The organism is Pseudomonas sp. PB106 (assembly GCF_009764645.1).
Taxonomy (GTDB): domain Bacteria; phylum Pseudomonadota; class Gammaproteobacteria; order Pseudomonadales; family Pseudomonadaceae; genus Aquipseudomonas.
Map to the genome: position 1 here is coordinate 1 of NZ_RWIM01000124.1, position 57,671 is coordinate 57,671.

Consider the following 57,671-nt stretch of genomic DNA (forward strand, 5'->3'; position numbering starts at 1 on the left):
GCTGACGAGTGAAACGAGGCTGCGATCTTTTGATCTTTAACATCAAGATCAAAAGATCGCAGCGTGCCGCAGCTCCTACAGGGGATATGTGTGTGTGCCTCAGACGCGGAAAGCGCTGATCAGTTGTTTGAGTTCCACGACCTGAGCGGACAACGCCCGACTGGCATCTTCAGTCTGATGCGCGCCGTGGGCCGTGCGCTCGCCGGCGCGGTTGATCTCGACGATGTTCTGATCGATGTCATGGGCCACCGCTGTTTGCTGCTCAACGGCAGCGGCGATCTGCTGGTTCTGATCGACGATCATGCCCACAGCCCCAAGGATGTTTTCCAGCGCCTGCTGGACTTTTTCCGACTGCCCGACCGTGCCATTGGCCATCTGATGGCTGACACCCATGGCTTTCACCGCCGCGCCGACACCGCCGTGCAGCTTGGCGATCATCTGCTCGATCTCTTCGGTCGATTGCTGAGTGCGTTTGGCCAGGGTGCGCACCTCATCGGCAACCACGGCGAAACCGCGTCCCTGCTCGCCGGCACGGGCGGCTTCGATCGCGGCGTTTAGCGCCAGCAAGTTGGTCTGCTCGGCGATGCTCTTGATCACTTCGAGGACACGGCTGATCGACTGGCTGTCGCTGGCGAGTTGATTGATCACCAACACCGACTGATCGATCTCGCTGGCCAGCGCAGCAATACTGCCCTGCTGCGACTCCACCAGACCGCGACCGCTGATGGTCTCGTCGTTGACGCTGTGGGCGCTGCTCACCGCGGCGGCGGCACTGCGCGCGACTTCCAGTGACGTCGCCGACATCTGGTTCATCGCCGTCGCCACTTGCTCGATCTGCGTACGTTGCCCGGCGACCGCCTGATTGCTTTGCGCGGAGACGTTTTCAACCTGACCGGCCTGACGTTCAACTTCGCCGACGGTCTGGCCGACCCGTTCAATCAAGTCATGAATCTTCTTCACCGTGCCGTTGAACACCTCACCCAACTCACCGAGTTCATCGCGGCTATGGGCGACGAAATTGACGGTCATATCGCCCGCCGCGACCTTGTCCATCATCGCGCCGAGACGTTTAAGCGTGGTGCGGGTCGAGGCGTAGAAACCGCCATACAGATAGAAAATCAGCACAAACACCACCGACAAAGCCGAGGCTTGCAAGATCATGTGCGTGCGGTTCTGCGCCAGTCGCTGCTGCAATTGGCTGTCGAGGAATTTCAGCGAGGCTTCATTGAGCGCGTAGGTTTTGTCCATCAGCGCGGTGACCTGGTCGTAGAACGCCTGCCACGGTGCATCGAGGGTATCGGCCATCACCACTTGATCTTCGAACAGCTCGCTCGCCTGCTTCAGCGAGGCCTTGCTGTCGTCGGCCTGGGCGCTGAGTGTTTCGCGGGCGGCTTTGCTGGAGCCGAGGGCGTCCTGCAGTTTCAAGCCGTATTCCGCCTGGAGTTTTTCGATTTTCACCAGCAACTCATCGAAACGGGTACTGGAAGCACTGTTGAGAAAACCCTGGGCCAGCGAGTACGAACCTATCGCCCGGCCTTCGCCGACGGTCTGAGTAATGCTCGGCGTAATCAGCGTCACGAGCTCGCTGAGCTGACGGATATCGCCCTGATTGTCCCGACTCAAACCGGCCTGACTGGTGATGACCTGGCTGAAGATCTGCGCGCTGGTCACGAGTTTGCCGATCAAGGCGCTTTTGCTTTGCAGTGAGCTTTCGACCTGTTGGGCCTTGAACGCCGCAATCATTTCATCGCGTTTGCCATCGAACAGTTTGATCTGCTCGGGATCGTCGGTCATCGCCGTCAGACCTTGCAGGCGCAACAACACCGCTTGTTCAAGCGTGGTGATTTTCGCTTCGAGGTTGCCGGCCTTGCCCGACTGGCCAAGGGTGACGTTGATCTGCACCAGATTGTTCAGGGTTTCCAGATCCCGGCGCAGGGTCAGGCTGTTGCCCAGCAGGTCGAGGCTTTGCAGCTCGACCCGAGTGCCCTGGAATTCGCGATAGGAATCGCGCACCAGATAGAAATTGGTCACCAGCATCGGTACCAGGAACAGCACGCTGATCAAGCTGAACTTCATGCCGAAGCTCAGACGGTTCATCAGCGAGACGGCGGGATAGAGCAAGCTCTTCACTGGAAGTCTCCCTTGGTTTTTCTTGTTTTTATTGGCAGGCGCAGGACGAGAGCAGATAGCCACTATCGGGCGCTGTCTCTGTATAGCTCAAATCGAAGGGAGGTTTTGTAACTTAAGGTTAACAACGAAAAAGATCGCAGCCTGCGGCAGCGCCCACAGGAAACACACAATCCCAGTGTAGGAGCTGCCGCAGGCTGCGATCTTGTGATTTTTCTTGAAATCAGTGAACCAGAACCGTCCACAAGGCAAACCCGGCATACCACAGCACTGCCGCACGCAGCAGCAGTTCCCACAGACAATCGAGGGTGTTGATGCCGTCCGGCCCGACCGCTGGCGGCGGGATTTCCCCCGCTGCCAGACCGACCTTGTTGATCAGTTGCGCAGCGCTGATGTTCCAGTTGAGCAGTTCATGCAGCATCACCCGGCTGACCGCAACAAAGTTGCCGACCAGCGCCAGACTGGCCGCCAGCAAGCGCACCGGCACCCAATCAAAGGCATGGCGCAATTGCCCGGCGCGCTCGACCAGTGCGGGATTCTTGCCGTGCTCTTCGGCCAGTGCCAACAAGCGATAAGCCAACGCCGCCACCGGCCCGAGGAGGAAGTACCAGAAGATCACCGCGAAGAAACTCTGGTAAGCCTCCCAGAGCAAATGTCCCTGCACGCGATCGAGCAATTGCTCGCCGCTGTCGGCGCAGATATCCAGATCACGCTTGGCAACGTGGGCCGCCGCTTGCAGATCCTCGCGGCGCCACGCATCGCGAAACGGCCCCAGGCCGCCGAGCAGGTCGCCACGTCCCAGACTGTAAATCACCACCAGCAAATGCACTGGCAAGGCCAGCAGGCCGTAAGCCACCGGCTCCAGCACCAGCAATAACAAGCCGAGCAGCGCCACCGGCAGCAACACCAGAATCGTCAGTACCAGCCACGGCTTATCGGCCAGTCGCTGGCTGCTTTCGAGTTTGTGCAGTTCGCGGATCCATCCGCCATCGCGTTGAAGCCGATGGCGCAGGGCCGAAAACTTCTCGATCCAGACCGCCAGCAGTAACACCAGAAAACTCATTGTCCTTCCTCTTGTGCCAGGGCGGCGCGGTAGCGCGCCCAGTCGAATCCCGGGCCAGGATCGGTCTTGCGCCCGGGAGCAATGTCGCTGTGCCCGCAAATACGGGCGCCGGTGATAGCCGGAAATGCTGTTTGCAACTGGCGGGTCAGCGCCGTCAACGCTTGATACTGCGCATCGGTGAACGGCAGATCATCGGTGCCTTCGAGTTCGATGCCCAAGGAAAAATCGTTACAGGTTTCGCGACCCTCGAACACCGACACGCCAGCATGCCATGCCCGTTCAAGACAGGAGACAAACTGAGTAACCTTGCCGTCACGTTCGATCAGAAAGTGCGCCGAGACGCGCAGGTCGGCGATCCCTGCAAAATAGGGATGCTCGGTGACATCCAGACGATTCTGGAAAAACTCCTGCACCTTGCCTGTGGCGAATTGCGCCGGCGGCAGGCTGATGTTGTGGATGACCAACAGGGAGATTTCGCCCGCAGGGCGTTCATTGAAGTTGGGCGATGGGCAAACCTGCACCCCGTGACACCACCCGCTAGCGGGATCCAACTGCATACCGATTCCTTCAACGCCGACTGTGTTGGCGACCAGTATGCCGTGATCGACCCCTGGCGCGCGATCACTTGCCGCTATTGAGTCGGCGCAGATTGCCCAGCACTGACTCCAGCGCCCGATCAAACAGCAACGTATCGTCCAGCGCACGGACGGCGCCACGGCGCAATTCCAGAGCGAGGCTGGTACGACTGCGTTCGCGCACCTTCATCCCGGTACGATCGACAAAGATGTACTTGCCCGTCGCTTCGATGATGGCGGCCAGTTTGCAGCGCAAGCTGTGTTCGTCGTCTTCAGCAAACGCCACCCAACTGCCGAGCCGCAATTGCTCAACCTGGCGCAGACCTGCGTCGTCGTGAGGCAAACGCACGGAGGTCAGTTCCACCGAGCCCTCGTCAGCGGTCGGCAGAACGATCTGCTGCGACACTTCGATCATCGCCGTCGCTTGATCGGACTCCACCGATCGCTCCAATACCTTGACGTGCAGCGCTTCGAGCTCGCTGAAAAACTCACTGGTGGCGAACGGATCGAACGCGATACTGGTCAGGCCATCACGCAGCGACTTGAGCAAACCCGGCACTAGGGCCAATAAACGCAGACTGGACTCGGGATCATCATGGCGCTGCACGCTCCAGATCAATTGCTCCATGGTCTGCACATCGGCCTGCCACTCGGCGGACTGATCGCCATGTTTGAGGCGCGTCAGCAGCAGCACTTTGCTCCAGGCGTTCTGGATGAAGGTGACCACGGACGGCGGCAGGACTTTGCCCAGCAATGCCTGATTCAACGCCCGTTCGACCCGGCGCCGAGCCAGTTCGGTTTTGGCGCGGCCTTCTTCGGCATCGCGCAAACGCTGCTCCAGCAGTTCGCTGCGGCGGCGCTCGTCGCTGGTAAAGGCGAGGAAGTCGGCGAGCAGCTCGGAGAAAATCGCCGGGTCATCAACAAAGTCGCTGAGCAGGCGTTGCACCACTTGTTCGATGCGCACGTACAAACTGTCGCGCTCGGCACTGTCGCAGTCGCCCCAGCCCATGGCTGCATCGGCGATCTCATTGAGCAGGCGCCGCGCCGGATGGCTGCTGCGGCTGAAAAAGCTTTTGTCGAGCACGGCGACTTTAAGCATCGGGATCTGCAAGCGGGCGATCAGCGCTTTGAGCGAATCGGGCACGTTGCGGTCCTCGAGGATACATTCGAAGACCATCGCGATCAGGTTGATCACGTCTTCGTCTGCACCGCCGACGATCCGCGACTTGCCGCTTTTGACGCTGACCCGCGTCAGCAGCTGTTCGAGCTGATTGCGCAGATCGAAGTCGTCCTGCGCGGCGAGCGCTGGCACGTATTGTTGCAAATGCGAAAGCAGGCGCAGCAGGTCGCGCGTGGTGATCGGCTGGCTCGCGCTGCTGGCTTCCAGGGTCGGCGTCACGCTACCGCGCACATGCAACAGCAGCTCCTGCAGCGCGGCGAACACTTCCTGCACGCCTTCGTCGGCGGGCGTCGGCTCATGACTTTCTTCGCTGTAGACGCTGGCGGCCGCTCGATCCATGGCGCGCCGCGCCGGTGCCGGTTTCAACGCTGGCAACACGCCGGTGGCAAGCAGCAACTGGTTGGCTTCAGCGTAAAGTTGTTCGGTGTCGGCCAGCACATAGCGCTCGAACAGTTTGAGCAGGATCAGCTTGACCTTGATCTCCACGCCCAGATTGCGCCCGGCTTGCAAGAAGAACTCGCACAGCATCGCCGGACCGAGCGGGTTGTGCTGATCGTCGAGGGTATTGCCGAGCAAGGCATTGAGCCGCAAGGTCAATTGATCGAGGGCGAAACCATCGCGCTTGAGCACCCGACCGACCATGGTTTCGACCGCTACGCTGCGCTCCATGTCATCGGTGCGCGGCGCCGTGTCCTCGAACAGCAGCGTGCGCGGCAGCGTGTTGTGTGTGGGGTCGAATTGGGTGAGACCAACGAAGGCTTCGAAAAACTGCTCGAGAAATCCGCGCTCGATATTCTTGCGCTTGAGGCGCAGGTCGCGCATGGCTTCGAAAAAGATGTTCTGCTCGACGTCGTTGCGCGCCCGATCGGCCATTTCAAACAGCGTGTCGTCGGCGTTATCGAACAGTTCCTGCAAGCCGTGACGCAGTTGCTGCGCGGCCTTGTCGCGAACCTGAAGCAGAATCACAGGCAGGCGGGCGAGCGGCGAGTGATTCGCCTGATCGATAGCGCCTTTGTGCAAAGGCACCACTTTCCCGTCGTTGTGCATCCAAGCCTCCTGGAACGGTGATTCTTCGGACGTCAAAGCTATGACGTCAAATGCAAGGCGGATTATCTTGCAAAAGATGTCCCCGGCGCTATAGCCGTCAGGGTTTCCCCTATGTCGGCGCCCTTCCAGTGACCACGGCTCAACGCGGTTTGCTCAAACAAATTCGACCGGATGCAGTCAGGCACGCACGTTCTCGCCTTGGGTTGGCCGATCCCATGCCCCTATAATCGAAGCACTTTGTTTGTGGAGCCCGTTATGCCGAATCTACGTCTCGCCGATTTGACCGCCGAAATCGAAGCCAACGTGCGCCGTGCGTTGCTCGAAGACATCGGCAGCGGCGACATCACCGCACAACTGATCCCGGCTGAACGCCTGGCCAAAGCCACCATCATCACCCGCGACGAAGCCGTCATCTGTGGCACGGCGTGGGTCGATGCAGTATTTCGTCAGCTCGATCCCCGCGTTGCAGTGCACTGGCAAGTGGTCGATGGTGAGCGGGTCAAAGCCAATCAGCCGCTGTTTCATCTGGAAGGTCCGGCGCGGTCGCTGCTGACCGGTGAACGCAGTGCGCTGAACTTCCTGCAATTGCTTTCCGGGGTGGCCACGCGCGCGCAGTATCTGGCTGATTTCGTCGGGCAGACGCAGGTCAAACTGCTGGATACCCGCAAGACCCTGCCGGGCCTGCGCCTGGCGCAGAAGTACGCCGTCACCTGCGGTGGCTGCCATAACCATCGCATTGGCCTGTACGACGCGTTCCTGATCAAGGAAAACCACATCGCCGCCAGCGGTGGCATCCCGCAGGCGATCGCCGCCGCGCACAAGATCGCGCCGGGCAAACCAGTGGAAATCGAAGTTGAAAGCCTTGAAGAGCTGAAGGAGGCGTTGGAAGCAGGTGCCGACATCATCATGCTCGATGAGTTGAGCCTGGATGACATGCGCGAAGCCGTGCGCCTGAACGGCGGCAAGGCAAAACTGGAAGCCAGCGGTGGCATCAACGAAAGCACGCTGCTACCGATTGCCGAAACCGGGGTGGACTACATCTCGATCGGCGCAATGACCAAGGATGTCAAAGCGGTCGACCTGTCGATGCGTCTCAGCCTTTAAACAGCAGCGACAAGATGCGAGCTACAAGCTACAAGCCAAAGCGCCGTTGCTTTGACTTGTAGCTTGAAACTTGTAGCTCCTAGCTGCTCTTAGACGACAAGATTATTCATCTCGCAGTACTCTTCCCACTCGACGCCCAGCACTTCAGCCGCTTCTTTGTGCAGCACAAGGCGCTGCGCCTCGAACTCCTCCGGCGTGCTCGTGTACTTGAGCGTCAACTCCCACGGCTGCAGGCCCTGAGCCTCGGCTTCGTCTTCGAACGCCCACTGAATCTGATCTTTCTGATCATCAGGACTGAGATCCTTGATCTCTTCCAACAGCTGCGGCGCGTCTAGCTTGTACTTTTCCAGCGCTTGTTCGTGACGTTGCTCTTGAGTTAATTCGGTCATGGCGTTCTCGCTGATCGTAAGAATGGAGGATGGATCTGGATCATCAAGGATCTCTCTGACGCGGATTTGTCCGGCCTTCGGAACCATTCGGGATCATCTGAAAACTGCTAAGCGATGCTCATGCAGGCACCGAATATAGGACGTTTGCATGACGAATTACACGGCTCTTTACATCTCTCGCACAAAAAGTTGACCTGCGGAACATAAATACGTATTTCGAGTCATAGCGATGTGCCACTTCGGCACTCAACTTCGCTGTTCACAAGGAAAACCAGTGATGCGCAGCTTTTCGAAAATGTCCGCTGTTGTCTCCACCACCGCTCTGATCGCTGCTATGGCGCTTCCCGCGAGCGCAATGGCACTGGAGCTGAGCTCCAGCAGCCCGTCCTACGGGGACAAGTTTTCGTTGATTCACAACGACTACGGCAAAGAAGTGGTGATCCGCAGCGATTTCAGCGTCGATGAATTGAAAAAAATGCGCGACACCGTCAGCGATCAATCACGCCAGATCGAAGAACTCAAACGCAGCAGCGGTTCGAACTCCAGCTCCAGCGGCAAGGAAATCGAGGAACTGAAAAACAAGGTCAAGGAACAGGATCGCAAGCTTGAAACCCTCGGCCGTCAGGTGGAAGACCTCAAGCGCAACAGCGGTTCCAGCTCTAATTCGAACAGCAGCGAGATTTCCAGTCTGAAACAGAGAATCAACGATCAGGATCGGGCGATGGATCAGCTCAAACGTACCGTCGAGGATCTGAGCCGCAAGGTGAAATAAGGAGGATGGTGCCCGAGACAGGAATCGAACCTGCGACCTTCGCGTTACGAGTGCGCTGCTCTACCGGCTGAGCTACACGGGCGGTGGGCTAAACCTAGCACCGGTCTCAGGGTCCGGCAACTTGCTCCCATGATTTTGCCCAGACAAAAAAATGCCCCACCGTTTACACGGCGGGGCATTTTTATTGCGCTAACGCTTTGGGGTGATTAAACGCCCGAAGCCTTGGCCGCTGCCACGTCTTTGATGGACAGCTTGATACGACCGCGGTTGTCCACGTCCAGTACCAGCACTTCCACTTCCTGGCCTTCTTTCAGGATGTCGGTCACTTTCTCAACGCGAGCGTCGCTCAACATCGAGATGTGAACCAGACCGTCCTTGCCCGGCAGGATGTTGACGAATGCGCCGAAGTCGACGATGCGCTCAACCTTACCGACGTAGATCTTGCCGATTTCAGCTTCTGCGGTGATGCTCAGAACGCGCTGACGCGCCGCTTCTGCTGCATCCTTGGTTTCGCCGAAGATCTTGATCGAACCGTCGTCTTCGATGTCGATCGAAGCTTTGGTTTCTTCGCAGATCGCACGGATGGTCGCGCCACCTTTACCGATAACGTCACGGATCTTGTCGGTGTCGATTTTCATCGCGATCATGGTCGGAGCGTTGGCCGACAGTTCGGTACGCGACTGGCCAATGATCTGGTTCATCTGACCGAGGATGTTCAGGCGCGCTTCCAGGGCTTGGCCCAGTGCGATTTCCATGATTTCTTCGGTGATGCCCTTGATCTTGATGTCCATCTGCAGCGCGGTAACACCTTTGGCGGTACCGGCTACTTTGAAGTCCATGTCGCCCAGGTGATCTTCGTCACCGAGGATGTCGGTCAGGACTGCGAATTTCTCGCCTTCTTTAACCAGACCCATGGCGATACCGGCAACTGGCGCCTTCATAGGCACACCCGCGTCCATCAGGGCCAGGGAAGCGCCGCAAACGGAAGCCATCGAGCTCGAACCGTTGGATTCGGTGATTTCCGAAACCACACGGATGGTGTACGGGAACACGTCAGCGGCAGGCAGCATGGCCGAAACCGAACGACGGGCCAGACGGCCGTGACCGATTTCACGACGACCAGCACCACCCATGCGACCACACTCGCCCACCGAGAACGGAGGGAAGTTGTAGTGCAGCATGAACGGGTCTTTTTTCTCGCCTTCCAGGGTGTCCAGCAGCTGTGCGTCACGGGCGGTGCCCAGAGTCGCGACTACCAGAGCCTGGGTTTCACCACGGGTGAACAGCGCCGAACCGTGAGTCTTCGGCAGAACACCGACTTCGATGTTCAGCGGACGTACGGTTTTGGTGTCGCGACCGTCGATACGTGGCTTGCCGTTTACGATGTTTTCGCGAACGGTGCGGTATTCGATTTCGCCGAAAGCAGCTTTGACTTCGCTGGACGAAGGCTGGCCTTCTTCACCGGACAGCTTGGCAACAACCTGATCCTTCAACTCACCCAGGCGAGCGTAACGGTCGGCCTTGATGGTGATGGTGTAAGCCTGGGAGATCGCATCGCCGAACTCGGCACGGATAGCGCCCAGTAGTTCGGTGGCTTCTGGAGCCGGAGCCCAGTTCCAGGTTGGCTTGGCAGCTTCAGCGGCCAGTTCTTTAACGGCGTTGATCACCACCTGGAATTCGTCGTGAGCAAACAGTACCGCGCCCAGCATCTGGTCTTCGGTCAGCTCTTTGGCTTCCGATTCAACCATCAGTACGGCGTCGGAAGTACCGGCAACGACCATGTCCAGGCTCGAAGCAGCCTGCTGCTCGTAAGTCGGGTTCAGCAGGTAGCCGGTGCTTTCGTGGAAAGCAACGCGAGCGGCGCCGATCGGGCCGTCGAACGGGATACCCGAGATGGCCAGGGCAGCCGAAGTACCGATCATCGCAGCGATGTCCGGATCGGTCTTCTTGCTGGTGGAAACGACGGTGCAGACAACCTGCACTTCGTTCATGAAACCTTCTGGGAACAGCGGACGGATCGGACGGTCGATCAGTCGGGAAGTCAGGGTTTCTTTCTCGGAAGGACGGCCTTCACGCTTGAAGAAACCGCCAGGGATCTTACCGGCAGCGTAAGTCTTTTCCTGGTAGTGAACGGACAGAGGGAAGAAGCCCTTGCCCGGATCGGCTTGTTTTGCACCGACTACAGTCACCAATACGCTGACGTCGTCGTCAACGGTGACCAATACTGCGCCGGAGGCCTGACGGGCGATACGGCCAGTCTCGAGGGTAACGGTCGATTGACCGAACTGGAATTTTTTGATTACCGGGTTCACGGTGTCCTACCTTCTTTGTGGCTCTTGGGGAAAACGGTTTCTTGCGAATTCTTGGGCAATGTCGGGAATCGGCCCAACGCCTGTCCAGGGTAAAACGTGTATCCAGATAAAACTTGAGGCTGGGAGCCTGCAAGGCGCCAGTGGTAAACCACCGACGTCTGACAGACAACCAACCTCATAGCGCAATCGCTGATTAGCGACGCAGACCCAGGCGAGCGATCAGAGCGCTGTAACGGCTCACGTCCTTGCCTTTCAGGTAGTCCAGCAGCTTGCGACGCTGGTTTACCATGCGGATCAGACCACGACGGGAGTGGTGATCTTTACCGTTGGCCTTGAAGTGACCTTGCAGTTTGTTGATGTTGTGGGTCAGGAGTGCAACTTGCACTTCTGGCGAACCAGTGTCACCAACAGCTTGCTGGTAGTCAGCAACGATTTGAGCTTTTTCTTGAACGTCGAGAGCCATGAGGCAATCCTTTTATCAGGAAACTGTTTCAGAAAAACAGTTTCAACAGGCCAGGGACAAATCCCTGTATCTATAAATGAGTCGTGACCGTGCCTGTTAACAGCCACACTCGCCGACCTGCTGTTACACAGGCCGGTTCCGGTCATTCTGACCGAATCAGTCGACGTGGCGCGATGCGCCCGTCTTCGCTCACTTCACCGATACCGATGAAGCGACCATTGTGATCCTGGACCCGCACCATGCCGAACTTCGGAGCATCCGGGGCACGTACCGGCTGGCCGTTGAGCCAGTAGAACGCGCTCGCTTCCGAGAAGTGCAGCAACGGCCAATCCTGCAAGCCGCTGTCCGATGGCATCAGGAAGCGGTCAACCGCTTCGTTGCCGCCTTCGGCATGTACCGCTTCGAGCTCTTCGAGGGTCACAGTCTGCGCCAGGGTGAAAGGCCCGGCCTGGGTACGACGCAGTTCAGCGACGTACGCACCACAACCGAGTTGCTCACCGATATCCTCCACCAGGGTACGAATATAGGTGCCCTTGCTGCAGTCCACCGCAAGACGCGCAGTATCGCCTTCGAAGGCCAGTAATTCCAAGCGCGCAATAGTAACAGAACGCGGTTCGCGCTCCACTACTTCGCCTGCACGAGCCAGTTTGTACAGCGGCTGGCCATCACGCTTGAGCGCCGAGTACATCGGCGGTATCTGACTGATTTGCCCACGAAATTTCGGCAAAGCTGCCTCGACATCGGCGCGACCAACGGTCACCGGGCGTTCCTGCAAAACTTCACCCTCGGCGTCTGCCGTGGTGGTGGTCTTGCCGAGCTGAGCCAGGGTCTCATAAGCCTTGTCGGAATCGAGCAGGTACTGCGAGAACTTGGTCGCCTCACCGAAGCACAGCGGCAGCACGCCGGTGGCCAGCGGGTCGAGGCTGCCGGTGTGGCCAGCCTTCTCGGCATTGAGCAGCCAGCGAACCTTCTGCAAGGCAGCGTTGGAGGTGAACCCCAGCGGCTTGTCGAGCAGGATGATGCCACTGACGTTACGACGGATACGTTTGACCTGAGCCACCGAGTTACTCCTTGGTGTCTTCAGGTTCAGCAGCGACCGGATGCTGATTGTCTTCAGCCACCGCACGCTCGATCAACGCGGACAGGTGTGCGCCACGCACGACGGATTCGTCGTAGTGGAAGTGCAATTGCGGCACGCTGCGCAGCTTCATTTCACGGGCCAACTGCATGCGCAGGAAACCTGCGGCGGCGTTGAGCACCTTGATGCTTTGCGCGATGTCTTCAGCGTTGTCCTGCCCCATCACAGTGATGAAAATCTTCGCGTGACCGACGTCACGGCTGACTTCCACTGCGGTGATGGTCACCAGGCCAACACGTGGATCTTTGACTTCGCGACGGATCAGCTGAGCCAGCTCGCGCTGCATCTGATCGCCGATACGTTGGGTACGGCTGTATTCTTTTGCCATGATTTTGTTACCTGTTACTGCCCGACGGTGAAACCCGTCAGGTCTGAAAGCGGCAAACGCCCGGCCTGACAAAAGCCAGACCGGGCGTTGCGTTTAGAGTCCGGGTGATGCGCCGCACCCTTGAGTGCGGCCGACCATCACGGCTCCTGAAGTGCGCGAGTTAGAGGCTGCGAGCAACCTGAACCTTCTCGAAGACTTCGATCTTGTCGCCGACTTTAACGTCGTTGTAGCTCTTCACGCCGATACCGCATTCCATGCCGGCACGTACTTCGGAAGCGTCATCCTTGAAGCGGCGCAGGGATTCCAGCTCGCCTTCGAAGATAACGATATCTTCGCGCAGTACGCGGATCGGACGGTTACGGTGCACAACACCTTCGATCACCATGCAACCAGCGATCGCGCCAAACTTCGGCGAACGGAACACGTCACGCACTTCGGCCACGCCCAGGATGTTCTCGCGAACATCGCTGCCGAGCATACCGGTCAGGGCTTTCTTGACGTCTTCGATGATGTCGTAGATCACGTTGTAGTAACGCATATCCAGACCTTCCTGCTCGACGATCTTCCGTGCGCCAGCATCGGCACGCACGTTGAAGCCGAACAGTACAGCGTTGGAAGCCAGTGCCAGGTTAGCGTCGGATTCGGTGATACCACCTACACCGCCACCGACGACGCGCACTTGCACTTCGTCGTTGCCCAGGCCATTCAATGCGCCCTGCAGAGCTTCCAGCGAACCACGGACGTCGGATTTGAGGACGATGTTGAGCGTCTTCTTCTCGGCCTGACCCATGTTTTCGAAGATGTTTTCCAGCTTGCCGGCGTGAGCGCGAGCCAGTTTGACTTCGCGGAACTTGCCTTGACGGAACAGAGCCACTTCACGAGCTTTCTTCTCGTCAGCCACAACGCTCATCTCGTCGCCAGCGTCCGGGGTACCGTCCAGGCCGAGAATCTCGACAGGGATGGAAGGACCGGCTTCCTTGATTGGCTTGCCGTTCTCGTCGAGCATGGCACGCACGCGGCCATAGTTCGAACCGACCAGAACCATGTCGCCTTGGCGCAGGGTACCGTCTTGGACCAGAACGGTTGCAACCGGGCCACGACCTTTGTCGAGACGCGATTCAACCACAACACCACGGCCAGGAGCCGATGGAGTCGCTTTCAGTTCGAGAACTTCAGCTTGCAGCAGAACGGCCTCAAGCAGCTCGTCCACGCCAGTACCGACTTTCGCCGAAACCGGTACGAACGGCGTATCACCGCCCCACTCTTCGGAAGTCACACCGTGAACCGACAGTTCGCTACGGATGCGATCGAGATCGGCGCCCGGCTTGTCGATTTTGTTCACCGCTACTACCAGTGGAACGCCAGCCGCGACTGCGTGCTGAACGGCTTCAATGGTCTGCGGCATCACGCCGTCGTCCGCTGCAACCACCAGAATCACGATGTCGGTCGCCTTGGCACCACGAGCACGCATTGCGGTAAACGCGGCGTGACCCGGGGTGTCGAGGAAGGTGACCATGCCGCGTTCGGTTTCAACGTGGTACGCACCGATGTGCTGGGTGATACCACCGGCTTCGCCAGCAGCTACCTTGGCACGACGGATGTAGTCGAGCAGCGAGGTCTTACCGTGGTCAACGTGGCCCATTACGGTCACGACCGGAGCACGGGAGAACGTCTCGCCTTCAAACTTCAGGGACTCGGCCAGGGAGTCTTCCAGGGCGGTGTCGCTGACCAGGGTCACTTTGTGGCCCAGTTCTTCAGCTACCAGTTGAGCAGTTTCCTGATCAAGCACCTGGTTGATGGTCGCTGGAGTACCCAGTTTGAACATGAACTTGATGATTTCAGCAGCCTTGACCGACATCTGATTAGCGAGATCGCCAACAGTGATGGTCTCGCCGATCTGCACATCACGCACGACAGGGCCGGTTGGGCTCTGGAAACCGTGGGCGTTGCGCTTCTTCAGCTTGGCCTTGCCGCGACCACCACGACGGAAGCCATCGCTTTCTTCGTCGGTAGTGCGTGGTGCCACACGTGGCGCCGGCGCTTTTTCTTTGACCGAGGCACGATGCGGAGCGTTTTTGCGCTCGCCATCACCACCACCGCTGCGACGATTGTTATCGTCAGCACGTGGTTTGTCCGGACGGCGCTGTTCGTTCTGCTTGTTGCGAACTTCAGCAGACGGCGCTGGAGCAGCGGCGACTACCGGTGCGCTTTCGCGTACAGGTTCGGCAGCGGCAGCCGGCGCCGAAACGGCGTCGGTGGCAGCAGTTTGCGCAGCAGCAGGCTGGCGGCGCGATTCTTCTTCGGCGCGCTGCTTGGCTTCTTGTTCAGCCTTTTGACGGGCAGCATTTTCTACTGCGCGACGCTCATCCAGTTCACGCTTGCGCTCGGCTTCGATTTCTTCCGGGCTACGCTGTACGAAAACTTTCTTCTTGCGAACTTCTACGCTGATGCTCTTGCTACCAGCCACACGCAGGGTGCTGGTGGTTTTACGCTGCAGCGTGATCTTGCGTGGTTCTTCCACTTTCGCCTTGTGGCTGCTTTTCAAGTGAGTCAGCAGGGACTGCTTCTCACTGTCAGTCACATTTTCTTCGGCGGCGGTGTGCGGCAGACCTGCCTCACGCATCTGCTGCAACAGGCGCTCTACCGGTGTTTTGACCTCATCGGCCAGTTGTTTCACCGTGACTTGCGTCATGCACTTCTCTCCTCAGGCCGCGCCTAATTACTCGAACCAGTGGGCTCGGGCGGCCATGATCAACTTGCCGGCACGATCATCGTCAATGCCGTCGATGTCGAGCAGGTCGTCAATAGACTGCTCGGCCAGGTCTTCGCGGGTAATTACGCCGCGCACCGCCAGTTCCATCGCCAAATCCTTGTCCATACCCTCAAGCGAGAGCAGGTCTTCGGCCGGATGGGCGTCTGCCAGCTTTTCCTCAGTAGCGATGGCTTTGGTCAACAAACGATCCTTGGCACGAGCGCGAAGCTCGTTGACGGTATCTTCGTCAAAGCCGTCGATGTTGAGCATTTCTTCCAACGGTACGTAGGCAATCTCTTCCAGGCTGGTGAAGCCTTCATCTACCAGCACCTGTGCCAGGTCTTCGTCGACTTCCAGCTCGTCGATGAAGTTGCGCAGGATGTCGCCGGTTTCTGCTTGCTGCTTAGCCTGGATGTCCGATTCGGTCATCACGTTCAGGGTCCAGCCAGTCAACTGGCTAGCCAGACGCACGTTCTGACCACCGCGACCGATGGCCTGAGCCAGATTGTCTGCGCCAACGGCGATGTCCATTGCATGGGCATCTTCGTCAACGATAATTGCCGCAACCTCGGCCGGGGACATGGCGTTGATCACGAACTGAGCCGGGTTGTCGTCCCACAGCACGATATCAACACGCTCGCCGCCCAACTCACCCGACACTGCCTGGACGCGCGAACCGCGCATACCGATGCAAGCACCTTGCGGGTCGATGCGCTTGTCCTTGGAGCGGACGGCGATCTTGGCGCGCGAACCCGGATCACGGGACGCAGCCATCACTTCGATCAGGCCTTCAGCAATTTCCGGCACTTCGATACGGAACAGCTCGATCAGCATTTCCGGCGCGGTACGCGACAGGATCAGCTGCGGGCCGCGGTTCTCGGTGCGGATTTCCTTGAGCAGCGCACGCAAACGCACGCCGACACGGAAGGTTTCGCGAGAAATGATGTCTTCACGAGCCAGCAACGCTTCAGCGTTGTTGCCCAGATCGACGATCACGTTGTCGCGGGTGACTTTTTTCACGGTGCCGGAGATGATTTCTCCAAGGCGCTCGCGATAAGCGTCGACCACTTGAGCGCGCTCGGCTTCACGCACTTTCTGCACGATGACTTGCTTGGCAGTCTGTGCAGCAATGCGGCCGAACTCGATGGATTCGATCTTTTCTTCGACGACGTCGCCAACGTTGGCACCCGGATGCGTTTGCGCAACCTTGCTCGGCCAGGTCTCGATGGCCGGATCGTCGAGATCATTCTCTTCGACGACCGTCCAGCGACGGAAAGTTTCGTAAGAACCGGTGTGGCGGTTAATTTCCACACGCAGGTCAACTTCGTCTTCAAAACGCTTTTTGGTAGCAGTGGCCAGAGCCAGCTCCAGCGCTTCAAAAATTACGCTTGCCGGTACGCCCTTTTCATTGGATACCGACTCAACAACCAGCAGTACTTCTTTGCTCATCGTACGCCTCGCCTTTCGCAAGCCATTGGATCCGCGGGATCCGCGTCTCAGTCAAAACTGGGAATAATGTTGGCCTTGTCGATCATATCGATCGGCAACAGGAACTCATGGTCTTCTACCTGCACCACTACATCCTGTTCTTCTACACCGCGCAGAAGGCCCTGAAAGTTGCGTCGACCTTCAAAAGGCGAGCGCAGCTTGATCTTCACTTGTTCACCGGCAAATTTTGCAAACTGCTCAATAGTGAACAGTGGGCGCTCCATGCCAGGCGAGGAAACTTCGAGGGTGTATTCAACGGTAATTGGATCTTCAACATCCAGCACACCACTGATCTGACGGCTGACAATGGCGCAATCGTCCACCAGCACGCCACCCTCTTTATCGATATAAACGCGCAACATCGAGTGACGACCCTGAGCCGAAAACTCGATACCCCAGCATTCATAGCCCAGGGCCACGACCACCGGGGCCAGCAAGGCCTGCAACTCTTCTAGCTTGCTCGACACCTGAACCCCCTAGTGCATGATATGTGCATGCTTTGCAAAATAAAAAAATGGGCGAAACGCCCATCCTTGAAACGCCGTCGAACAGCGGCGTTGAAAGTGTCCAGCTAACAAAAAGCCCCTTAAAAGGGGCTCTTTAAACTGGTTGCGGGGGCCGGATTTGAACCGACGACCTTCGGGTTATGAGCCCGACGAGCTACCAGACTGCTCCACCCCGCGACAAAGCTGGAGCGGAAGTATACGACCGATCCCTTATAGGGTCAATGTAACCTTCCACCTGCAAGAAAGCCCGCAACAGCGGGCTCTCCTGACTAATTGGTACCGAGAAGGGGACTCGAACCCCTACACCCTATGGGCACAACCACCTCAAGGTTGCGTGTCTACCAATTCCACCACCTCGGCAAAACTACGTTGAAACCCTTCTTACTTCTGCTCTTGAGCTGGAGGTACGTCAGTCGCTGGAGTAGCCGACTTTTGCTCTTGAAGCACCGGGACATCATCAGAAGCCGGTTGTTGTTGCTTAGGTACTTCCAACACTGCTGGATTTGGGAGACCTGCTTGAGTCAGCTGGTGAGCCTTCTCTTTAGCAAAGTAACCTAACCCTAAGCTGGTTATGAAGAAACCGGCGGCAAGTATAGCAGTAAACTTACTAAGAAAGGTAGAGGAACCTTGGCTTCCGAACACAGTATTTGAAGCACCTGCTCCGAAAGACGCACCAGCGTCCGCACCTTTACCCTGCTGCAGCAAAACCAGAGCAACTACGCCCAATGCACCCAGCAGATGAAAAACGACTACGACTGTTTCCAGCATTTTTTCAGTTTCCCGCGGCGCGACAGATCGCACCGAACTCATCTGCATTCAGGGAAGCTCCACCAATGAGCCCCCCATCGATATCCGGCATGCCGAACAGTTCGACCGCATTGGCCGCCTTCACGCTGCCGCCGTATAGAAGCCGCACACCTCGTGCGACTTCAGAATTCTCTGCCGCCAGCTGCTCGCGGATGGCTTTATGCACATCCTGCGCCTGCTGCGGCGTTGCAGTCAGCCCGGTACCAATGGCCCAGACCGGCTCGTATGCAATCACTGCCTTGGCAAAGGCACCGACACCCAGCTCCTCAATGATACTGCCCAGCTGACGCCCGACAACCTCAAGAGTTTTACCGGCTTCGCGCTGCTCGAGGGTTTCCCCTACACACAACACCGGAATCAAGCCACATGCCTGTGCCGCTGCGAACTTGCGATTCAGCATCCCGTCTCGCTCGCCCATTATCTGACGGCGTTCGGAGTGCCCGACAAGCACCAGGGAACAACCTGCATCCACCAACTGACTCGGTGCAATTTCACCGGTCAACGCACCTTGCATGGATTCCACCGCAGAATTCTGCGCACCGACCGAAATCGATTTACCTTTCAAGCCATCAACCACTTGGTTGATATACAAGCAAGGCGGGAATACTGCCACATCAACACCGCTAGGCAAGGCCAGATGACGAAGGCCGTTGATCAGCTCAGCGACGCTGGCGCGGGTACCGTGCATCTTCCAGTTACCAGCTACCATAGGGCGACGCATGCTGTACCTCGTCGGTCAAAGTGGGCGCAGATGTTACCCAACACAATCATGGCTTGCAAGCCGTATCAGGCAGAAACTTCAGTTACCAGTTTTGCCAGTTCTTCGGCATAGCTACGAACCTGAGTTTCGTCCTCGCCCTCGACCATGACGCGCACCAGAGGCTCTGTCCCGGACTTGCGCAACAGCACACGCCCACGACCCGCCATTGCTTGGGTTACACGGGCACTGGCTTCCTTGACAGCTGGATGCTCCAGCGGGCTTTCGCCACCGCCAAATCGCACATTGATCAGAACCTGAGGGCACTTGCGTAACGCCTGCCGGGATTGCGCAAGGCCTTCGTTACGGGTTTTCAGCGCCATCAACACTTGCAAGGCCGCGATGATCGCATCACCGGTCGTGGTGTGGTTGAAGCAAACGATATGCCCCGAGTTTTCACCACCTACCAGCCAGTTACGCTCCAGCAACTCGGCAATGACATACCGGTCGCCGACATTCGCCCGGATGAACGGGATCGACAGGTCCGCGAGCGCCAGCTCCAGACCCAGATTACTCATCAGGGTCCCGACCACACCACCCTGCAGCTTGCCGCGCTCATGCAGATCTCGGGCAATGATGAACAACAACTCGTCACCATCGACAATAGCGCCAGTGTGATCAACCATCAGCACGCGATCACCGTCGCCATCAAAGGCGATACCCAGATCGGCATGCTCAGCCCGTACGGCAGCCTGCAACTGATCCATATGGGTCGAGCCGCAATTATCGTTGATGTTCAGGCCATTGGGCTGGGCCGACAACACGACAACTTCTGCGCCCAACTCACGGAATACGCTAGGCGCCACCTTGTAGGTCGCCCCGTGCGCGCAGTCGATGACAATCTTCAGACCAGAGAAACTGGTGCCGGTCGGCACGCTGCTCTTGCAGAATTCAATGTAGCGACCCGAGGCATCGTTGATTCGCGAGACCTTGCCGATCTTGCTCGACTCGACGACAGTCATCGGTGCATCGAGCAATTCCTCGATCATCAACTCCAGCTCATCCGGCAGCTTGGTGCCCTTGCCGGAGAAGAATTTGATGCCGTTATCATCATGCGGATTATGCGACGCACTGATCACGATGCCGGCCTCGGCCTGGAACGTGCGTGACAGATAGGCAATAGCCGGTGTCGGCATCGGGCCCAGCAACATCACGTCTGCGCCCGCCGATGTCAGGCCGGCCTCAAGTGCCGATTCGAACATATAGCCCGAAATTCGCGTGTCTTTGCCGACCAGGACCTTGCAGGCGCCCATCTTGCGGAACGCCATACCGGCGGCCCAGCCGAGCTTGAGCATGAAGTCAGGAGTAATCGGATACACACCGACACGACCGCGAATGCCGTCGGTACCAAAATATTTTTTGCTCATAAGTGCTCCATCATTCTTATTCAGCTGATTCCACGGCTGCGATCATCCGCACCACGTCTACTGTTTCCGCCACGTCATGGACGCGCAATATACGCGCGCCCTTGACGGATGCCAGCGCCGCCAGTGCAAGCCCACCATGCAAACGCTCGCCCACCGGGCGATTCAAGGCATGACCGATCATGCTTTTTCGGGAAACACCCACCAGCAGAGGCCGACCCAGTGCGTGCAAAGCTTCCATATGCTTGAACAAGCTTAGATTGTGCTGCAGGGTTTTTGCGAAGCCGAAGCCGGGGTCAAGGATGATGCGCTCGGCGGGAATGCCCGCTTGGGCGCACTTGGTCATGCGCTCGGCAAGAAACTTAGCCACTTCCCGGGTGACATCCTGATATTGCGGGTCATCCTGCATATCGCCAGGCTCTCCCTGCATATGCATCAGACACACCGGCAACCCTGTTGCTGCGGCCGCATCCAGCGCACCATCGCGCTGGAGCGACCGGACATCGTTGATCAACCCAGCACCCAGTCGCGCGGTCTCGCGCATGACGGCGGGCGTCGAGGTATCGACCGAGATGATCACATCCAGCTCGCGATTGATCAGCTCCACGATAGGCGCTACACGCTCAAGTTCTTCGAGCGGTGATACCGCACGCGCACCGGGTCGAGTGGACTCGCCACCGACATCAATCAGCGTCGCACCGGCCGCTACCATAGCCTGCGCATGGCGCAAGGCCGCATCGAGCTGGCTGTATCGGCCGCCATCAGAGAAGGAGTCAGGGGTTACATTGAGAATGCCCATAACATGCGTCTGGGCCAAATCAAGAACCCGGTTGCCGCAAGGCAACCGGGTCAGGGACTGAACAGAAGTCATTTCAAACCTTAAACATCAGCAGCCGGACCGCCAATCGGTGTTTCCGGACGCTCGTCACGAACTACCGGAGGTGGCGGCGTACCCGTACCACCCGACCAGTCACGAGGTTCGCGAGGTGTGCGACCCGCCATGATGTCGTCGATCTGCTCGGCATCAATCGTTTCGTACTTCATCAGCGCATCAGCCATCGCGTCGAGCTTGTCACGGTTGTCCGTGAGGATCTGCTTGGCTGTGCCGTAGCATTGATCAATGATGCTGCGCACCTCGGAGTCGATCAACTTGGCTGTCTCACCGGAGAAGCTGGCAGCCTGGCCGCCACCGCCGCGACCAAGGAAAACTTCACCTTCTTCTTCGGCATACATCAACGGACCGAGTTTTTCCGACAGACCCCACTTGGTCACCATGTTCCGTGCAATCTGGCTGGCACGCATGATGTCGTTAGAGGCGCCGGTGGTCACACCATCAAAGCCGAGCGTCATCTCTTCGGCAATACGGCCGCCATAAAGCGAGCAGATCTGGCTGATCAGCGCGCGCTTGGACAGGCTGTAGCGATCTTCTTCCGGCAGGAACATCGTCACACCCAGCGCACGACCGCGTGGAATGATCGACACTTTGTAAACCGGATCATGTTCAGGCACGACGCGACCAACGATAGCGTGGCCCGCTTCGTGATAAGCCGTGTTCTGCTTTTCTTTCTCCGACATGACCATCGATTTGCGCTCGGCGCCCATCATGATCTTGTCTTTGGCCAGCTCGAATTCTTTCATCTCAACGATGCGCTTGCCGCTGCGAGCAGCGAACAACGACGCCTCGTTGACCAGGTTGGCCAAGTCAGCACCCGAGAAGCCTGGAGTACCACGCGCGATTACGGCTGGAGCAACGTCGTCACCCATTGGCACCTTACGCATGTGAACCTTGAGAATCTGCTCACGGCCACGGATATCCGGCAGACCAACCACAACCTGACGGTCGAAACGGCCCGGTCGCAGCAGCGCAGGGTCGAGTACGTCTGGACGGTTGGTAGCAGCGATAACAATGATGCCGTCGTTCATTTCGAAGCCGTCCATCTCAACCAGCAATTGGTTGAGAGTCTGCTCACGCTCATCGTGACCGCCGCCCATGCCGGCGCCACGGTGGCGACCGACGGCGTCGATTTCGTCGATGAAGATGATGCAAGGCGCGTGCTTCTTCGCCTGCTCGAACATGTCACGTACACGGCTGGCACCAACACCGACGAACATTTCGACGAAGTCAGAACCGGAAATGGTGAAGAACGGCACTTTCGCTTCGCCGGCAATAGCCTTGGCCAGCAAGGTTTTACCGGTACCCGGAGGACCCACCATCAGCACGCCGCGAGGAATGCGGCCGCCCAAACGCTGGAACTTGCCCGGATCACGCAGAAACTCTACCAGCTCGCCGACTTCTTCCTTGGCTTCGTCGCAACCGGCAACGTCAGCCAGAGTGGTTTTCACCTGGTCTTCGGAGAGCAGGCGGGCCTTGCTCTTGCCAAAGCTCATCGGTCCGCCCTTGCCGCCAGCACCACCCTGCATCTGGCGCATGAAGAACATGAACACCGCGATGATCACCAGGATCGGGAAGCTGGCCACCAGAAGCTGGGTCCAGATGCTTTGCTGTTCAGGCTGCTTGCCTTCAACCACAACGTGGTTGTCGACCAGATCGCCGATCAGGCCATTGTCCTGAATTGCCGGACGAATGGTCTTGAAGCTGTCGCCATCGTTGCGCTTACCGGTAATCACATAACCATCAACGGCTACGCGCTCGACCTTGCCATCCTTGACCTGCTGGATGAAGTCGGAATAGTTGAGGGTCTGCGGCTCGTTAGGGCTGGAGAAGTTGTTCATCACCGTTACCAGGACAGCTGCGATGATCAACCACAGGATCAGATTCTTTGCCATATCGTTCAATTAACTACCCTCTGAAGCAAGCTCCGCTACTGGCGCGCGCTTCGCATGATATTCACCGGCCTAACTTACTACATTACCTACGACTCTGGCAGGCGCCGTCTGTAACCCTTTGTGAAACACTTTCTACACAATATTCGCTAATGCGCTCGGGGCGAAATACTAAAAACCTATCACCCCGCAAAAAAATCCCGTTTTACTCACTACACCCGCGATAACCCCAAGCCAGCATGTATTGCTCGCGGGAGCTGCCACGTGAGGAGTCCGGCTTGATCATCTGGATCTTGTCGAACTTCTTTCGAGCATCCTTCAGGTAGACATCAAAGCCTTCACCCTGAAAAATCTTGATCACGAAATTACCACCCGGCTTGAGTATCCGTTCAGCCAAATCGAGCGCCAGCTCGCACAGGAACATGGCTTTGGGCATATCCACTTCAGGCGTACCACTCATATTGGGGGCCATATCGGAAATCACAAGGTCTACCTGCGAATTACCGACGGCTTCCAGGATCTCCGCGAGCACTGCGTCCTCGGTGAAGTCACCCTGAATAAAGGTCACGTCAGGGATGCTGTCCATTTCCAGGATGTCCGAGGCGATCAGACGCCCCTGACCACCGATCAGACGGCTGGTGACCTGCGACCAGCCACCGGGGGCCGCGCCGAGGTCCACAACGCTCATGCCAGGGCGGATCAGCTTGTACTTTTCCTGGACTTCCAGAAGTTTGTAACTCGCACGCGAGCGGTAGCCATCCTTCTGCGCTTGCTTCACATAGGGATCGTTGACATGTCGTTTCAGCCAACCAAGGCTTGTCTTGGAACGCGCCATTGGGCACCTCGATGATTAGGGTCGTGATTAATTGGGCGGATCCACGAACCCTCGGGTAAAATGGCCGCCATTTTACAGAATCCAGACGAAAGGGTCAGATTATGCCGCTCACTCCAGAGCAGAAGAAACAATACAAATCCATTGGCCACCACCTGAAACCGGTTTTGACGGTGGCTGACAATGGTTTGACTGAAGGCGTGTTAGCCGAACTTGAACGCGCTTTGGCGGATCACGAGCTGATCAAGATCAAGCTCAATATCCTCGATCGCGAATCGCGCCTGGCGCACATCGCAGAGCTGTGCAAGGTCGGCAAAGCGGATCTGGTACAGGTCATCGGCAAGATGGCACTGGTTTACCGCAAGAACTTCAGCGTCAACAAGCAGCTGTCGAACGTGCATCGCTTCAAGTGATGACAAGGGTCAAGGGTGTGCTTCGCGCACCCTGCCACTCCATCCCGGTACAGGCTGCAACACCAGGACCAGCCCGGAAAAGCCCAGAATCAGAAAGCTGAACACCTGCCAGCGCTGCGCATCCGGCCAGCCGACACGCACTGCGACAAACATCGCACACGCATACAACGCCATCAACAGCACCTGCCCGCGAAAATCCCGCCATAGACTGACAAGGCCCTCGGCCTGTACCAGCACCAAAGCCTGAAAAATCACACAGGCGGCGGCGAACCCCACCACCAGCACTTCAAATGCACTGGCCACTTCATCGATCAGCAACGGCGCCAAGCCGATTTTGCCCAGCGCCGGCTGCAAACCGAGATGAATCAGCCAGAGACCGCCGACCCAAAGCATCTGGGTCAGTTGCCAAAGCATGGCGCCCGCATGCAGCGGGCGCCGGTTTTCAGATGTGACGGACTTCGACAATCTCGTACTCGATAACGCCACCAGGCGTTTTCACGGCGACCACATCGCCCTCTTCCTTGCCGATCAAGGCACGGGCCAAAGGCGAGCCGACGGAAATCTTGCCAAGTTTGAAGTCAGCCTCGTCCTCACCCACGATGTGGTAAGTGACGCTTTCATCAGTCTCGACGTTGGCGATTTCGACGGTGGTGCCGAAAATCACCTTGCCAGTGTGAGGAATGGTCGTGACGTCGATGATGACCTGATTCTGAATCCGGCCTTCGATGTCACGAATCCGCGCCTCGACCATGCCTTGCTGTTCGCGGGCAGCATGGTATTCAGCGTTTTCTTTCAAGTCACCCAACTCGCGGGCCGTACCGATGTCCTGGCTGAGCTTCGGACGAACGACCTTGGTCAGGTGAGTGTGCTCTTCTTCCAGGGCGCGAGCGCCCTGAACAGTCATTGGGTACTTGGTTATGCTCATGCCTTCAATCCTGCGTGTAGATCCTGCAAGCGGCGCACAGTCTTTTCCGGACCGAACTTCAGCGCTTCACAGATAGCTTCGCCAGCAGCAATGGTGGTGGTGCAGTAGATCTTGTGCTGCAAGGCATTACGACGAATGGAGTACGAATCAGCGATCGACTGACGGCCTTCGGTGGTGTTGATGATCAGGGTGACTTCGTCATTCTTGATCATGTCAACCACGTGCGGACGACCCTCGGTCACCTTGTTCACACGGCGCACTTTCAGGCCTGCAGCCTCGATCAGCTTGGCGGTGCCAGCGGTGGCAACCACCTCGAAGCCCAAGTTGATCAGATCACGGGCCACGCCTGCAACCAGAGGCTTATCATCGTCGCGAACGCTGATAAACGCAGTACCGCCGGTCGGCAGCACTTCGCTGGCACCCATTTGGGCTTTGGCAAATGCTTCACCGAAGGTGTCGCCGACGCCCATCACTTCACCAGTCGACTTCATCTCTGGGCCGAGGATCGGGTCAACACCAGGGAATTTGGCGAACGGGAAAACCGCCTCTTTCACGCTGTAGAAGTTCGGGATGATTTCTTTGGTGAAGCCGATTTCTTTCAGGGTCTTACCGGCCATTACCCGGGCAGCGATCATGGCCAGGGAGACACCGATGCACTTCGACACGAACGGTACGGTGCGCGAAGCGCGTGGGTTGACTTCGATGACGTAGATATCTTCGCCTTGCAAAGCCAGTTGCACGTTCATCAAGCCGACAACGCCCAGTTCCAGGGCCATTTTCTTGACCTGCTCGCGCATCTCGTCCTGGATGTGCGCCGGCAGCGAGTACGGCGGCAGCGAGCACGCGGAGTCACCGGAGTGAACGCCAGCCTGTTCGATGTGCTGCATGATCGCGCCGATCACCACGTCTTTGCCGTCGCAAACCGCATCTACGTCCATTTCGATGGCGCAGTTGAGGAAGTGGTCGAGCAGCACAGGGCTGTCGTTGGACACTTGCACCGCGTCACGCAGGTAACGCTTGAGCTCGTCTTCCTTGTAAACGATTTCCATCGCTCGGCCGCCCAGTACATAGGACGGACGCACCACCAGTGGATAACCGATCTTCGCGGCAGCACGAACAGCTTCGTCTTCGCTGCGCACGGTGGCGTTTGGCGGCTGACGCAGGTTCAGACGCTCAACCATTTGCTGGAAGCGCTCACGGTCTTCGGCGCGGTCGATGGCGTCAGGGCTGGTGCCGATGATCGGCACGCCAGCGGCTTCCAGGGCGCGAGCCAGCTTCAGAGGGGTCTGGCCGCCGTACTGGACGATTACGCCTTTCGGCTTCTCGACGCGGCAGATTTCCAGCACGTCTTCCAGGGTTACCGGCTCGAAGTACAGACGGTCGGAAGTGTCGTAGTCAGTGGAAACAGTTTCCGGGTTGCAGTTGACCATGATGGTTTCATAGCCGTCTTCGCGCAGAGCGAGGGCGGCGTGAACGCAGCAGTAGTCGAACTCGATGCCTTGGCCAATACGGTTCGGGCCACCGCCTAGAATCATGATCTTGTCGCGACCCGACGGCGCGGCTTCGCACTCTTCTTCGTAAGTCGAATAGAGGTAAGCGGTGTCGGTGGCGAACTCGGCGGCACAGGTGTCAACGCGCTTGTAGACCGGGAACACTTCCAGCTTTTGACGGTGCGTGCGCAGATTCTTCTCGGTCACGCCCAGCAGCTTGGCCAGACGCTGATCGGAGAAGCCTTTGCGCTTGAGCTTGAACATAAGGTCGCGGTCGATAGCGGACAGACCGAGAGTCTTGACCTTCTCTTCTTCCTTGATCAGATCTTCGATCTGCACCAGGAACCACGGATCGATCATGTTCATGCCGAAGATGTCTTCGACCGACAGGCCGGCGCGGAAAGCGTCTGCCACGTACCAGATGCGCTCAGCGCCCGGCACGGTCAGTTCGCGCTTGAGCACGCTCATGCTTTCCGGGTTGCTCAGGTCGAGCTTCTCGTCCAGACCGCAAACGCCCACTTCCAGACCGCGCAGAGCTTTCTGCAGGGATTCCTGGAAGGTACGGCCGATGGCCATGACTTCGCCAACCGACTTCATTTGAGTGGTCAGGCGTGCGTCTGCCTTGGCGAATTTCTCGAAGGCGAAACGTGGCAGCTTGGTGACGACGTAGTCGATCGACGGCTCGAAGGACGCCGGGGTTTTGCCGCCGGTGATGTCGTTCGACAGTTCGTCGAGGGTATAGCCCACAGCCAGTTTGGCCGCGACTTTGGCGATCGGGAAACCGGTGGCTTTCGAAGCCAGTGCCGAGGAACGCGATACGCGCGGGTTCATCTCGATCACGACCATACGGCCAGTGTCCGGGCAGATACCGAATTGCACGTTGGAACCGCCGGTCTCGACGCCGATCTCGCGCAGTACCGCCAACGAGGCGTTACGCAGGATCTGGTATTCCTTGTCGGTCAGGGTTTGTGCTGGAGCCACGGTGATCGAGTCACCGGTGTGCACGCCCATCGGGTCAAAGTTTTCGATCGAGCAGACGATGATGCAGTTGTCCTTTTTGTCGCGGACAACTTCCATTTCATATTCTTTCCAGCCGATCAGCGATTCGTCGATCAGCAGTTCTTTGGTCGGCGACAGGTCCAGACCGCGAGCGCAGATTTCTTCGAACTCTTCACGGTTGTACGCAATACCACCACCGGTGCCGCCCATGGTGAAGGACGGACGGATGATGCACGGGAAGCCGAGGGTTTCGAGAACCGCGTTGGCTTCTTCCATGCTGTGGGCGATACCGGAGCGCGGGCACGCCAGGCCGATGGATTTCATCGCCTTGTCGAAACGCGAACGGTCTTCAGCCTTGTCGATGGTGTCGGCGTTGGCGCCGATCATTTCTACGCCGAACTTCTCCAGAACGCCTTCGCGCTCCAGATCCAATGCGCAGTTCAGAGCGGTCTGGCCGCCCATGGTTGGCAGCACCGCGTCCGGACGTTCTTTCTCGATGATCTTGGCAACGGTCTGCCACTTGATCGGTTCGATGTAGGTGGCGTCGGCCATGTCCGGGTCGGTCATGATAGTGGCCGGGTTGGAGTTCACCAGGATGACGCGGTAACCCTCTTCGCGCAGGGCCTTGCAGGCCTGGGCGCCGGAGTAGTCGAATTCGCAGGCCTGGCCGATAACGATCGGGCCAGCGCCGAGAATCAGGATGCTTTTAATGTCTGTACGTTTTGGCATGGGTTTGTCACTCAAATCCGCAGGTCAGTCGGCAAGCCGTCTTGATCGATTTCTGAAGTCTCGAAGGGGCCGCCGGTGTCGGGGCCGCCCTCGAGGGGCTTCTCTCTACAGTCTCAAGGCGAACGCTTAGCGTCGCTTGGCCATCTCGTTGATGAAGCGGTCGAACAGTGGCGCAACATCGTTCGGGCCCGGGCTCGCTTCAGGGTGGCCCTGGAAGCTGAACGCGCTCTTGTCGGTGCGCTCGATGCCTTGCAGGGTGCCGTCGAACAGCGATTTGTGGATCGCACGCACGTTGGCCGGCAGGGTTTCTTCGTCTACCGCAAAACCGTGGTTCTGGCTGGTGATCATTACGACGCCAGTGTCCAGATCCTGCACCGGGTGGTTGGCACCGTGGTGGCCGTGGCCCATCTTCAGGGTCTTGGCGCCGGAAGCCAGTGCCAGCAGTTGGTGACCAAGGCAGATGCCGAATACCGGAATTTCGGTTTCCAGCACTTCCTTGATCGCCTTGATCGCGTAGTCGCATGGCTCCGGGTCACCAGGGCCGTTGGACAGGAACACGCCGTCCGGCTTCAGCGCCAGCACATCAGCGGCCGGGGTTTGAGCCGGCACCACGGTGACGCGGCAGCCGCGCTCGACCAGCATACGCAGGATGTTGACCTTGACGCCGTAGTCGTAGGCAACCACGTGGTAAGGCAGCTCGGAAGCGTCGATGGTCGCGTGGCTGTCGGTCTTCAGATCCCAGACAGTCGAGCGCCATTCGTACTGGGTCTTGGTGCTGACGACTTTCGCCAGATCCATGCCCTTCAGGCCAGGGAAGCCTTGCGCAGCGGCGATTGCCGCTTCTTCGGAAATGTTGTCGCCGGCCATGATGCAGCCGTTCTGTGCGCCTTTTTCACGCAGGATGCGGGTCAGGCGACGGGTGTCGATACCAGCGATGGCCACAACGTTGTTGGCTTTCAGGTAGTCGGACAGGGACATCGTGTTACGCCAGTTGCTCGCTACCAGCGGCAGGTCACGGATGACCAGGCCTGCGGACCAGACGCGATCGGACTCGGCGTCTTCCGGCGTGGTGCCGGTGTTGCCGATGTGCGGGTAAGTCAGGGTAACGATCTGTTGGGCGTAGGAAGGATCGGTAAGGATTTCCTGATAGCCGGTCATTGCGGTGTTGAACACCACCTCACCAACGGTTTGACCGTCGGCACCAATGGCTTCGCCGCGAAAAATGCTGCCATCAGCAAGGGCAAGTATGGCTGGCTTAGTCAAGAAGACCTCCCGTAAATAACGCATGAAAGGGCGATCGCAGGTTGTAAAAAAGCGGAGTGACGTATGGACACGTCACCCCGCTTCTTCACTGAATTATTCTGCGCGCTTTTAGTGGACACACTAAAGCTGTAGCTTACAGAAAAAGGCTTTTTTGGTCCACCGCTAAAGAGCCTAAAAGGCCGGAGAATGCGACAGGACGTCGCTCAGCGGAGAAAAACCAGCGCAAACAGGGCATTTGCGCCGGATTCAACAACGGCTCAACGCAGGTCGAGCACATCCTGCATGTCGTACAGACCTGGCTCACGACCGTCCAGCCACAGCGCGGCACGCACCGCGCCCTTGGCAAACGTCATGCGGCTCGACGCCTTGTGCGTGATCTCCAGACGCTCACCTTCGCAGGCGAACAGCACGGTGTGATCACCCACCACATCACCACCACGCACGGTGGCGAAGCCGATGGTTTCACGTTCACGGGCACCGGTGTGGCCTTCTCGACCGTAGACCGCGACTTTCTGCAAATCACGATCCAGTGCACTGGCGATCACTTCGCCCATACGCAACGCCGTGCCCGACGGCGCATCGATCTTGTGACGGTGATGGGCTTCGATGATTTCAATATCCGCATCATCACCCAGCACGCGCGCCGCCATGTCGAGCAGTTTCAGCGACAGATTGACGCCGACACTGAAATTGGCCGCGAAGACGATAGGAATGTCCTTGCCCGCCTCGACCAGCAACTGCTTCTGCGCCGCATCCAGCCCGGTGGTGCCGATGACCATGGCCTTGCCTGCCTTGCGGCAGAAGGCGAGGTCTTTCAGCATCACTTCCGGCAGGGTGAAGTCGATCAGGACATCGAACTCTTCAGCGACCGCTTCGATATGACCGGACAGCGGCACACCAATACGACCCAACGAAGCCAACTCACCGGCATCGACGCCGATCAGCGTACTGCCGGGGCGAACCACGGCAGCGGTCAAACCGGTCAGCGGCGCGCGCTGCTGCACGGCCTCGACCAGAATTTTGCCCATGCGCCCAGCAGCGCCCATCACAGCTATACGTCGCATGCCGACTCCTTACAGATCGCCGAAGAAACGCTTCACACCATCGAACCAACCGGTGGTTTTCGGCGAGTGGCTGTTGTCGTCCGCCAGTGAGCTGCGGAATTCTTCCAGCAGCTCACGCTGACGACGGTTCAGATTGACCGGAGTTTCGACCGCAACGCGGCACATCAAATCGCCTGCACCACCGCCACGCACCGGCGCCACGCCTTTACCGCGAACACGGAACTGCTTGCCGGTCTGGGTACCTTCGGGAATTTTCAGTTTGACGCGACCGTCAAGGGTCGGAATTTCCAACTCACCGCCCAGTGCAGCGTCGACGAAGCTGATCGGCACTTCGCAGAACAGATGCTTGCCATCGCGCTGGAAGATGTCGTGCTCGCGCACGTTGATGACCACATACAGGTCGCCAGTCGGGCCGCCCTGCGTACCCGCCTCGCCTTCGCCGGACAGACGAATGCGGTCGCCGGTATCAACGCCAGCCGGCACTTTGACCGACAGGGTTTTGTACTCTTCAACGCGACCGTCACCGTGGCAGGAATCGCACGGGTCGGAAATGATCTTGCCTTGGCCATGGCAACGCGGGCAGGTCTGCTGCACCGAGAAGAAGCCCTGCTGCATGCGTACCTGACCGATGCCACCGCAAGTCGGGCAAGTGGAAGGCGAGGAGCCTTTCTTCGCACCCGAACCATCGCAAGGCTTGCAGTTGACCAGCGTTGGAACGCGGATATTCACGGTAGTACCTCGCACCGCTTCTTCCAGATTCAGCTCCAGGGTGTAGCGCAAATCGCTGCCACGCTGAGCGCCGCCACGAGAACCGCCGCGACCGCCGCCGAAGAAATCACTGAAGACATCGCCAAAGATGTCAGAGAAGTTCTGACCGCCAAAACCGGCACCGCCGCCACCCATGCTTGGGTCGACGCCGGCATGACCGTACTGGTCGTAAGCTGCGCGCTTGCTGGAGTCGGACAGTACTTCGTAGGCCTCATTGGCCTCTTTGAACATGTCTTCCGATGCTTTGTCACCGGGATTACGATCGGGGTGGTGCTTCATCGCCAGACGGCGATAGGCCTTCTTCAGGTCTGCATCGCTTGAGCCACGCTCAACACCCAATACTTCGTAAAAATCACGCTTTGCCATAAGTCTTCTGCACTCTTGAGGACGTTCGGCAAACCCCTCCTGAGGATGGCCAAACTCGTTGAGCCCCAATACAGGCCCGGACCCAACTCACGTCAATTCAACGATCCTGGTCTTTGATTCTTGCGGTACTTGCGGCGCGAAAAGCAGGAGCATTCCCGGCCATACCGCCAACATCCGAACGTTGTCGCATGCTGTAAAAATTCGCGTATTCCAGATACGCCAACGCGGGAGCTAGCTCCCGCGCGGCGACATCCTACCAGTCACTGCCTAAAGGCAGTCAACCGGCCGACCAACAACTTACTTGTGGTCTTTGACTTCTTCGAACTCTGCATCGACAACGTCGTCAGCCTTCTCAGCCGATTCGCCTTGCGGGGCTGCGCCATCAGCTGGCTGAGCCTGTTCGGCATACATCTTTTGAGCAACCGGAGCGGAGACTTTCGACAGCTCTTCAACCTTCGCTTCGATAGCAGCCTTGTCGTCGCCTTTGACCGCGGCTTCCAGAGCAACCACAGCAGCTTCGATCGCAGTCTTCTCTTCGGCGGTAACTTTGTCGCCCGCGTCAGCAATCATTTTGCGAGTCGAGTGAACCAGTGCGTCGCCCTGGTTACGGGCAGCGGCCAGCTCTTCGAACTTGCGATCTTCCTCAGCGTTGGCTTCGGCGTCACGCACCATGCGCTCGATTTCTTCGTCGGACAGACCGGAGTTGGCCTTGATCACGATCGACTGAGTCTTGCCGGTCGCCTTGTCTTTCGCGCCAACGTGCAGAATGCCGTTAGCGTCGATGTCAAAGGTCACTTCGATCTGCGGCACGCCACGTGGAGCAGGTGGAATGTCGGCCAGGTCGAACTTGCCCAGGGACTTGTTCTGAGTGGCTTGCTTACGCTCGCCCTGCAGCACGTGAATGGTCACAGCGCCCTGGTTGTCGTCAGCAGTCGAGAACACTTGCGATTTCTTGGTAGGAATCGTGGTGTTTTTCTCGATCAGCGCGGTCATCACGCCACCCATGGTTTCGATACCCAGGGTCAGCGGGCTGACGTCGAGCAGCAGAACGTCTTTCACGTCACCGGCCAGAACAGCGCCCTGAATCGCGGCACCCATGGCAACAGCTTCGTCCGGGTTAACGTCTTTACGAGCTTCTTTACCGAAGAAATCGGTCACCAGCTTCTGCACCAGCGGCATACGGGTCTGACCACCGACGAGGATTACGTCGTTGATCGCGCCAACGTCCAGACCGGCGTCTTTCATGGCGATGCGGCAAGGTTCGATGGTGCGCTGAACCAGGTCTTCGACCAGTGCTTCCAGCTTGGCACGCGAGATCTTCACGTTCAGGTGCTTAGGACCGGTCGCATCTGCAGTGATGTACGGCAGGTTGACGTCGGTCGACTGAGCGGAAGACAGCTCGATCTTGGCTTTCTCAGCGGCTTCTTTCAGACGCTGCATGGCCAGCGGATCACCTTTGAGGTTCATGCCGCTTTCTTTCTTGAATTCGTCGACGAGGTAGTCGATCAGGCGAATGTCAAAGTCTTCACCGCCGAGGAACGTGTCACCGTTGGTGGCCAGTACTTCGAACTGGTGCTCGCCATCAACTTCAGCGATCTCGATCACGGAAACGTCGAAAGTACCGCCACCGAGGTCATAAACGATCACGGTGTGATCGCCCTTGGCCTTGTCCATACCGTAAGCCAGAGCGGCTGCGGTTGGTTCGTTGATGATACGTTTTACGTCCAGACCGGCAATGCGGCCGGCGTCTTTGGTCGCCTGACGCTGGCTGTCGTTGAAGTAGGCCGGAACGGTGATCACCGCTTCGGTCACTGGCTCGCCGAGGTAGTCTTCGGCGGTCTTCTTCATTTTCTTCAGAATTTCAGCCGAGATTTGTGGCGGTGCCATTTTCTGGCCGTTCACTTCAACCCAGGCGTCGTTGTTGTCAGCCTTGACGATCTTGTAAGGGACCATCTGGATGTCTTTCTGCACAACTTCTTCGTCGAAACGACGACCGATCAGACGCTTTACTGCGTACAGAGTGTTGTGCGGGTTGGTCACAGCCTGACGCTTGGCCGACTGACCTACCAGGATTTCGCCATCGTTGGCGTAAGCGATGATCGACGGCGTGGTACGCGCGCCTTCAGCGTTTTCAATAACTTTTGCTTTGCCGTTTTCCAGCACGGAGACGCAGGAGTTGGTAGTCCCCAGGTCGATACCGATAATTTTGCCCATGTTCACTCTCCCGAAACTTTGGATTTGGATGCCGCAGCAGTGGTGGCTGACTGCGGTAGCACTTAAACGCTTGACTTCTAAATGGGGGCCTTGCGGCTAATTTCAAGCCTTCTCGTCAATCGAAGGCGAAATTGGCGCAGGCGCCTTGCTGACCACAACCATGGCCGGGCGCAACAGGCGACCGTTGAGCTGGTAGCCCTTCTGAAACACCTTCAGAACACTGTTCGGTTCTACGTCGGCGCTTTCCTGCATGGCCATCGCCTGATGGTGAACGGCGTTGAACGGTTCGCCATGCGGATCGATCGCTTCAAGCTGATAACGCTTGAGGGTGTCGTGGAACATTTTCAGCGTCAGCTCGATGCCTTCACGCATCGGACGGATGCTTTCGTCGTCCGGGTTCGACAGCTCAAGGCCACGCTCCAGGCTGTCGACGATCGGCAGCAAGTCGCTGGCGAATTTCTCCAGGGCAAACTTGTGCGCCTTCTCGACGTCCTGTTCGGCACGGCGGCGGACGTTCTGCAGATCGGCAGCTACGCGCAGAGATTGATCTTGCGCTGCGGCCAATTGCTCTTCGAGCACTTGCACACGGGTCGCCAGGTCATCACTCGAACCTTCCGGCGCCTGAGGGGCATCTGGGTTTTGCGTATCTACTGTCTGTTCGTCAGCCATAGAATTCTCCTTTCAATTTCGTCCGCGAGCCTGACTCGCGCTTCTGTGCCGATATATGGGGCCGCAAAATCAGGCTTCAAGGGCCTTCAAGGATTAACCCTACAAAAAAGTGCCGCTTTCTCATTCCCGGATGCGCTAAGAAGATTCTTCATTCAAGCGAATCGAGCTAAGACAGGGCATTGTCAGCGCGAAACAAAACACTGTATAAACAACCAGACCTTTCGCTTGGGAGCGGCCTTTATGCTGGTGCACCTGTCCGTACATAACTACGCCATCGTTGAACACCTCGATCTTGAACTCGATCGCGGGATGAGCGTGATCACAGGGGAAACCGGCGCCGGCAAGTCGATCATGCTCGACGCCCTGGGCCTGACCTTGGGTGATCGCGCCGACAGCGGCGTGGTTCGTCCCGGAGCCGACAAGGCCGATATCCTCGCGACCTTCGATCTCGCCGACATTCCCGAAGCCAGCGCCTGGCTGGCCGAGCGCGATCTGGAAACCGAAGGCCCGTGCATCCTGCGCCGGGTGATCACCTCAGAGGGACGCTCGCGCGGCTATATCAACGGCACCCCCTGCCCGCTTGGCGACCTGAAGTCCCTCGGCGAATTGCTGATCGATATCCACAGCCAGCACGAACACCAATCTCTGCTGAAAACCGATACCCATCGGCGCCTGCTGGATGAATACGCCGGCGCCACCGATCTGGCCCGCCAGGTGCACCTCGCTGCCCAGCGCTGGCGCCAGACCCGCCAGGAACTGGAGCGTCTTTCCAACTCTGGCGATGAGCAACGCGCACGCCATCAATTGCTTAGCTACCAGTTGGAAGAACTGGAAAACCTCGGCCTCGGCGATAACGAGCTCGAGCAATTGGAGCAGGAACACAAAAACCTGACCAACGCCGAAACCCTGCTGGGCATCTGCCGACAAGTGGTCGAGCAATGCAGCGAGAGTGATTCAGGAAATGTCCTGAACGCGCTGACCGCGAGCCTCAATCGGTTATCGAGTGTGAATAATTCGGTTGGCGCACTGGGAGAAGCCAGCAGTCTGCTGACCAGTGCACAAATCCAGGTCGAAGAGGCAGTCGGCGAACTCAACCGCTTCCTCGATAACTTCGATGCCGATCCGGCACGCCTGCAATATCTGGAAGAACGCCTCGACGCCATCTATACCCTGGCGCGCAAACACCGGATTCAACCGACGGAAGTCGGGGAGATGCAGCAGAAGCTGCTGGATGAGATCGAAACCCTCAACGCCAATGACGAATCCATTGAACGCTTGAGCGAAGAACTGGCCTCCTACGCCCGGCACTATCAAGAAAAAGCACGGGAACTGAGCGATCTGCGCCATCAGGCCGCCGGCAGCCTCGCCAGCGCGGTTGAACAGGAGATTCAGCGGCTGGGCATGCCTGGCGGTCGATTCACCATCGAATTGAAGGCCAACAGCAGCGATGAATTGCTGCCCAATGGACTGGAACAGGTCGAATTACTGGTCAGCGCCAACCCTGGCCAGCCGCTGAAGGCGCTGGCGAAAGTCGCTTCTGGCGGCGAGCTGTCACGGATCAGCCTGGCGATTCAGGTGATCACCGCGCAGACGTCCCGCGTGCCAACGCTGGTGTTTGACGAAGTGGACGTGGGTATCGGTGGTCCAACCGCTGAAATTGTCGGCCAACTGTTGCGGCGCCTCGGCGATCGCGGGCAGGTACTGACCGTCACCCACTTGCCGCAAGTGGCAGCGCAGGGTCATCAGCATTTGTTCGTGCACAAGGTGCGCGGTGAACAGGCGACTCACACCGCCGTGTCCAAACTGAGCAAGAACGATCGCATCGAAGAAGTGGCGCGGATGCTTGGCGGCATTGATCTGACCAAGGAATCCTTGGCTCACGCGAAGAAAATGGTGGTTACCGCGAAGGTTTAAGAAACGCTAGACAGCACGAAGGCGACCCTTGGGTCGCCTTCGTTCGTTTCGCGAATGTGAAATTCGCGCGACATGCTTACTTTTTCTTGCGGACGTACAGCACCAGGTTGTGATCAACCAACTCGACACCGTGCTCCTCGGCAATTGCCTTCTGGAGCTTTTCGATTTCAATGCTGACGAATTCGACGACTTCACCGGTTTCCACGTTGACCATATGGTCGTGGTGGCCACCGTCAGCCAATTCGAATACCGCGTGGCCACCGTCGAAGTTGTGACGGACCACGAGGCCAGCCGCTTCGAACTGAGTCAGTACACGGTAAACCGTGGCCAGACCGACGTCCTCACCAGCTTCCATCAACGCCTTGTAGACGTCCTCGGCACTCATGTGACGCTGCTCGGTAGAGTCGAGCATTTGCAGGATCTTGACCCGTGGCAGGGTCACTTTGAGGCCGGCTTTGCGTAGTTCGCTATTTTCAACCATGGTCAGCTTTCTCGCGATGCTGCTTCGCAGCTTCTCTTAATGCGGGTATGATCGGCGTTTACGTTGTCCCAGCCAAGATAGTGGAAGTCGCCCACCGATGCAAAACACCAAGCTCTTGCTAACCAGTTTCACCTTTGTGGGACTGCTCGCACTCGCCGGTTGTTCATTCCCCGGGGTTTACAAAATCGACATCCAGCAGGGCAATGTCGTCACGCAGGACATGATAGACCAGTTACGCCCGGGAATGACCCGGCCGCAAGTACGGTTTATCATGGGTAACCCTCTGCTTGCCGACACGTTCCATGCCGATCGCTGGGATTATCTGTACAGCCTGCAACCGGGTGGCGGTGAACGCCAACAGGAACGCATTAGCGTTATTTTCAACTCAAACGACCAGCTTGTCAGCCTGTCCGGTGACTTTATGCCGGGCGTCAGCCGTGACGAAGCCATTCTCGGCAAGGACAGTGGCACGACTGTGACCGCTCCTGCTGAAAACGCCGAGAAGCCACAGCCGGAAAAACCGGCCAAGCCAGGTTCCTTGCTGGATCAGATCCAGAAGGACGTCGATGGTGTCGAAACCGTTCCGGTTCCAACACCAGAGCCGCTGGACACCTCGCCGCAATAATTTGCGACGCAATAAAAAACCCGGAAATTCCGGGTTTTTTATTGCCTGCGATCTGGCATTTACTGATTTCGAGCCTTGGCTTCAGCAGCCTTGGCCGCACGCAAGCGCCTCACCTCTTTAGGATCGGCGAGCAACGGACGGTAAATCTCGATGCGATCCCCCGCCTCAATCACCCGCGTATCCGGGTCAGCCACCACCTTACCGAAGATACCCAGCGAACACTCGCGCAGATTCAGCTCGGGAAACTCGCTACCGATACCCGACGCCATCACTGCCGCCCGAACCGTCGTCCCCGGCGTCACACTAATCGAGCGCAAGGCCTGACGATCAACGGCGGCGTAAACGACCTCTATCTCGATCACCGGCTCAACCATGCATCTGCTTGGCACGTTGGCAGAACGCATCCACCAAGGTATTAGCAGCCTGATTGAACAGCGGCCCCAACGTAGCGCGCACCAGCGGCCCTGCGTAATCGAACGACAAGTCCAGGCTGATCTTGCAGGCCTTATCGTTCAGCACCTTGAACACCCAGACGCCGTGCAACTGGTTGAAGGGGCCTTCTTCCAGATTCATCTCGATCGACTGCCCAGGCACCAGCGTATTGCGCGTCACGAAATGCTGACTGAGCCCGCCCTTCGCCACCCCCACGCTGGCGCGCATATGTTCCGGCGAGCTTTCCAGCACTTCAGCAGATGAGCACCACGGCAGGAATTCCGGGTAACGCGCCACGTCGTTGACCAGGTCGTAGAGAAATTGCGCCGGGTACGGCAGCAATGCCGATCGTTGAATATGTGTCGTCATGTGAGCGTTACTTCCAGAGCTGAGCGGCAAACACTACAAGAATGCCGATGGGCGCCACGTAGCGCATCAAGAACAAAGACAGGGCAAACAGTGCCGGGTTGCGGATCGACAACTCCTCGCGCACCGCATCTCGCCCCATCACCCAGCCGGCGAACAGCACGAAACACAGGCCACCGAGCGGCAACATGATCCGCGAAGTGAAGAAATCGATCACGCCAAAGAAGTCCAGACCGCTCTTCGCTCCCCACTGGTAGAGCTGGAACACCCCGCCTTCGTTCACGAAAAATTTGGCTTCCTTCCAGATATTGAAGGAGAACACCGTGCCCAGACCGACGAACCAGCAAGTGAAAGCAAGCCAGAAAGTCACCCAAGCGCGGCTGACTTTAGTGCGTTCAACCAGATAGGCAACCATCGGTTCCAGCAAGGAAATCGCCGAACTCCAGGCGGCAATCGCCACCAGCACAAAGAACACCACGCCCATCAACTGACCGAAAGCCACGTTACCAAAGGCAAATGGCAGACTGACGAACATCAGGCCCGGCCCCTCGCTAGGGTTCAAGCCTCCGGCAAACACAATCGGGAACAAGGCCAGACCGGCAATCAGCGAAACAAAGGTATCGAGCAGCGCCACGCCGACAACTGTGCCCGACAACGACGAGCTCTTCGGCATGTAAGCGCCGTAGATCATGATCGAGCCGACACCCACGCTCAGCGAGAAGAACGCGTGCCCCATCGCTGGCAGCAAGCCGTCGAGGACTTTCTCCGGATGGAAGTCGAACATGAAATGCACGCCTTCCATGAAATGCCCGGTGGTCATGCTGTAACCCAGCAACACCAGAATCATCACGAACAGCAGCGGCATCATGATGCGCAGACTGCGCTCAAGCCCCGCGACCACGCCTTTGGCGATGACGAAGGCCGACAACAGCATAAAAATCGTGTGCCAAAGTGTCAGACGCCATGGATTGGAGATGACATTGCCGAAATAGGCACCGACCTGATCAGCCGTGGCGCCCTGGAAGTCGCCGCGCCCCATGTCGACGATGTAGTCCAGCGACCAGCCGCCGACCACGCTATAGAAAGACAGGATCAACAATGCCGTGATCATCCCGGCAAATGCCCCCCACGACCATTTGCCCGAGTGCCCGGCTTCCAGCGCCAGCACCTTCAAGGCGTTCGCCGGACTCTGCCGGGCGCGCCGGCCGATCAGGGTTTCAGCGAGCATGACCGGGATGCCGATCAGCGCGATGCACGCCAGAAACATCAGCACAAAGGCGCCGCCGCCGTAGACCCCGACCATGTAGGGGAACTTCCAGATACTACCCAGTCCCACGGCCGAACCGGTCGCGGCGAGTATGAATACCCAGCGGCTAGCCCAACTGCCGTGGACAGAAACCTTGTCTGTCGACATCGTTTATCACGCCCAAGCGTTAGAAAAAGAGGCCGCATTGTCCGGGATTCACTCAACCTGCTCAAGCACGCAGCATCACCGTAGCCGACAGCCGTTTATCTCCATATAATGCCGCCCCTATGGCTAAACAGAAGAAACACCCAACAGGGACCATCGCGCAGAACAAAAAGGCGCGACACGATTACTTCATCGAGCACAAGTTCGAGGCTGGTCTGGTCCTGGCCGGCTGGGAAGTAAAAAGTCTGCGGGCAAGCAAGCTACAGCTGGTCGACAGCTATGTCCTGCTCAAGGATGGCGAAGCGTGGTTGCTCGGCAGCCACATCACGCCTCTGATGACCGCAAGCACCCACGTCATCGCTGACCCGGTGCGTACGCGCAAGTTGCTGCTCAACCGCCGCGAGCTGGAAAAGCTTGCAGCGATGGTGCAGCAAAAGGGTTACGCCTGCGTCTGCCTGTCCTGGTACTGGAGCAAGCACATGGTCAAGTGCGAGATTGCTCTGGGCAAGGGCAAGAAGGAATACGACAAGCGTGACACCGAACGCGAACGCGATGCCGGACGTGAGCTGCAGCGCGCTGTGCGTAACAAGGGCAAGGAAGACTAGTCTTCCCCTTTGAAAGCAAAGATCGTCCGATCGCGGCCCGAGCCTTCGGCAGCTCCTACACAGGAATTCGCATTTCCCTGTAGGAGCTGCCGCAGGCTCGGGCCGCGATCGGACGATCTTTTGCTTTAAAAAAATCACATGCCCTTGCGCCGCTCCGCCCGAGCCATGCGCTGAACCTCCTGCCGCACCTCTTCCAGCACTTCCTGCACATACAAGATATGTCGGCTGGAGACTTCCCGGGCCTGCTCCGCCCGCCCTTCGATAATCGCCAGATACAATTCCCGATGCTGAGTGATCAGCATGTCGCGAGTCTCCGTGCGCTGCTTGTACATGCCGCCGATGTTGGTCACGACATTGCGTTTGAGCAGATCGAACAACCCGCGAATGGTGTGCAGCAACACCGCGTTGTGGCTGGCCTCGGCAATCGCCAAGTGGAATTTCGCATCCGCCGCGCCCTCTTCTGCTCGACTGACTTCATCGTGACGCGAGTAGCAGTCCTGCAACTCTTCGAACGCTGCGGTCAGCCGCTCACGATCGACATCAGTCGCGCGCAATGCTGCGTAATAGGCGCACGATGCCTCCAGAGTGTGCCGAAACTCGAGCAAATCACGCTGTGCCTCGGGGTTGCTTTCGAGCAAGTGCAGCAGCGGATCGCTGAACGTTGAGCCCAGGCTCTCGACCACATAATTGCCGCCGCCCTGCCGGCTGACCAGCAGGCCTTTCGCCGCCAGTTTCTGAATCGCTTCACGCAGCGACGGCCGTGATACGCCAAATTGTTCGGCCAACGTGCGCTCCGCCGGCAGCCGCTCACCGGACTTCAGCGTGCCCTCAAGGATCATCCCCTCAAGGCGCTCGACAATATCGTCAGACAAACGGCGCTGCCGAATCTGATCAAACCCCATAACTCACTTCTCCACGATCCCGACGGCTCGCCGGGCTCTCTATTCTGGCCTATCGGCGCCTTGCCGACACCTACCACACGCCACCCGCCGAAACCGGATCAGTTGCCATCTGCACCGCTTGTTCGACAAAAGTTTTAGCGCGGCAAATTGACACACCGATACCAAGGCTTTTACCCTAGCCAACAGCGATTGTAAATTGGTATTACCAATTACCCAAGAACGCTGACAGTGCCTGACCAACAACAATTAGGGGCCACCCCATATGCAAACCTGGCAACAGCTCTACAGCCCGCTCGGCAGTCTCGGCGTGTCCGCGCTCGCGGCCGTCATTCCCATCGTGTTCTTTTTCCTCGCGCTGGCGGTGTTCCGCCTCAAAGGCCATGTGGCCGGCAGCATCACCCTCGCCCTGTCGATTGCCGTGGCGATTTTCGCGTTTCAGATGCCGGTCGACATGGCTTTCGCCGCCGCCGGGTATGGCTTCGCCTACGGTCTGTGGCCGATTGCCTGGATCATTGTTGCGGCGGTATTCCTCTACAAACTGACGGTCAAAAGTGGTCAGTTCGAGGTCATCCGCAGTTCGGTGTTATCGATCACTGACGACCAGCGCCTGCAAGTGCTGCTGATCGGCTTCTGCTTCGGTGCGTTTTTGGAAGGTGCCGCCGGTTTCGGCGCACCCGTAGCGATTACCGCCGCACTCCTTGTAGGACTGGGCTTCAATCCGCTGTACGCCGCTGGCCTGTGCCTGATTGCCAACACCGCGCCGGTGGCCTTCGGTGCATTGGGGATTCCGATCATCGTTGCCGGCCAAGTCACCGGGATCGATGCGTTCAAGATCGGCGCCATGACCGGCCGCCAACTGCCGCTGCTGTCGCTGTTCGTGCCGTTCTGGCTGGTGTTCATGATGGACGGCCTGCGCGGCGTTCGCGAAACCTGGCCGGCGGCGCTGGTCGCAGGTCTGAGTTTCGCCGTCACTCAATACTTCACCTCGAACTTCATCGGCCCGGAACTGCCGGACATCACCTCGGCGCTGGCCAGCCTGATCTCGCTGACCCTGTTCCTGAAAGTCTGGCAGCCAAAACGCGCTGCCGGCCAACACATCGCCGGTGCCGTTTCTGCTTCGGTGGTGACCGCCAGCGTCGGCGGTTTCGGTCAAAAACGCACCACCGAGGCATCGCCCTACAGCCTCGGGGAAATTTTCAAAGCCTGGTCGCCATTCCTGATCCTCACCGTGCTGGTGACCATCTGGACGCTGAAGCCTTTCAAAGCGATGTTCGCCGCTGGCGGTTCGATGTACAGCTGGGTGTTCAACTTCGCGATTCCGCACCTTGATCAACTGGTGATCAAAACCGCGCCCATCGTGGCCGCTCCGACTGCGATCCCTGCCGTGTTCAAACTTGATCCGATTTCCGCGACCGGCACGGCGATTTTCTTCTCCGCGCTAATCTCAATGCTGGTCTTGAAGATCGATTTCAAAACTGGTCTGACCACTTTGAAAGAGACCTTCTACGAACTGCGCTGGCCAATCCTGTCGATCGGCATGGTGCTGGCCTTTGCCTTCGTTACCAACTACTCGGGCATGTCTTCGACCATGGCTCTGGTGCTGGCCGGTACGGGTGCTGCATTCCCGTTCTTCTCGCCATTCCTTGGCTGGCTCGGCGTGTTCCTGACCGGCTCGGATACTTCGTCCAACGCGTTGTTCAGTTCGCTGCAGGCCACCACTGCGCACCAGATCGGCGTCAACGACACTCTTCTGGTTGCGGCCAATACCAGTGGCGGCGTGACCGGCAAAATGATCTCGCCACAATCGATCGCCGTGGCCTGCGCAGCGACCGGATTGGTGGGCAAGGAATCGGATCTGTTCCGCTTCACCCTCAAGCACAGCCTATTCTTTGCAACGATTGTCGGCTTGATCACCTTGGCTCAGGCCTATTGGTTCACCGGCATGCTGGTGCACTAAACCGATAAGAAATAGAGAAAAAACCGACGCCGGTTCGTGATGCCGGCGTCAGCAATTCACAACCCGGTCTGTAAGGCTGCTGAAAGCAACGCTCTTTATATTCAGCAGCCGCCACAGACGGATAACCGGGCCCACCCGGAGACACGCCTGATGAGCGAGCTTTTTTATAACGCTGTGCCGAACGCGACCCGCGTGGCACCGCCACTGCCCGAACCTCGGCAATATCCCAGCGAGAAACCGTCGCGGGTTTATCTATTCGGCACGTGCGTGGTCGACCTGTTCTACCCCGAAGCCGGGATGGACGCGATCCACTTGCTGGAACGCGAAGGCATCCGGGTCGAGTACCCGCAAGGGCAAAGTTGCTGCGGCCAACCCGCCTACACCTCGGGTTACACCGAGCAGGCGCGGACCGTGGCGCGCTCGCAACTGGCGCTGTTTGCCGGAGATTATCCGGTGGTGGTGCCTTCAGGTTCCTGCGCCGGCATGCTCCGCGAGCATTACGCCGACTTGTTCAAGGACGAGCCGGACACGTTGAAACAGGTTCAGGCCCTCGCGGCTCGTACCTATGAACTGGCTGAGTTTCTGCTGTTCGTCTGCAAGGTGCAGCTCAAGGACAGCGGCGAGCCGGTCAAAGTCGCGCTGCACACTTCGTGTTCGGCACGCCGCGAAATGAACACCCACCTGCACGGCCGCGAGTTATTGGCGCAGTTGAGCAACGTGGAACGGGTCAACCACGACCACGAAAGCGAATGCTGTGGCTTCGGTGGGACATTCAGCGTCCGTATGCCAGACATTTCCGGCGCGATGGTGGCTGACAAGACCAAGTCGTTGAAGGATTCCGGCGCGCGTAAGGTCTTGAGTGCCGACTGTGGCTGTTTGATGAACATCAACGGCGCATTGGAGAAACAAAAAGAAACGCTGCGCGGGCAACATCTCGCCAGCTTTCTGTGGCAACGAACCAGAGGTGCGCAATGAGCACTTCCGCGATTATTCCTACGGTTGCCGTAGAAGAAGATTTCCGCACCCGGGCACACAATGCTCTGGGTGATCAGCAGCTGCGGAACAACTTCCGAACTGCCATGGATTCACTGATGGTCAAGCGGGCAGCCGCTTTCAGTGATCCCCATGAAAGAGAGCACTTGCGCGCACTGGGCAATTCGATCAAGGCCCGCGCGCTGTCCAAGTTGCCCGACCTGCTCGAGCAACTGGAAACAAACCTGACCCGCAACGGTGTGACAGTGCACTGGGCGGAAACGGTGGACGAGGCCAATGGCATCGTCCTATCGATCATCCGCGCTCACGAGGCGCGGCAAGTGATCAAGGGCAAATCGATGGTCAGCGAAGAGATGGAGATGAACCATTTCCTCGAGGCTCGGGACATTGAATGTCTGGAGTCCGATATGGGGGAATACATCGTCCAGCTCGACCACGAGAAGCCTTCACACATCATTATGCCGGCGATCCACAAGAATGCCGGTCAGGTCGCGTCCTTGTTCCACGACAAACTTGGCGTGGAATACACCAAGGACGTTGACCAACTCATTCAGATCGGTCGCAAAGTCTTGCGGCAGAAATTTTTCGAAGCGGACATCGGCGTCTCCGGCGTCAACTTCGCCGTGGCCGAAACCGGCACCCTGCTGCTGGTGGAAAACGAAGGCAACGGCCGCATGACCACCACCGTGCCGCCAGTGCACATCGCCGTCACCGGCATCGAAAAGGTGGTGGAAAATCTGCGTGACGTCGTGCCGCTGCTGTCACTGCTGACGCGCTCGGCGCTGGGCATTCCGATCACCACGTACGTCAACATGATCTCCGGCCCGCGCAAGGCGCATGAACTCGACGGCCCGCAGGAAGTGCATCTGGTGCTGCTCGACAACGGTCGCAGCCAGGCTTTCGCCGACAGCGAATTGCGCCAGACCCTGAATTGCATTCGCTGCGGCGCCTGCATGAATCATTGCCCGGTGTACACCCGCGTCGGTGGCCACACGTATGGCGAGGTGTATCCAGGGCCGATCGGCAAAATCATCACGCCGCACATGGTTGGCCTGGCCAAGGTTCCGGATCACCCGAGCGCGTCATCGCTGTGCGGCGCGTGCGGTGAAGTTTGTCCGGTAAAAATTCCGATCCCGGCGATCCTCCGGCGCCTGCGCGAAGAAAACGTCAAAGCCCCTGACAGCCCGAATCAAGTGATGCGCGGTCAGGGCAGCAAGTATTCGCGCAAGGAGCGCTTCATCTGGAACGCCTGGGCCAAGCTCAACAGCTCGCCAACCTTGTATCGATTGTTCGGTTTCTTCGCCACGCGCCTGCGCGCCCTGACGCCAAGCAACGTCGGCCCGTGGACTCAAAACCACAGCGCGCCGAAACCCGCCGCTCGCTCACTGCACGACATGGCCCGCGAGCATCTGGCCAAACAGGGAGACCGCTGATGAGCGCCAAGCAAAATATCCTCGGCAAACTGCGGAAAAGTCTGACCGGCACCACACCGATTGCCGACAACTTCGATGTCGATCTGGTGACGCAGCCTTACACCTACAGCGCCGAACAACGCATCCCGCAACTGCGCAAACTGATGGAAGCGGTGCACACCGAAATTCACCTGACTTCGGCCGGAGAATGGCCGGCGTTGCTCGCGCAATTGCTGCGCGACCGCCAGTTGCCGAGTCTGTTGATCGCACCGACGACAGCCCACGGGCAGAAAATCACACAGCACTGGGCGAACAATCCCGACCTGCCGACGCTGAAATCCTACGATCGGCCGATGGAAGAATGGAAAGCCGAGTTGTTCAACGACACGCCCGCCAGCCTTACCGGCACGCTCGGCGCGATCGCCGCCACTGGCAGCCTGATCATGTGGCCAACCCGAGAGGAACCACGGTTGATGAGCCTGGTGCCGCCGGTGCATTTCGCCCTGCTGAACGCCAGTGAAATCCGCGACAACTTCTATCAGGTGCAACAGGAATTCGAATGGGCGCAAGGCATGCCGACCAACGCGCTGCTGGTGTCCGGCCCGTCGAAAACCGCTGACATCGAGCAGGTACTGGCTTACGGCGCCCACGGCCCGAAGGACCTGGTGGTTCTGATTCTGGAGGACCAATGACGCTTCCAGTGAATTTCCTGCGTGATGCGCAACAACTGATTCCAGCGGACCGCCGCTTCGACGATCCCTTGTCGACTCTGGCCTTCGGCACGGATGCGAGTTTTTATCGGCTGATTCCTCAGTTGGTAATCCGTGTTGAATCTGAAGATGAAGTCGTGGCTCTGTTGAAACTGGCCCAGCGCGACAACGTCCCGGTGACCTTTCGTGCGGCAGGCACCAGTCTGTCCGGGCAAGCGATCAGCGATTCCGTTTTGATTGTGCTAGGGGATAACTGGAACGCCCGCGAGATTCGTGGCCAAGGCACGCAGATTCGCCTGCAACCGGGCGTGATCGGCGCGCAAGCCAATGCGTGGCTGGCACCGTTCGGACGCAAGATCGGCCCGGATCCGGCGTCGATCAACGCCTGCAAAATCGGCGGCATCGTCGCTAACAACGCCAGCGGCATGTGCTGCGGCACCGCGCAAAATACCTATCACACGCTGGCCGGAATTCGCTTGGTGCTGGCCGATGGCACACGTCTGGATACCGAAGACGCTGCCAGTGTTGCGGCATTTCGCGCCAGCCACGGCGAGCTGCTCGAACGCCTGGCGACATTGGGCCGCGAAACCCGCGCCAACGCCGAATTGGCTGCACGAATTCGCCACAAATATCGTCTGAAAAATACCACCGGTTTGTCACTGAACGCCCTGGTGGATTTCGATGAGCCTGTGGACATCTTGAGCCACTTGCTGGTCGGCTCCGAAGGCACCCTCGGATTCATCAGTGCGGTGACTTATGACACCGTCATCGATCACCCGAACAAAGCCTCGGCGCTGATCGTGTTCCCGGATGTGGAAACCTGCTGCAATGCGGTCACGGTACTGAAAAGCCAACCGGTTTCCGCCGTAGAACTGTTGGACCGGCGCAGTCTGCGCTCGGTGCAGAACAAACCGGGCATGCCCGCTTTCGTACAACAACTGTCGAACAATGCCTGCGCGCTGCTGATCGAATCCCGCGCCGCATCTTCCAGTTTGTTGCAGGCACAACTGGCGCAGATCATGGCCTCGCTCAGCGGCTTCCCGGTGGAGAAGCAGGTCGATTTCACCGAAGACCCTGCCGAGAACGCCAAGCTCTGGGCGATCCGCAAGGACACGTTCCCCGCCGTCGGCGCCGTGCGCAAAACCGGCACTACGGTGATCATCGAAGACGTGACTTTCCCCGTCGAACAACTGGCCATCGGCGTGAACCGCTTGATCGAGTTGTTCGACAAACATTCCTACGATGAGGCGATCCTTTTCGGACACGCATTGGAAGGCAATCTGCACTTCGTCTTCACCCAAGGCTTCAACAACCCGGAAGAAGTCGCACGCTATCAAGCGTTCATGGACGACGTCGCGCAATTGGTCGCTGTGGAATTCGGCGGTTCGTTGAAGGCTGAGCACGGCACCGGGCGCAACATGGCGCCGTTCGTCGAACTGGAATGGGGTAGCGACGCCTATCAACTGATGTGGCAGCTCAAACGTCTGCTCGACCCCAACGCCATTCTCAACCCGGACGTGGTGCTCAGCGAGGATCCGCAGATTCATCTCAAGCATCTGAAACCACTGCCCGCAGCCGATGAGATTGTGGATAAGTGCATCGAGTGCGGCTTCTGCGAACCGGTCTGCCCGTCGAAGGGCCTGACCCTGAGTCCGCGCCAGCGCATCGTGATCTGGCGCGACATTCAGGCGAAGAAGCGCGCCGGCGTCGACACCACGGAACTGGAAAAAGCCTACGAGTACCAAGGCATCGAAACCTGCGCTGCCACCGGTCTGTGCGCACAGCGCTGCCCTGTAGGCATCAACACCGGCGAGCTGGTGAAAAAGCTGCGTGGCCGACACGCAACGCATCAGAAAACCGCTGACTGGATCGAAGGAAATTTCGCCAAAACCCTGCAAGGCGCACGCTTCACTCTGCACGTGGCCAACGGTGCGCGAATGATGCTCGGCGCACCGCGTCTGGCGAAACTTTCGGCAACAATTACGCGCCTGTCCAAAGGCCAAGTGCCGCTGTGGACCAATGCGATGCCGCAACCGGAGAAAGCCATTCGCTTCAGCCCCAGCGTTTCGGACGAACGCCCGCGCGTGGTGTATCTGGCTGCGTGCGTGTCGCGGGTCATGGGCCCGGCGGCGGGCGATAAAGAGCAGATGTCGCTGTACGACAAAACCCGTGGGTTACTGGAAAAGGCCGGTTACCAAGTGGTCTTCCCGGACAATCAGGACAATCTCTGCTGCGGTCAGCCTTTCGCCTCCAAGGGCTATGCAGAGCAGGCTGAACACAAGCGTCAGGAGTTGATCAGCGCGCTACTGCAGGCCAGTCGCGGCGGTCTCGATCCGATCTATTGCGACACCAGTCCATGCACATTGCGATTGGTGCAGGACGTAGGAGAAACCCGTCTGGATCTGTACGACCCGGTGCGCTTCATCCGTACGCATCTTCTTGATCGCTTGGAGTTCACCCCGCAAGACGCACCAATCGCCGTGCACGTGACCTGCAGTACACAACACTTGGGCGAAAGCCAGGCGCTGATCGATCTGGCGCGCAAGTGCAGCAAAACCGTGGTGATCCCGGAAGGCATACATTGCTGTGGGTTTGCTGGCGATAAAGGCTTCACCACACCAGAGCTGAACAGCCATTCGCTGCGCACGCTCAAGGACGCGGTGCAGCATTGCAGCGAGGGGATTTCCACCAGCCGTACCTGCGAGATCGGTCTGACGCAACATGGCGGAATCGACTACCACGGGCTGGTTTATCTGGTGGATCGGGTGACCCGGGCGAAGGCCTGTTGAAGAAAAATAGAACCCTTGCGCGCGACTGTAGTCCACAGAATAACCCCGACCGATCGGGGTTTTTCTTCCATTCGGTTGCCCGTCCTGACGGCCAGCGAAGTCTGGACCACTCGATTCAAGGAGATGCACATGAAACGTTCTGTACTGCTAGGTCTGTTCGTTACCGCCTCGATGATGGCTTCCACTTCGTTCGCCGCAGACAAGCCTGCCGACCTGTGCGATGCAAATATTCAGACTATTGATAATGGCAAGGCGCAGCTGTCAGCGAATCCAGAACTGAGTCAGCGCGCTGAAACCAGTGTCGCCAAAGCCAAGGCGCTGAAGGCCCAAGGCAAAATCGACGATTGCGTTGCGGAAACATCGCAAACCATCGTGGAACTGCGCAAAGCCACCGGCACCAACAACTGATCACCACCCTGGCCAACCTTCGGGTTGGCCTTGGGGACTGATTGGCGTACACTGCGCAGGCTTGTTGCTCAAACAGATGTACTGAGCAATGAGTTCGGGGCCGTTTAGGATTCGACGCCGGTTGCGAAACTTTAGGTGCATGCCGACTTGGTAACAGAAGTCGTAAATCCACTGTTGCAACTACTTATAGTTGCCAATGACGACCAATACGGTGTTGCTCTCGCTGCTTAATTGCAGCTGACAATGCTCCTGGTACCTTCGGGTCCAGCAATCATCAGGGGATGTCTGTAAACCCAAAATGATTGTCATATAGAACAGAATCGCCGTGCAGTACGTTGTGGACGAAGCGGCTAAAACTTACACAACTCGCCCAAAGCACCCTGCCCTTCGGGTCGCTGAGGGTTAACTTAATAGAAACGGCTACGCATGTAGTACCGACAGCGGAGTACTGGCGGACGGGGGTTCAAATCCCCCCGGCTCCACCAACTCATAAAAAAAGACGTCCCAGGACGTCTTTTTTTATGCTTGAAATTCAGTCAACTGCAGATTCCAGCGTACCAGCCCCATTGGAAAAACGGCTCCCACCACTGGCGTCATACCGCTCGGGTGCACGTCTGCTGTGACCTGAATGTGAATTACCGTCATGAGCGATTCGCCAAGGCGCATTCATCGCCGTCGGCACGCCACCGCAGCGCTACTACAGCAAACTGCTTTGTTGCAGAAACGCCTTGGACACGTTCTCGATAGATTCACGGCCGACATCAACTCGAGAGTTGAGGCCCGCGATGGTCTCGTCGTCCAGCTTGGAAGAGAGGGTGTTAAGCAACTCGCCTATCTTCGAATTTGCTTTCAAGACTTCAGTGCGAATGACAGGAGTCAACGCGTAACTGGGGAAGAAGCCTTTGTCGTCCTCCAGCACCACGAAACCGAAGGCGGGAATCCGTCCATCGGTCGAGAGGACCAATGCCAGATCGACCTGACCATCTCTGAGCGCCTGGTAGGTCAGACCACCATCCATGCGGACGATATTCTTGCGCTCGAACTCGAACTTGTACGCCTCTTGAAGAGGACGCAGGCCATCTGGCCGGGAAAAGAACTCGGCATTCGATGCGAATTTATAAGATTTGCCCGTTTCAATATTCTTTGCCAGATCGCTGATCGAGACGATGCCATCCTTCTCGGCCTCGGCTTTGCGCATCGCAAGTGCGTAGGTGTTGTTAGCCTTGGAAGGGTTCAGCCAAGTGATGCCTTTTTGCGCATCCAGTTCGCTGATCTTCTTATAGGTTTCGTCAGCGCTGAGTTTGTCCGTGATCTTGTTGTAAGTAATCAGGGAAGTGCCGGTGTACTCCCAGTAAACATCGACCTGGCCGTTCTCTTGCGCCGCGCGCAATACAGACGAACCGAGGTCCGCGCGCTTATCGACACGGTAGCCATTGGCGCGCAGAAGTTGCGCGGTCATCTCGGCAACCAGTTGCTGCTCGGTAAACTTCTTGCCGCCGACCACGATGGGTCCGTCAGCAAAAGCGCTGCCCACAACGCTTGAAACAATGCCAAGGCTTAAGATCAGACTGGCTAACATTCGATAAATCATCATGCACCTCATATTATTGATTTAGTTCGAGTCTTCAGATTTATCCGCGCCCGGCCAACCTCAAGCCCCGCGACACTGCAATGTGTTGAATCAAGCCGCAGCCCAGATCGACTGCAATGGCCAGGAGTGCGGTCGACACGGCGCCAGCCAGCATCATCCCGAAGTCGTTCAAATCGATCCCGGTAAAGATCAACTCGCCCAGCCCGCCACCGCCGACCAGAAAGGCCAGCGGCGCCGTACCCACGTTAATCGCGAGTGCCGTGCGGATGCCCGAAAAAATCACGTTCAGCGCATTCGGAATTTCTACTTTCCACAGTGTCTCCCGTCGCGTCATGCCCATGGCTTCGGCTGCTTCGACCAAGTGCTGCGGCACCGCGCGCAAGCCTTCATAGGTATTCACCGCGACCGGGAGCAGCGTGGCGACAAACAATCCGATGATGGCCGCACCGCTGCCGACGCCGATGAAGCTCATGGCCAAGGCCAACAGCGCGAGTTTGGGAATCGCCTGCCCGACGTTAAGGAACTGCATGCTGGCCATGGCATAACGCTGGTTCACCGGACGGCTCATCCACACACCCAACGGAAGCGCAATGGCCAGGGCCAACACCCCGCTGACTGCCACGAGCTGCAAGTGCTGGACCGTCAGATAGCTGATGTCACCCCAGTAAAACTGCAGCCCTTGCCAAAATCTGATCATTGACTCAGACATCGTCAGTTCACCGCCGGAGTAATGTTTTCAACAAGTCGCGCGAGGATGTCGGCCTGGTGGACATAGCCAATAAAGCGTCCGTCGCTGTCGTTGCATAACGCCCAGTCCTGGCCGCGCCCCAGCAATTGCGAGAGCACTTGGCGCAGGTCATCTCCAGGTTTGACGATCAGGTGCGAGTGCGCAGTGAGACCGCTGTTTCCACCCACGACCTGCATGTGTTCGCGCGGCGCGATCTTGCTCACGACGTCAGCAGCGCGCAGCAGGCGCAAGCGTTTCATGATGCGGTCGCCGCCCATGAAGTTCGCCACGAATTCGCTGTTGGGTCGGGCCAGCAAATCATCCGAGCTGCCAAATTGCTGGATTTTTCCGTTGTGGAACAGGGCGACGCAGTCGGCCATCTTCACCGCTTCGTCGATGTCGTGACTGACAAACAACACTGTCTTGTTGACGAGACGCTGGATGCGCATGAATTCGTCCTGGATCACCTCTCGGTTGATCGGGTCGATCGCGCCGAAGGGCTCGTCCATCAGCATCACAGGCGGATCCGCCGCCAATGCGCGGGCCACGCCGATGCGTTGCTGTTGCCCTCCGGATAGCTCGCACGGGTAGCGCTTGAGGAATTTCGCCGGATCCAGCGCGACCACCTCCAGCAACTCAGCGGCGCGCTTGCGGCTTTTGCTTTTGTCCCATCCGAGCAGATTGGGCACGACGCAGATGTTTTCCTCAACGGTCATGTTCGGGAACAGGCCGACCTGCTGGATGACATAACCGATGGAGCGTTTTAGCGTGACGCTGTCCAGTTCGGCCGTGTCGCGACCATTGATTCTGATGGTGCCGGAAGTCGGCGCGATCAGTCGGTTGATCATTTTCAAAGTCGTGGTTTTGCCACAGCCTGAGGGCCCAAGCAGTACGCAGATTTGTCCCTCATCAACGTTGAATGAAACATTCTCTACCGCCGTGATAGCGCCGAATTGCTTGTTCAGGTTTTCGATCTGGATCACGTCGTAGTCTCCTTCAGTCGGCCGGCGGCCAGTTTGTTCTTGTCCAGCCCGTTTGGCGTCAGCAGGCGCTGCAAGCCGTACAACGCATAATCAGCCGCGATGGCGATGACACTGATAACGATTGCGCCGGCCAACAGCTGACGGGTATCCGATTGCGCGATGCCGCGAATGATGAGGCTGCCCAGGCCGCCAGCGCCGATGTAGGCTGCGATGGCCGCGATACCGATGTTGATGACGGTCGCCATCCTCACGCCCGCCATGATCAGGGGGACCGCAATCGGTAGCTCGACTTTGCGTAGTCGTTGCCCCGTCGACATGCCCATTCCGATAGCAGCTTCACGCAAAGCCGGATCGATGTTGGAGATCGCCGTGGTGGTGTTGCGGATGATGGGCAGTTGGGAATAGAGAAACAGCGCAATGACCGCCGGCACCACGCCGATCCCGTAGCCGATCAGTGACAGGGCCGGAATCATCAACCCGAACAGCGCGGCGGAGGGAATCGTCATCAGAACTGCGGCGAAGGCCAGGACCCAACGTCGCGTTCTCGGGTGCTGCGAGATTGCGATGCCGACAGGCACGCCGGTCACAATCGCCAGCCCCACCGCTATCGCCACGATGAGCAGGTGCTGCCCGAGTAGCAGACTGATCAGCCCGCGGTTTTCCAGAATGAAACTCAAGGTTTCCATGGTGGTGATGCCTTCTGTACGTCATTGTTATTTTTATCGGTCGTGCATCGGGAATTGAACGCCGTATCTGGAGAAAACAGTACCGCGCTACTGCATGCACTCTGAGCTTGGAGTTCGACGATTTCTATCAAAAAAACGACGTCACGCGGCCAGTCAGCGCACAACGCAGCCGAGAGGATCGATGGCAGATGGCCGTAAGCGGGGGCAGCAACCAACAAGGCTAGCCAGAGTTCACTGCTTGGCGGGGCAAGTCATTAGCTAGCTATTGGATTTTCTGGCGATGAGTGTTTCGGAGGTTTTACAGGCATGCCCGCTGGAATGAAATCAGGAATGAGCATCATCAAATTTCCGCCGCTCTTCTCCGGGCGTACATCCCCAGACGCGACGATAAGCAGCGCCTAGGTGTGATGCCGAAACGAACCCGCAGCTGTAGGCGATGGACGCAATGGGCTGGGTGCTCTCACGCAACAACCGGCGCGCTTCGTTCAACCGGAGTTCCAGATAGAACTTCTTCGGTGTCATGCCGAAGTGCTGATGCCAAAGCCGCTCGAGTTGCCGGTGAGACAGATTGCAGCGGTCGGCGATCTCTTCAATGCCGACGATGTTCTCCAGATTGTTCTCCATGAAGGCGATGGCGGCCGTCAGCCTGCGATCGTGAATCCCGAACCGCCACTGGATCGACATCCGCTGATGCTCTTCCGGCGCGCGTATCCTGGCGTGCAGAAACTGCTCGGCGACACTCGCCGCAAGCGGGTTACCGAAATCAAGCGCAATCTGCGCCAGCATGAGATCGATGGCTGCCGTGCCCCCGGCGCATGTCCAGCGGTTGCCATGGTTGACGTACAGTTCTTTGGTGACTTCGATGGTGGGGAATTCTTCGGAAAACTGGCCGATGGATTCCCAGTGCAAAGTACAACGCTTGCCCTCTAGTAACCCGGCGCGAGCAAGGATGAACGTACCGGTGCTCAGTGCGCCGACGGTGATCCCGCGGGATGCGGCGCGCTGCAGGAAACGCAGCATTTTCGGTGGTTTCTGATGCTCGATGTCCAGACTCGCCAGAACAAACACGCGATCCAGCTCGGCTGCCTGAGCCACCGGTACGGTCTGGATTTCGATACCGCTGCTGGAGCTGACCGGTCCGCCCGATTCCGTAAGCAGAGACCACTCATAAAGCGCTTTGCCGGACAGCCGATTGGCCGCACGCAAAGGCTCGCTGGCACCCGCCAGGGCCATCATGGAAAACTGAGGAAGAATGAGCAGCCCGATTCGCTTGGTCGTACCACTGGTCACAAGCGTGGCTGAATCGCTGGGGGCTGTCATCGCCAGATCCTTTCATGGGGTTCCAGCCGTTCGAGTGAACAGCCCATGCCACCCCCGACGGAGCGGCTTTGAACTTGCCATGTTAGGGGCAGAGCACGCATTCAGCCAGAACGAATGGGGAGGAACGCCGCCCTTGATGGGAGAATCGCTGCGAGACCTCAACGCCCGAGCTCTCGCAGGAAAATGGCGAGCAGATCAGCCGCGCGCGCGAATGGCCTCGTCGATGCTTTCGATCATCGATTTGAAAACCGGGCTGTCGGCCTGATTCTGCTGACCATGTTGCATGCGCGAAATAATCAGCGCATTCGGGCCGGCATCGCCAGGATAGTTTTGATGCAGACGCAGAGACTCCGAGGGCATGTGCAACGTGTTATCGGCGCCATGGATGATCAGCGCTGGCGGAAAACCTTTTGCACCTTCAATGGACCGCTCCGGGTCATATTCGACATAGGACTTGTAGGACTTCGCCGTCACGTGAGTGCAGCCCGGCCAACGGTCCGCGCCTCCAGCTTCGGTGTAGCCGCCCAGTTGCTGATCCACATAAGCCTGGGTTTCAGGATCCAGTGGGTAATAACCAAGTCGGGTTTCATCCATGCCGGTGTCGAAGGGCGGGATCGGCGCGTCATCGGCGAGTTGCGCAATGGCCGCGTCAGCGCCAGCCTGATCAGCGCGCAAGGCTTGCAGTTTGCGAATGTTGGTGTAACTCATCGGCACCCAGAAGCGGATCTGTTCACCGCCGGCGGCGGCGAGCTCTGCCACGGCACCGAGACTTGCCACCGAGCCCATCGCCCATGATGCGACCACCGGCATCTCACCGAAATTCTCGCGCGCCCATTCAACAGCAGCCAGCACTTCATCTTTCTGATCTTCGAGGATCACGTTGGTGACAACCTTGTCACCTGACTCGAGGGTGTTACGAATGTGCTTGTTGGAAAAAAAGCCTGCCACGTCGTAGGTCATGACGCGATAACCCAAGGCTGCCAAAGCGCGACCGAAGAGTTGCCCGTACATCGTGACCCCGCCGGTGAAGCCAGAGTTAAAGATTACCGGTGGCAGTTTTTGCGACGCAGCGTCGAGTTGTTCCGGCTGAAATACCGTGCCCTTGAGGTTCAGGGTTTCATCGCCATACTTCACAGCGAAGTGGATGTCTCTTGTGGTAATGGTCGTCATTGCTGTTTTATCTCGAAGTGGGAACGTGGGCGTAGATCAACTTTCCAACTGGCCAGATGCTCCTCGGAGAAGTTGGCCAACAGGTATTCGGGTTTGCTGGGAAACATGCAGTGCAACGGCATCAACAAAGTTGAAAACCTTGCTGGGATTAAACAGGGCGGAATACGCAATTCCCTTGTTGTCCGTTCCAACATGAGGTGCGTCCGTTGCTTCCAGAAGAATCTTGTCCGCACCGACTTCCCGAACAATTTGCGTGACGAAACGGCCGGCTTCCTCAGGGTCGACGCAAGTGCGATAGCCTGGCCCCTTGAACCATACGTTGCCTCGTGCGGCGGCCTCGGCAAGTAGCGCGATGTACGCAGGCTCGCTGACGCCACGCTCGCTGTGACAAGAGCCCAGGTGATCGATGATGACCCGCACATCGCGAGGGATCTGGCGCAATACACGCAGATTCGTCTCGGCTTCTTTGGCATAAATGTGCAGATGCTGGTGCGGTCGCAAGCGGCGATAAAATGCCGACCACTGCCCTTCGCTGAATTGCCCGTCTGAAACGGTTTGCGGCGGTGCATCGTGTAAAACGATCCGGGCGCCAACCACCTGCGGGTGAGAGAGACGTTCTTGCGTGGCGTAAGCAGGTTCTGCCTTGATCGTCCCCACTAACGTGACGCCACCGTAGCGCTGCGGATTATTCGCCTGAAGATTCTTCAGTTCTTCAAATGCAGCAAATACGTTTTCCGAGTCCGGCAGAATGCTCAAATGGACATTGTTGAGTAGCCTCGGAGCAATACCGGCATTGATCAACTCATCCAGATAAGCCGTCAGCGGATGCGGCTCCGGTAATGCATAAGGCAGCGAACCGGCCACTCGGCGAAGGTCTTTTGAAGTAAAAAAATGAACGTGACTGTCTGTTCTTTCAATCAGCGGCAGCATGATTATTGTTTCCTGCTTTTGTGCGAAAACAATAATCGTCGTGAGTCCTTCGTCGCTCCCGCCAACTCGACGTGTACTATCAAAATTTCGCCATGCGCGAATGTGTGAGAACAAAGCGTAACGGCGCTGCAATATCACCCCACGCAGGATGAATTTTTCTTCACTGCCCCTTCACATTCAAACCTGTAAAGTCCCCTCGCTCATTCAAGAAACTACGGTTCGCCCGCGGCTCTCCCGCGGGCTTTTTTTTGCCTGAAGATCATCACCACTTGCCGTCCCCCAGGCAATTGCGCGACGCTGCCGGTAGACCCTTCGCCAAGGAGTGCCCGATGCCGCTGCTGTCCCTGCCCTGCCAACGCTTGACGCTGGCGATTCTCGCCCCGGATCAGGCCGGTCTCGAGAGTGCGTTTTACCAACGCAACCTGCGCCACCTCGCCCCTTGGTCGCCGATTCGCACCACTGAGTATTTTTCCACCGAGCAGATTCGCCGACGTCTGGAGATTCAGGCCAGCGCCTTTGAGGCCGGGCTGGCGATGCACTTCGCGTTGTTGAGTCAGGATGGCCAGCAGAT

Annotated in this window: 51 protein-coding genes, 3 tRNA genes and 1 other RNA gene (1 of these 55 running past the window's edge); 14 read left to right on the top strand and 41 right to left on the bottom strand. The window is 58.0% G+C overall.

The features are described 5' to 3' along the window. Positions 1–99: 99 nt before the first annotated feature. The 4 genes from EJA71_RS16740 to EJA71_RS16755 form a co-directional block, all read right to left on the bottom strand. Positions 100–2,130 (bottom strand): methyl-accepting chemotaxis protein, encoded by a 2,031-nt coding sequence (locus tag EJA71_RS16740; RefSeq protein WP_158958573.1) that lies wholly within the window; start codon positions 2,128–2,130, stop codon positions 100–102. Positions 2,131–2,350: 220 nt separating this feature from the next. Next, complete coding sequence (gene ampE / locus EJA71_RS16745; protein ID WP_158958575.1) at positions 2,351–3,190, bottom strand: regulatory signaling modulator protein AmpE; 840 nt, start codon at positions 3,188–3,190, stop codon at positions 2,351–2,353. After that, a complete protein-coding gene (ampD, locus tag EJA71_RS16750; protein ID WP_158958577.1) occupies positions 3,187–3,747 on the bottom strand; it encodes a 1,6-anhydro-N-acetylmuramyl-L-alanine amidase AmpD in 561 nt (186 codons plus the stop codon). Before ampD ends, ampE begins: the two co-directional genes overlap by 4 nt. Positions 3,748–3,811: 64 nt before the next feature. Further along, the gene (locus EJA71_RS16755) at positions 3,812–5,992 is read right to left on the bottom strand and encodes a DUF1631 domain-containing protein (RefSeq protein WP_158958579.1); all 2,181 of its coding nucleotides are present in this window, start codon (positions 5,990–5,992) and stop codon (positions 3,812–3,814) included. Positions 5,993–6,247: 255 nt separating this feature from the next. Between EJA71_RS16755 and nadC the strand changes: the two genes are divergently transcribed. After that, positions 6,248–7,096, top strand: a complete 849-nt coding sequence (gene nadC / locus EJA71_RS16760) for a carboxylating nicotinate-nucleotide diphosphorylase (protein ID WP_158958581.1) — start codon at positions 6,248–6,250, stop codon at positions 7,094–7,096. Positions 7,097–7,185: 89 nt separating this feature from the next. Here the strand turns inward: nadC and EJA71_RS16765 are convergent, their stop codons facing one another. Further along, positions 7,186–7,485, bottom strand: coding sequence for a DUF6388 family protein (locus EJA71_RS16765; RefSeq protein ID WP_150691829.1), 300 nt, complete (start codon positions 7,483–7,485; stop codon positions 7,186–7,188). 277 nt (positions 7,486–7,762) lie between these two features. On the opposite strand from EJA71_RS16765, the gene EJA71_RS16770 reads away from it, so the two are divergent. Next, positions 7,763–8,257, top strand: coding sequence for a hypothetical protein (locus EJA71_RS16770; RefSeq protein ID WP_158958583.1), 495 nt, complete (start codon positions 7,763–7,765; stop codon positions 8,255–8,257). Positions 8,258–8,263: 6 nt separating this feature from the next. Here EJA71_RS16770 and EJA71_RS16775 read toward each other — a convergent pair. From EJA71_RS16775 to rlmE, 16 genes are all read right to left on the bottom strand, one after another. Then, positions 8,264–8,339, bottom strand: a tRNA-Thr gene (locus EJA71_RS16775). Between the two features lie 124 nt (positions 8,340–8,463). After that, positions 8,464–10,569 carry a polyribonucleotide nucleotidyltransferase gene (pnp, locus tag EJA71_RS16780; RefSeq protein ID WP_122595200.1) on the bottom strand — a complete coding sequence of 702 codons (2,106 nt, stop codon included), beginning with the start codon at positions 10,567–10,569 and terminating at the stop codon, positions 8,464–8,466. 193 nt (positions 10,570–10,762) lie between these two features. Next, entirely contained in the window at positions 10,763–11,032 is a 270-nt protein-coding gene (gene rpsO, locus EJA71_RS16785; RefSeq protein ID WP_003197723.1) for a 30S ribosomal protein S15, read from the bottom strand. Positions 11,033–11,174: 142 nt separating this feature from the next. Further along, positions 11,175–12,092 carry a tRNA pseudouridine(55) synthase TruB gene (gene truB, locus EJA71_RS16790; protein ID WP_008088346.1) on the bottom strand — a complete coding sequence of 306 codons (918 nt, stop codon included), beginning with the start codon at positions 12,090–12,092 and terminating at the stop codon, positions 11,175–11,177. A gap of 4 nt (positions 12,093–12,096) precedes the next feature. Continuing rightward, complete coding sequence (gene rbfA / locus EJA71_RS16795; RefSeq protein WP_007915259.1) at positions 12,097–12,498, bottom strand: 30S ribosome-binding factor RbfA; 402 nt, start codon at positions 12,496–12,498, stop codon at positions 12,097–12,099. Positions 12,499–12,658: 160 nt separating this feature from the next. Further along, positions 12,659–15,190 carry a translation initiation factor IF-2 gene (gene infB, locus EJA71_RS16800; RefSeq protein WP_158958585.1) on the bottom strand — a complete coding sequence of 844 codons (2,532 nt, stop codon included), beginning with the start codon at positions 15,188–15,190 and terminating at the stop codon, positions 12,659–12,661. Between the two features lie 27 nt (positions 15,191–15,217). Then, a complete protein-coding gene (gene nusA, locus EJA71_RS16805) occupies positions 15,218–16,699 on the bottom strand; it encodes a transcription termination factor NusA (RefSeq protein ID WP_158958587.1) in 1,482 nt (493 codons plus the stop codon). A 47-nt stretch (positions 16,700–16,746) separates the two neighbouring features. Further along, positions 16,747–17,205, bottom strand: coding sequence for a ribosome maturation factor RimP (gene rimP, locus EJA71_RS16810; RefSeq protein WP_149088505.1), 459 nt, complete (start codon positions 17,203–17,205; stop codon positions 16,747–16,749). 139 nt (positions 17,206–17,344) lie between these two features. Next, positions 17,345–17,421 (bottom strand) — tRNA-Met (locus EJA71_RS16815). A 97-nt stretch (positions 17,422–17,518) separates the two neighbouring features. Continuing rightward, positions 17,519–17,604: transfer RNA gene (locus EJA71_RS16820), tRNA-Leu, on the bottom strand. A 21-nt stretch (positions 17,605–17,625) separates the two neighbouring features. Then, positions 17,626–18,012, bottom strand: a complete 387-nt coding sequence (secG, locus tag EJA71_RS16825) for a preprotein translocase subunit SecG (protein ID WP_016986497.1) — start codon at positions 18,010–18,012, stop codon at positions 17,626–17,628. Between the two features lie 4 nt (positions 18,013–18,016). Continuing rightward, positions 18,017–18,772, bottom strand: a complete 756-nt coding sequence (gene tpiA, locus EJA71_RS16830) for a triose-phosphate isomerase (RefSeq protein ID WP_053117032.1) — start codon at positions 18,770–18,772, stop codon at positions 18,017–18,019. 65 nt (positions 18,773–18,837) lie between these two features. Continuing rightward, positions 18,838–20,175, bottom strand: coding sequence for a phosphoglucosamine mutase (glmM, locus tag EJA71_RS16835; protein WP_158958589.1), 1,338 nt, complete (start codon positions 20,173–20,175; stop codon positions 18,838–18,840). Between the two features lie 16 nt (positions 20,176–20,191). Further along, complete coding sequence (folP, locus tag EJA71_RS16840; protein WP_158958591.1) at positions 20,192–21,043, bottom strand: dihydropteroate synthase; 852 nt, start codon at positions 21,041–21,043, stop codon at positions 20,192–20,194. Between the two features lie 8 nt (positions 21,044–21,051). Then, positions 21,052–22,959, bottom strand: a complete 1,908-nt coding sequence (gene ftsH / locus EJA71_RS16845) for an ATP-dependent zinc metalloprotease FtsH (protein WP_016986501.1) — start codon at positions 22,957–22,959, stop codon at positions 21,052–21,054. Between the two features lie 202 nt (positions 22,960–23,161). Beyond that, positions 23,162–23,791: a 23S rRNA (uridine(2552)-2'-O)-methyltransferase RlmE gene (rlmE, locus tag EJA71_RS16850; protein ID WP_158958593.1), complete on the bottom strand. Its 630-nt coding sequence runs from the start codon at positions 23,789–23,791 to the stop codon at positions 23,162–23,164. A gap of 101 nt (positions 23,792–23,892) precedes the next feature. On the opposite strand from rlmE, the gene EJA71_RS16855 reads away from it, so the two are divergent. Further along, complete coding sequence (locus EJA71_RS16855; protein WP_003221534.1) at positions 23,893–24,201, top strand: YhbY family RNA-binding protein; 309 nt, start codon at positions 23,893–23,895, stop codon at positions 24,199–24,201. Positions 24,202–24,210: 9 nt separating this feature from the next. On the opposite strand, the gene EJA71_RS16860 is transcribed toward EJA71_RS16855, so the two are convergent. The 8 genes from EJA71_RS16860 to grpE all read right to left on the bottom strand — a co-directional run bounded on the left by EJA71_RS16860 (position 24,211) and on the right by grpE (position 34,688). Next, positions 24,211–24,615 (bottom strand): MFS transporter, encoded by a 405-nt coding sequence (locus EJA71_RS16860; protein WP_158958595.1) that lies wholly within the window; start codon positions 24,613–24,615, stop codon positions 24,211–24,213. Between the two features lie 28 nt (positions 24,616–24,643). Continuing rightward, positions 24,644–25,120, bottom strand: coding sequence for a transcription elongation factor GreA (greA, locus tag EJA71_RS16865; RefSeq protein WP_064387939.1), 477 nt, complete (start codon positions 25,118–25,120; stop codon positions 24,644–24,646). A 2-nt stretch (positions 25,121–25,122) separates the two neighbouring features. Beyond that, positions 25,123–28,344 (bottom strand): carbamoyl-phosphate synthase large subunit, encoded by a 3,222-nt coding sequence (carB, locus tag EJA71_RS16870; protein WP_158958597.1) that lies wholly within the window; start codon positions 28,342–28,344, stop codon positions 25,123–25,125. A gap of 126 nt (positions 28,345–28,470) precedes the next feature. Beyond that, positions 28,471–29,607 (bottom strand): glutamine-hydrolyzing carbamoyl-phosphate synthase small subunit, encoded by a 1,137-nt coding sequence (gene carA / locus EJA71_RS16875; protein ID WP_007915228.1) that lies wholly within the window; start codon positions 29,605–29,607, stop codon positions 28,471–28,473. 257 nt (positions 29,608–29,864) lie between these two features. Beyond that, the gene (gene dapB, locus EJA71_RS16880; protein ID WP_158958599.1) at positions 29,865–30,671 is read right to left on the bottom strand and encodes a 4-hydroxy-tetrahydrodipicolinate reductase; all 807 of its coding nucleotides are present in this window, start codon (positions 30,669–30,671) and stop codon (positions 29,865–29,867) included. 9 nt (positions 30,672–30,680) lie between these two features. Further along, positions 30,681–31,805, bottom strand: coding sequence for a molecular chaperone DnaJ (gene dnaJ / locus EJA71_RS16885; protein ID WP_158958601.1), 1,125 nt, complete (start codon positions 31,803–31,805; stop codon positions 30,681–30,683). A gap of 297 nt (positions 31,806–32,102) precedes the next feature. Further along, positions 32,103–34,019 carry a molecular chaperone DnaK gene (dnaK, locus tag EJA71_RS16890; protein WP_158958603.1) on the bottom strand — a complete coding sequence of 639 codons (1,917 nt, stop codon included), beginning with the start codon at positions 34,017–34,019 and terminating at the stop codon, positions 32,103–32,105. A 102-nt stretch (positions 34,020–34,121) separates the two neighbouring features. Then, complete coding sequence (gene grpE / locus EJA71_RS16895; RefSeq protein WP_158958605.1) at positions 34,122–34,688, bottom strand: nucleotide exchange factor GrpE; 567 nt, start codon at positions 34,686–34,688, stop codon at positions 34,122–34,124. Positions 34,689–34,928: 240 nt separating this feature from the next. Between grpE and recN the strand changes: the two genes are divergently transcribed. Continuing rightward, positions 34,929–36,602, top strand: coding sequence for a DNA repair protein RecN (gene recN / locus EJA71_RS16900; protein ID WP_158958607.1), 1,674 nt, complete (start codon positions 34,929–34,931; stop codon positions 36,600–36,602). A 76-nt stretch (positions 36,603–36,678) separates the two neighbouring features. Here the strand turns inward: recN and fur are convergent, their stop codons facing one another. Next, positions 36,679–37,083 (bottom strand): ferric iron uptake transcriptional regulator, encoded by a 405-nt coding sequence (gene fur, locus EJA71_RS16905; protein WP_064119476.1) that lies wholly within the window; start codon positions 37,081–37,083, stop codon positions 36,679–36,681. A gap of 97 nt (positions 37,084–37,180) precedes the next feature. Between fur and EJA71_RS16910 the strand changes: the two genes are divergently transcribed. Next, entirely contained in the window at positions 37,181–37,708 is a 528-nt protein-coding gene (locus EJA71_RS16910) for an outer membrane protein assembly factor BamE (RefSeq protein ID WP_095191072.1), read from the top strand. A 59-nt stretch (positions 37,709–37,767) separates the two neighbouring features. Here EJA71_RS16910 and EJA71_RS16915 read toward each other — a convergent pair whose 3' ends face one another. Genes EJA71_RS16915 through EJA71_RS16925 form a run of 3 tightly spaced genes read right to left on the bottom strand, consistent with a single transcriptional unit; the run spans position 37,768 to position 39,920 of the window. Continuing rightward, on the bottom strand, positions 37,768–38,082 hold the full coding sequence (locus tag EJA71_RS16915; RefSeq protein WP_158958609.1) for an RnfH family protein: 315 nt from the start codon (positions 38,080–38,082) through the stop codon (positions 37,768–37,770). After that, positions 38,075–38,509 carry a type II toxin-antitoxin system RatA family toxin gene (locus EJA71_RS16920; protein ID WP_158958611.1) on the bottom strand — a complete coding sequence of 145 codons (435 nt, stop codon included), beginning with the start codon at positions 38,507–38,509 and terminating at the stop codon, positions 38,075–38,077. Before EJA71_RS16920 ends, EJA71_RS16915 begins: the two co-directional genes overlap by 8 nt. 7 nt (positions 38,510–38,516) lie before the next feature. Then, positions 38,517–39,920 (bottom strand): sodium-dependent transporter, encoded by a 1,404-nt coding sequence (locus EJA71_RS16925; RefSeq protein ID WP_158958612.1) that lies wholly within the window; start codon positions 39,918–39,920, stop codon positions 38,517–38,519. Between the two features lie 119 nt (positions 39,921–40,039). Here EJA71_RS16925 and smpB point away from each other — a divergent pair, with 119 nt between their 5' ends. Further along, a complete protein-coding gene (smpB, locus tag EJA71_RS16930) occupies positions 40,040–40,522 on the top strand; it encodes an SsrA-binding protein SmpB (protein ID WP_008088297.1) in 483 nt (160 codons plus the stop codon). A gap of 134 nt (positions 40,523–40,656) precedes the next feature. Here smpB and EJA71_RS16935 read toward each other — a convergent pair whose 3' ends face one another. Further along, positions 40,657–41,424 carry an FCD domain-containing protein gene (locus tag EJA71_RS16935; RefSeq protein WP_158958613.1) on the bottom strand — a complete coding sequence of 256 codons (768 nt, stop codon included), beginning with the start codon at positions 41,422–41,424 and terminating at the stop codon, positions 40,657–40,659. A gap of 262 nt (positions 41,425–41,686) precedes the next feature. On the opposite strand from EJA71_RS16935, the gene EJA71_RS16940 reads away from it, so the two are divergent. From EJA71_RS16940 to ssrA, 7 genes are all read left to right on the top strand, one after another. Continuing rightward, entirely contained in the window at positions 41,687–43,381 is a 1,695-nt protein-coding gene (locus EJA71_RS16940; protein WP_158958614.1) for a lactate permease LctP family transporter, read from the top strand. Positions 43,382–43,531: 150 nt separating this feature from the next. Continuing rightward, on the top strand, positions 43,532–44,356 hold the full coding sequence (locus EJA71_RS16945) for a (Fe-S)-binding protein (protein ID WP_158958615.1): 825 nt from the start codon (positions 43,532–43,534) through the stop codon (positions 44,354–44,356). Beyond that, entirely contained in the window at positions 44,353–45,807 is a 1,455-nt protein-coding gene (locus EJA71_RS16950) for a LutB/LldF family L-lactate oxidation iron-sulfur protein (protein WP_158958617.1), read from the top strand. The genes EJA71_RS16945 and EJA71_RS16950 overlap by 4 nt, the downstream gene beginning before the upstream one ends. Continuing rightward, complete coding sequence (locus EJA71_RS16955) at positions 45,807–46,478, top strand: lactate utilization protein (RefSeq protein WP_158958619.1); 672 nt, start codon at positions 45,807–45,809, stop codon at positions 46,476–46,478. The genes EJA71_RS16950 and EJA71_RS16955 overlap by 1 nt, the downstream gene beginning before the upstream one ends. Beyond that, the gene (locus EJA71_RS16960) at positions 46,475–49,285 is read left to right on the top strand and encodes an FAD-binding and (Fe-S)-binding domain-containing protein (protein ID WP_158958622.1); all 2,811 of its coding nucleotides are present in this window, start codon (positions 46,475–46,477) and stop codon (positions 49,283–49,285) included. The genes EJA71_RS16955 and EJA71_RS16960 overlap by 4 nt, the downstream gene beginning before the upstream one ends. Before the next feature lie 129 nt (positions 49,286–49,414). Then, complete coding sequence (locus tag EJA71_RS16965; RefSeq protein ID WP_158958624.1) at positions 49,415–49,693, top strand: hypothetical protein; 279 nt, start codon at positions 49,415–49,417, stop codon at positions 49,691–49,693. Between the two features lie 96 nt (positions 49,694–49,789). Further along, positions 49,790–50,178, top strand: a transfer-messenger RNA (tmRNA) gene (gene ssrA / locus EJA71_RS16970). Positions 50,179–50,390: 212 nt separating this feature from the next. On the opposite strand, the gene EJA71_RS16975 is transcribed toward ssrA, so the two are convergent. The 7 genes from EJA71_RS16975 to EJA71_RS17005 form a co-directional block, all read right to left on the bottom strand. After that, complete coding sequence (locus EJA71_RS16975) at positions 50,391–51,272, bottom strand: glycine betaine ABC transporter substrate-binding protein (protein ID WP_256671765.1); 882 nt, start codon at positions 51,270–51,272, stop codon at positions 50,391–50,393. A gap of 52 nt (positions 51,273–51,324) precedes the next feature. Beyond that, complete coding sequence (locus EJA71_RS16980; RefSeq protein WP_256671766.1) at positions 51,325–51,981, bottom strand: ABC transporter permease; 657 nt, start codon at positions 51,979–51,981, stop codon at positions 51,325–51,327. A gap of 14 nt (positions 51,982–51,995) precedes the next feature. Further along, positions 51,996–52,994, bottom strand: coding sequence for an ABC transporter ATP-binding protein (locus EJA71_RS16985; RefSeq protein WP_158958630.1), 999 nt, complete (start codon positions 52,992–52,994; stop codon positions 51,996–51,998). Then, entirely contained in the window at positions 52,991–53,680 is a 690-nt protein-coding gene (locus EJA71_RS16990) for an ABC transporter permease (protein WP_158958632.1), read from the bottom strand. The genes EJA71_RS16985 and EJA71_RS16990 overlap by 4 nt, the downstream gene beginning before the upstream one ends. 324 nt (positions 53,681–54,004) lie before the next feature. Beyond that, positions 54,005–55,000 carry a GlxA family transcriptional regulator gene (locus EJA71_RS16995; protein ID WP_158958634.1) on the bottom strand — a complete coding sequence of 332 codons (996 nt, stop codon included), beginning with the start codon at positions 54,998–55,000 and terminating at the stop codon, positions 54,005–54,007. Between the two features lie 195 nt (positions 55,001–55,195). Then, on the bottom strand, positions 55,196–56,170 hold the full coding sequence (locus EJA71_RS17000) for an alpha/beta fold hydrolase (protein WP_158958636.1): 975 nt from the start codon (positions 56,168–56,170) through the stop codon (positions 55,196–55,198). A gap of 36 nt (positions 56,171–56,206) precedes the next feature. After that, positions 56,207–57,100, bottom strand: a complete 894-nt coding sequence (locus EJA71_RS17005; protein WP_158958638.1) for an amidohydrolase — start codon at positions 57,098–57,100, stop codon at positions 56,207–56,209. A 329-nt stretch (positions 57,101–57,429) separates the two neighbouring features. On the opposite strand from EJA71_RS17005, the gene EJA71_RS17010 reads away from it, so the two are divergent. After that, positions 57,430–57,671, top strand: partial view of a GNAT family N-acetyltransferase gene (locus EJA71_RS17010; RefSeq protein ID WP_158958640.1) — the beginning only. Its footprint extends 346 nt past the window's final position; only the first 242 of its 588 coding nucleotides appear in the window; it begins with the start codon at positions 57,430–57,432; the stop codon falls past the right edge of the window.

Coding starts and splice junctions, on each gene's coding strand:
- EJA71_RS17000 (WP_158958636.1), bottom strand. CDS start 56,170: ATGACGACCATTACCACAAGAGACATCCACTTCGCTGTGAAGTATGGC.
- carB (WP_158958597.1), bottom strand. CDS start 28,344: ATGCCAAAACGTACAGACATTAAAAGCATCCTGATTCTCGGCGCTGGC.
- EJA71_RS16855 (WP_003221534.1), top strand. CDS start 23,893: ATGCCGCTCACTCCAGAGCAGAAGAAACAATACAAATCCATTGGCCAC.
- EJA71_RS17005 (WP_158958638.1), bottom strand. CDS start 57,100: ATGCTGCCGCTGATTGAAAGAACAGACAGTCACGTTCATTTTTTTACT.
- ftsH (WP_016986501.1), bottom strand. CDS start 22,959: ATGGCAAAGAATCTGATCCTGTGGTTGATCATCGCAGCTGTCCTGGTA.
- EJA71_RS16915 (WP_158958609.1), bottom strand. CDS start 38,082: ATGGTTGAGCCGGTGATCGAGATAGAGGTCGTTTACGCCGCCGTTGAT.
- rbfA (WP_007915259.1), bottom strand. CDS start 12,498: ATGGCAAAAGAATACAGCCGTACCCAACGTATCGGCGATCAGATGCAG.
- EJA71_RS16950 (WP_158958617.1), top strand. CDS start 44,353: ATGAGCACTTCCGCGATTATTCCTACGGTTGCCGTAGAAGAAGATTTC.
- EJA71_RS16965 (WP_158958624.1), top strand. CDS start 49,415: ATGAAACGTTCTGTACTGCTAGGTCTGTTCGTTACCGCCTCGATGATG.
- EJA71_RS16860 (WP_158958595.1), bottom strand. CDS start 24,615: ATGCTTTGGCAACTGACCCAGATGCTTTGGGTCGGCGGTCTCTGGCTG.
- EJA71_RS16990 (WP_158958632.1), bottom strand. CDS start 53,680: ATGGAAACCTTGAGTTTCATTCTGGAAAACCGCGGGCTGATCAGTCTG.
- nadC (WP_158958581.1), top strand. CDS start 6,248: ATGCCGAATCTACGTCTCGCCGATTTGACCGCCGAAATCGAAGCCAAC.
- EJA71_RS16765 (WP_150691829.1), bottom strand. CDS start 7,485: ATGACCGAATTAACTCAAGAGCAACGTCACGAACAAGCGCTGGAAAAG.
- EJA71_RS16925 (WP_158958612.1), bottom strand. CDS start 39,920: ATGTCGACAGACAAGGTTTCTGTCCACGGCAGTTGGGCTAGCCGCTGG.
- EJA71_RS16980 (WP_256671766.1), bottom strand. CDS start 51,981: ATGATCAGATTTTGGCAAGGGCTGCAGTTTTACTGGGGTGACATCAGC.
- folP (WP_158958591.1), bottom strand. CDS start 21,043: ATGACTTCTGTTCAGTCCCTGACCCGGTTGCCTTGCGGCAACCGGGTT.
- EJA71_RS16995 (WP_158958634.1), bottom strand. CDS start 55,000: ATGACAGCCCCCAGCGATTCAGCCACGCTTGTGACCAGTGGTACGACC.
- glmM (WP_158958589.1), bottom strand. CDS start 20,175: ATGAGCAAAAAATATTTTGGTACCGACGGCATTCGCGGTCGTGTCGGT.
- infB (WP_158958585.1), bottom strand. CDS start 15,190: ATGACGCAAGTCACGGTGAAACAACTGGCCGATGAGGTCAAAACACCG.
- EJA71_RS16910 (WP_095191072.1), top strand. CDS start 37,181: ATGCAAAACACCAAGCTCTTGCTAACCAGTTTCACCTTTGTGGGACTG.
- ampD (WP_158958577.1), bottom strand. CDS start 3,747: ATGCAGTTGGATCCCGCTAGCGGGTGGTGTCACGGGGTGCAGGTTTGC.
- EJA71_RS16955 (WP_158958619.1), top strand. CDS start 45,807: ATGAGCGCCAAGCAAAATATCCTCGGCAAACTGCGGAAAAGTCTGACC.
- tpiA (WP_053117032.1), bottom strand. CDS start 18,772: ATGCGTCGCCCTATGGTAGCTGGTAACTGGAAGATGCACGGTACCCGC.
- EJA71_RS16945 (WP_158958615.1), top strand. CDS start 43,532: ATGAGCGAGCTTTTTTATAACGCTGTGCCGAACGCGACCCGCGTGGCA.
- rlmE (WP_158958593.1), bottom strand. CDS start 23,791: ATGGCGCGTTCCAAGACAAGCCTTGGTTGGCTGAAACGACATGTCAAC.
- secG (WP_016986497.1), bottom strand. CDS start 18,012: ATGCTGGAAACAGTCGTAGTCGTTTTTCATCTGCTGGGTGCATTGGGC.
- dnaK (WP_158958603.1), bottom strand. CDS start 34,019: ATGGGCAAAATTATCGGTATCGACCTGGGGACTACCAACTCCTGCGTC.
- EJA71_RS16770 (WP_158958583.1), top strand. CDS start 7,763: ATGCGCAGCTTTTCGAAAATGTCCGCTGTTGTCTCCACCACCGCTCTG.
- fur (WP_064119476.1), bottom strand. CDS start 37,083: ATGGTTGAAAATAGCGAACTACGCAAAGCCGGCCTCAAAGTGACCCTG.
- ampE (WP_158958575.1), bottom strand. CDS start 3,190: ATGAGTTTTCTGGTGTTACTGCTGGCGGTCTGGATCGAGAAGTTTTCG.
- EJA71_RS16755 (WP_158958579.1), bottom strand. CDS start 5,992: ATGCACAACGACGGGAAAGTGGTGCCTTTGCACAAAGGCGCTATCGAT.
- dnaJ (WP_158958601.1), bottom strand. CDS start 31,805: ATGGCAAAGCGTGATTTTTACGAAGTATTGGGTGTTGAGCGTGGCTCA.
- EJA71_RS16935 (WP_158958613.1), bottom strand. CDS start 41,424: ATGGGGTTTGATCAGATTCGGCAGCGCCGTTTGTCTGACGATATTGTC.
- EJA71_RS16920 (WP_158958611.1), bottom strand. CDS start 38,509: ATGACGACACATATTCAACGATCGGCATTGCTGCCGTACCCGGCGCAA.
- rpsO (WP_003197723.1), bottom strand. CDS start 11,032: ATGGCTCTCGACGTTCAAGAAAAAGCTCAAATCGTTGCTGACTACCAG.
- dapB (WP_158958599.1), bottom strand. CDS start 30,671: ATGCGACGTATAGCTGTGATGGGCGCTGCTGGGCGCATGGGCAAAATT.
- nusA (WP_158958587.1), bottom strand. CDS start 16,699: ATGAGCAAAGAAGTACTGCTGGTTGTTGAGTCGGTATCCAATGAAAAG.
- grpE (WP_158958605.1), bottom strand. CDS start 34,688: ATGGCTGACGAACAGACAGTAGATACGCAAAACCCAGATGCCCCTCAG.
- EJA71_RS16940 (WP_158958614.1), top strand. CDS start 41,687: ATGCAAACCTGGCAACAGCTCTACAGCCCGCTCGGCAGTCTCGGCGTG.
- EJA71_RS16975 (WP_256671765.1), bottom strand. CDS start 51,272: ATGTTAGCCAGTCTGATCTTAAGCCTTGGCATTGTTTCAAGCGTTGTG.
- recN (WP_158958607.1), top strand. CDS start 34,929: ATGCTGGTGCACCTGTCCGTACATAACTACGCCATCGTTGAACACCTC.
- smpB (WP_008088297.1), top strand. CDS start 40,040: ATGGCTAAACAGAAGAAACACCCAACAGGGACCATCGCGCAGAACAAA.
- EJA71_RS16960 (WP_158958622.1), top strand. CDS start 46,475: ATGACGCTTCCAGTGAATTTCCTGCGTGATGCGCAACAACTGATTCCA.